The organism is Streptomyces sp. RLA012 (genome assembly GCF_056270325.1).
The window spans coordinates 1885170-1941003 of the sequence record NZ_JBWDPA010000002.1 but is presented as its reverse complement, the minus strand read 5'-3'; the positions used below and the strand labels follow the sequence as shown (position 1 = coordinate 1941003).

At 70.4% G+C, this 55834-nt stretch carries 54 protein-coding genes, 4 pseudogenes and 1 riboswitch (2 of these 59 only partly in view); of the genes and pseudogenes, 34 read left to right on the top strand and 24 right to left on the bottom strand.

What is annotated here, in order from left to right:
• Together RV986_RS09195 and RV986_RS09190 are read right to left on the bottom strand one after the other, a co-directional pair.
• Nucleotides 1-792, bottom strand: the 5' portion of a protein-coding gene (locus tag RV986_RS09195; protein ID WP_475916915.1) for a VWA domain-containing protein. It extends 588 nt beyond the left edge of the window; the window shows 792 of its 1380 coding nt (coding positions 1-792); the start codon lies at nt 790-792; its stop codon lies off the left edge, out of view.
• A complete protein-coding gene (locus tag RV986_RS09190; RefSeq protein ID WP_475924229.1) occupies nt 789-1646 on the bottom strand; it encodes an AAA family ATPase in 858 nt (285 codons plus the stop codon). Before RV986_RS09190 ends, RV986_RS09195 begins: the two co-directional genes overlap by 4 nt.
• Before the next feature lie 158 nt (nt 1647-1804).
• On the opposite strand from RV986_RS09190, the gene RV986_RS09185 reads away from it, so the two are divergent.
• Both RV986_RS09185 and RV986_RS09180 read left to right on the top strand, forming a co-directional pair.
• Complete coding sequence (locus RV986_RS09185; RefSeq protein ID WP_475916914.1) at nt 1805-2374, top strand: TetR/AcrR family transcriptional regulator; 570 nt, start codon at nt 1805-1807, stop codon at nt 2372-2374.
• Nucleotides 2375-2687: 313 nt separating this feature from the next.
• Nucleotides 2688-2882, top strand: a complete 195-nt coding sequence (locus RV986_RS09180) for an enolase C-terminal domain-like protein (RefSeq protein WP_475924228.1) — start codon at nt 2688-2690, stop codon at nt 2880-2882.
• Here the strand turns inward: RV986_RS09180 and RV986_RS09175 are convergent.
• Both RV986_RS09175 and RV986_RS09170 read right to left on the bottom strand, forming a co-directional pair.
• Nucleotides 2870-3073 (bottom strand): annotated as a pseudogene (locus RV986_RS09175) (SCO4225 family membrane protein); the annotation flags it as partial. The gene RV986_RS09180 and the pseudogene RV986_RS09175 sit on opposite strands and share 13 nt — an antisense overlap.
• 34 nt (nt 3074-3107) lie before the next feature.
• Nucleotides 3108-4208 carry a beta-ketoacyl-ACP synthase III gene (locus RV986_RS09170; protein ID WP_475916913.1) on the bottom strand — a complete coding sequence of 367 codons (1101 nt, stop codon included), beginning with the start codon at nt 4206-4208 and terminating at the stop codon, nt 3108-3110.
• A 327-nt stretch (nt 4209-4535) separates the two neighbouring features.
• On the opposite strand from RV986_RS09170, the gene RV986_RS09165 reads away from it, so the two are divergent.
• The 3 genes from RV986_RS09165 to RV986_RS09155 all read left to right on the top strand — a co-directional run bounded on the left by RV986_RS09165 (nt 4536) and on the right by RV986_RS09155 (nt 7165).
• Nucleotides 4536-5117: a dienelactone hydrolase family protein gene (locus RV986_RS09165; protein WP_475916912.1), complete on the top strand. Its 582-nt coding sequence runs from the start codon at nt 4536-4538 to the stop codon at nt 5115-5117.
• 121 nt (nt 5118-5238) lie between these two features.
• Nucleotides 5239-6135 (top strand): helix-turn-helix domain-containing protein, encoded by an 897-nt coding sequence (locus tag RV986_RS09160; protein WP_475916911.1) that lies wholly within the window; start codon nt 5239-5241, stop codon nt 6133-6135.
• Nucleotides 6136-6142: 7 nt separating this feature from the next.
• Nucleotides 6143-7165 carry an NHL repeat-containing protein gene (locus RV986_RS09155; protein WP_475916910.1) on the top strand — a complete coding sequence of 341 codons (1023 nt, stop codon included), beginning with the start codon at nt 6143-6145 and terminating at the stop codon, nt 7163-7165.
• 97 nt (nt 7166-7262) lie between these two features.
• On the opposite strand, the gene RV986_RS09150 is transcribed toward RV986_RS09155, so the two are convergent.
• Together RV986_RS09150 and RV986_RS09145 are read right to left on the bottom strand one after the other, a co-directional pair.
• Nucleotides 7263-8306, bottom strand: a complete 1044-nt coding sequence (locus RV986_RS09150) for a zinc-dependent alcohol dehydrogenase (protein ID WP_475916909.1) — start codon at nt 8304-8306, stop codon at nt 7263-7265.
• A gap of 122 nt (nt 8307-8428) precedes the next feature.
• Entirely contained in the window at nt 8429-8911 is a 483-nt protein-coding gene (locus RV986_RS09145; protein WP_475916908.1) for an SDR family NAD(P)-dependent oxidoreductase, read from the bottom strand.
• A gap of 557 nt (nt 8912-9468) precedes the next feature.
• Here RV986_RS09145 and RV986_RS09140 point away from each other — a divergent pair.
• The gene (locus RV986_RS09140) at nt 9469-9993 is read left to right on the top strand and encodes a MarR family winged helix-turn-helix transcriptional regulator (RefSeq protein ID WP_475916907.1); all 525 of its coding nucleotides are present in this window, start codon (nt 9469-9471) and stop codon (nt 9991-9993) included.
• Between the two features lie 554 nt (nt 9994-10547).
• Nucleotides 10548-11264 (top strand): response regulator transcription factor, encoded by a 717-nt coding sequence (locus RV986_RS09135; protein ID WP_475916906.1) that lies wholly within the window; start codon nt 10548-10550, stop codon nt 11262-11264.
• A 178-nt stretch (nt 11265-11442) separates the two neighbouring features.
• On the opposite strand, the gene RV986_RS09130 is transcribed toward RV986_RS09135, so the two are convergent.
• A protein-coding gene (locus tag RV986_RS09130) for an IS3 family transposase (RefSeq protein ID WP_475916905.1) occupies nt 11443-12917 on the bottom strand; the annotation gives its coding sequence in 2 pieces (ribosomal slippage) (nt 11443-12569 and nt 12569-12917; 1476 coding nt in all).
• A 212-nt stretch (nt 12918-13129) separates the two neighbouring features.
• On the opposite strand from RV986_RS09130, the gene RV986_RS09125 reads away from it, so the two are divergent.
• The gene (locus RV986_RS09125; RefSeq protein ID WP_475924227.1) at nt 13130-14353 is read left to right on the top strand and encodes an NAD(P)/FAD-dependent oxidoreductase; all 1224 of its coding nucleotides are present in this window, start codon (nt 13130-13132) and stop codon (nt 14351-14353) included.
• Between the two features lie 294 nt (nt 14354-14647).
• Here RV986_RS09125 and RV986_RS09120 read toward each other — a convergent pair whose 3' ends face one another.
• Nucleotides 14648-16141 (bottom strand): MFS transporter, encoded by a 1494-nt coding sequence (locus RV986_RS09120; protein WP_475916904.1) that lies wholly within the window; start codon nt 16139-16141, stop codon nt 14648-14650.
• Between the two features lie 243 nt (nt 16142-16384).
• Here RV986_RS09120 and RV986_RS09115 point away from each other — a divergent pair, with 243 nt between their 5' ends.
• The 5 genes from RV986_RS09115 to RV986_RS09095 all read left to right on the top strand — a co-directional run bounded on the left by RV986_RS09115 (nt 16385) and on the right by RV986_RS09095 (nt 20495).
• Nucleotides 16385-17605: a cytochrome P450 gene (locus RV986_RS09115; RefSeq protein ID WP_475924226.1), complete on the top strand. Its 1221-nt coding sequence runs from the start codon at nt 16385-16387 to the stop codon at nt 17603-17605.
• A gap of 6 nt (nt 17606-17611) precedes the next feature.
• Nucleotides 17612-18295: a TetR/AcrR family transcriptional regulator gene (locus RV986_RS09110; protein ID WP_475916903.1), complete on the top strand. Its 684-nt coding sequence runs from the start codon at nt 17612-17614 to the stop codon at nt 18293-18295.
• 58 nt (nt 18296-18353) lie between these two features.
• A complete protein-coding gene (locus RV986_RS09105) occupies nt 18354-19550 on the top strand; it encodes a cytochrome P450 (RefSeq protein WP_475916902.1) in 1197 nt (398 codons plus the stop codon).
• A gap of 86 nt (nt 19551-19636) precedes the next feature.
• Nucleotides 19637-19831 (top strand): ferredoxin, encoded by a 195-nt coding sequence (locus RV986_RS09100; RefSeq protein WP_475924225.1) that lies wholly within the window; start codon nt 19637-19639, stop codon nt 19829-19831.
• 178 nt (nt 19832-20009) lie between these two features.
• Entirely contained in the window at nt 20010-20495 is a 486-nt protein-coding gene (locus RV986_RS09095) for a hypothetical protein (RefSeq protein ID WP_475916901.1), read from the top strand.
• A gap of 22 nt (nt 20496-20517) precedes the next feature.
• Here RV986_RS09095 and RV986_RS09090 read toward each other — a convergent pair whose 3' ends face one another.
• Nucleotides 20518-21807, bottom strand: coding sequence for a YhgE/Pip domain-containing protein (locus RV986_RS09090; protein WP_475916900.1), 1290 nt, complete (start codon nt 21805-21807; stop codon nt 20518-20520).
• A 372-nt stretch (nt 21808-22179) separates the two neighbouring features.
• On the bottom strand, nt 22180-22653 hold the full coding sequence (locus RV986_RS09085; RefSeq protein WP_475916899.1) for a hypothetical protein: 474 nt from the start codon (nt 22651-22653) through the stop codon (nt 22180-22182).
• Nucleotides 22654-22911: 258 nt separating this feature from the next.
• On the opposite strand from RV986_RS09085, the gene RV986_RS09080 reads away from it, so the two are divergent.
• Nucleotides 22912-24386 (top strand): IS3 family transposase gene (locus RV986_RS09080; protein WP_475916898.1). Its coding sequence is split into 2 segments (ribosomal slippage): nt 22912-23260 and nt 23260-24386, totalling 1476 coding nucleotides; the frame shifts between segments, so codons are not numbered across the junction.
• Between the two features lie 44 nt (nt 24387-24430).
• On the opposite strand, the gene RV986_RS09075 is transcribed toward RV986_RS09080, so the two are convergent.
• Nucleotides 24431-24685 carry a hexameric tyrosine-coordinated heme protein gene (locus RV986_RS09075; RefSeq protein ID WP_475916897.1) on the bottom strand — a complete coding sequence of 85 codons (255 nt, stop codon included), beginning with the start codon at nt 24683-24685 and terminating at the stop codon, nt 24431-24433.
• A 199-nt stretch (nt 24686-24884) separates the two neighbouring features.
• On the opposite strand from RV986_RS09075, the gene RV986_RS09070 reads away from it, so the two are divergent.
• Nucleotides 24885-25769 (top strand): dioxygenase family protein, encoded by an 885-nt coding sequence (locus tag RV986_RS09070; RefSeq protein ID WP_475916896.1) that lies wholly within the window; start codon nt 24885-24887, stop codon nt 25767-25769.
• Between the two features lie 66 nt (nt 25770-25835).
• Nucleotides 25836-26630, top strand: a complete 795-nt coding sequence (locus tag RV986_RS09065; protein ID WP_475916895.1) for a maleylpyruvate isomerase family mycothiol-dependent enzyme — start codon at nt 25836-25838, stop codon at nt 26628-26630.
• Between the two features lie 85 nt (nt 26631-26715).
• Here RV986_RS09065 and RV986_RS09060 read toward each other — a convergent pair whose 3' ends face one another.
• Nucleotides 26716-27261, bottom strand: a complete 546-nt coding sequence (locus tag RV986_RS09060; protein WP_475916894.1) for a MarR family winged helix-turn-helix transcriptional regulator — start codon at nt 27259-27261, stop codon at nt 26716-26718.
• Between the two features lie 189 nt (nt 27262-27450).
• On the opposite strand from RV986_RS09060, the gene RV986_RS09055 reads away from it, so the two are divergent.
• On the top strand, nt 27451-27966 hold the full coding sequence (locus RV986_RS09055; protein WP_475916893.1) for a YceI family protein: 516 nt from the start codon (nt 27451-27453) through the stop codon (nt 27964-27966).
• A gap of 235 nt (nt 27967-28201) precedes the next feature.
• Here RV986_RS09055 and RV986_RS09050 read toward each other — a convergent pair whose 3' ends face one another.
• Entirely contained in the window at nt 28202-28981 is a 780-nt protein-coding gene (locus tag RV986_RS09050; protein ID WP_475916892.1) for a glutathione S-transferase C-terminal domain-containing protein, read from the bottom strand.
• 223 nt (nt 28982-29204) lie between these two features.
• Nucleotides 29205-29279 (bottom strand): putative leader peptide, encoded by a 75-nt coding sequence (locus RV986_RS09045; protein ID WP_475924224.1) that lies wholly within the window; start codon nt 29277-29279, stop codon nt 29205-29207.
• A 36-nt stretch (nt 29280-29315) separates the two neighbouring features.
• A riboswitch (SAM riboswitch) is annotated at nt 29316-29461 on the bottom strand.
• 587 nt (nt 29462-30048) lie between these two features.
• Here RV986_RS09045 and RV986_RS09040 point away from each other — a divergent pair.
• From RV986_RS09040 to RV986_RS09000, 9 genes and pseudogenes are all read left to right on the top strand, one after another.
• A complete protein-coding gene (locus RV986_RS09040) occupies nt 30049-31014 on the top strand; it encodes an amino acid ABC transporter permease (protein WP_475916891.1) in 966 nt (321 codons plus the stop codon).
• Nucleotides 31011-31835 carry an amino acid ABC transporter ATP-binding protein gene (locus RV986_RS09035; RefSeq protein WP_475916890.1) on the top strand — a complete coding sequence of 275 codons (825 nt, stop codon included), beginning with the start codon at nt 31011-31013 and terminating at the stop codon, nt 31833-31835. The genes RV986_RS09040 and RV986_RS09035 overlap by 4 nt, the downstream gene beginning before the upstream one ends.
• Nucleotides 31836-31947: 112 nt before the next feature.
• Nucleotides 31948-32973 carry an ABC transporter substrate-binding protein gene (locus tag RV986_RS09030; RefSeq protein ID WP_475916889.1) on the top strand — a complete coding sequence of 342 codons (1026 nt, stop codon included), beginning with the start codon at nt 31948-31950 and terminating at the stop codon, nt 32971-32973.
• Nucleotides 32974-33037: 64 nt separating this feature from the next.
• Nucleotides 33038-33775 carry a GNAT family N-acetyltransferase gene (locus tag RV986_RS09025; protein ID WP_475916888.1) on the top strand — a complete coding sequence of 246 codons (738 nt, stop codon included), beginning with the start codon at nt 33038-33040 and terminating at the stop codon, nt 33773-33775.
• A 25-nt stretch (nt 33776-33800) separates the two neighbouring features.
• A complete protein-coding gene (locus tag RV986_RS09020; protein ID WP_475924223.1) occupies nt 33801-33971 on the top strand; it encodes a putative leader peptide in 171 nt (56 codons plus the stop codon).
• A 134-nt stretch (nt 33972-34105) separates the two neighbouring features.
• Nucleotides 34106-35323, top strand: coding sequence for an LLM class flavin-dependent oxidoreductase (locus RV986_RS09015; protein ID WP_475916887.1), 1218 nt, complete (start codon nt 34106-34108; stop codon nt 35321-35323).
• An 18-nt stretch (nt 35324-35341) separates the two neighbouring features.
• The gene (locus tag RV986_RS09010; protein ID WP_475916886.1) at nt 35342-36733 is read left to right on the top strand and encodes an NtaA/DmoA family FMN-dependent monooxygenase; all 1392 of its coding nucleotides are present in this window, start codon (nt 35342-35344) and stop codon (nt 36731-36733) included.
• Nucleotides 36730-37791, top strand: a pseudogene (locus tag RV986_RS09005) (LLM class flavin-dependent oxidoreductase); the annotation flags it as partial. The gene RV986_RS09010 and the pseudogene RV986_RS09005, both read left to right, overlap by 4 nt.
• Before the next feature lie 232 nt (nt 37792-38023).
• Nucleotides 38024-39151 (top strand): MsnO8 family LLM class oxidoreductase, encoded by a 1128-nt coding sequence (locus RV986_RS09000; RefSeq protein WP_475916885.1) that lies wholly within the window; start codon nt 38024-38026, stop codon nt 39149-39151.
• Nucleotides 39152-39238: 87 nt separating this feature from the next.
• Here RV986_RS09000 and RV986_RS08995 read toward each other — a convergent pair.
• The 3 genes and pseudogenes from RV986_RS08995 to RV986_RS08985 all read right to left on the bottom strand — a co-directional run.
• Nucleotides 39239-40276, bottom strand: a pseudogene (locus RV986_RS08995) (RNA polymerase sigma factor); the annotation flags it as partial.
• A pseudogene (locus RV986_RS08990) lies at nt 40261-40672 on the bottom strand (excinuclease ABC subunit UvrA); the annotation flags it as partial. The pseudogenes RV986_RS08990 and RV986_RS08995, both read right to left, overlap by 16 nt.
• 160 nt (nt 40673-40832) lie before the next feature.
• Nucleotides 40833-41555, bottom strand: a complete 723-nt coding sequence (locus tag RV986_RS08985; protein WP_475916884.1) for a TetR/AcrR family transcriptional regulator — start codon at nt 41553-41555, stop codon at nt 40833-40835.
• Nucleotides 41556-41611: 56 nt separating this feature from the next.
• Between RV986_RS08985 and RV986_RS08980 the strand changes: the two genes are divergently transcribed.
• Nucleotides 41612-43258: an FAD-dependent oxidoreductase gene (locus tag RV986_RS08980; RefSeq protein WP_475916883.1), complete on the top strand. Its 1647-nt coding sequence runs from the start codon at nt 41612-41614 to the stop codon at nt 43256-43258.
• Nucleotides 43259-43396: 138 nt separating this feature from the next.
• On the opposite strand, the gene RV986_RS08975 is transcribed toward RV986_RS08980, so the two are convergent.
• Entirely contained in the window at nt 43397-44533 is a 1137-nt protein-coding gene (locus tag RV986_RS08975) for an FAD-dependent oxidoreductase (protein ID WP_475916882.1), read from the bottom strand.
• Between the two features lie 141 nt (nt 44534-44674).
• On the opposite strand from RV986_RS08975, the gene RV986_RS08970 reads away from it, so the two are divergent.
• Complete coding sequence (locus RV986_RS08970; protein ID WP_475916881.1) at nt 44675-45382, top strand: TetR family transcriptional regulator; 708 nt, start codon at nt 44675-44677, stop codon at nt 45380-45382.
• A 151-nt stretch (nt 45383-45533) separates the two neighbouring features.
• Here RV986_RS08970 and RV986_RS08965 read toward each other — a convergent pair whose 3' ends face one another.
• From RV986_RS08965 to RV986_RS08950, 4 genes are all read right to left on the bottom strand, one after another.
• Nucleotides 45534-45911 (bottom strand): hypothetical protein, encoded by a 378-nt coding sequence (locus RV986_RS08965; RefSeq protein ID WP_475916880.1) that lies wholly within the window; start codon nt 45909-45911, stop codon nt 45534-45536.
• Between the two features lie 167 nt (nt 45912-46078).
• Entirely contained in the window at nt 46079-46489 is a 411-nt protein-coding gene (locus RV986_RS08960) for an arsenate reductase ArsC (RefSeq protein ID WP_475916879.1), read from the bottom strand.
• Between the two features lie 30 nt (nt 46490-46519).
• Nucleotides 46520-47260, bottom strand: a complete 741-nt coding sequence (locus RV986_RS08955; RefSeq protein ID WP_475916878.1) for an aquaporin — start codon at nt 47258-47260, stop codon at nt 46520-46522.
• On the bottom strand, nt 47257-47631 hold the full coding sequence (locus tag RV986_RS08950) for an ArsR/SmtB family transcription factor (protein ID WP_475916877.1): 375 nt from the start codon (nt 47629-47631) through the stop codon (nt 47257-47259). Before RV986_RS08950 ends, RV986_RS08955 begins: the two co-directional genes overlap by 4 nt.
• Before the next feature lie 105 nt (nt 47632-47736).
• Between RV986_RS08950 and arsM the strand changes: the two genes are divergently transcribed.
• Nucleotides 47737-48657 carry an arsenite methyltransferase gene (gene arsM, locus RV986_RS08945; protein ID WP_475916876.1) on the top strand — a complete coding sequence of 307 codons (921 nt, stop codon included), beginning with the start codon at nt 47737-47739 and terminating at the stop codon, nt 48655-48657.
• A gap of 229 nt (nt 48658-48886) precedes the next feature.
• Here the strand turns inward: arsM and RV986_RS08940 are convergent, their stop codons facing one another.
• Nucleotides 48887-49942 (bottom strand): glycoside hydrolase family 5 protein, encoded by a 1056-nt coding sequence (locus RV986_RS08940; RefSeq protein ID WP_475916875.1) that lies wholly within the window; start codon nt 49940-49942, stop codon nt 48887-48889.
• A 1195-nt stretch (nt 49943-51137) separates the two neighbouring features.
• On the opposite strand from RV986_RS08940, the gene RV986_RS08935 reads away from it, so the two are divergent.
• Nucleotides 51138-51533, top strand: coding sequence for a hypothetical protein (locus RV986_RS08935; protein WP_475916874.1), 396 nt, complete (start codon nt 51138-51140; stop codon nt 51531-51533).
• An 88-nt stretch (nt 51534-51621) separates the two neighbouring features.
• Here RV986_RS08935 and RV986_RS08930 read toward each other — a convergent pair whose 3' ends face one another.
• Complete coding sequence (locus RV986_RS08930) at nt 51622-52380, bottom strand: CDP-alcohol phosphatidyltransferase family protein (RefSeq protein ID WP_475916873.1); 759 nt, start codon at nt 52378-52380, stop codon at nt 51622-51624.
• Between the two features lie 106 nt (nt 52381-52486).
• Here RV986_RS08930 and RV986_RS08925 point away from each other — a divergent pair, with 106 nt between their 5' ends.
• The 4 genes from RV986_RS08925 to RV986_RS08910 form a co-directional block, all read left to right on the top strand.
• Nucleotides 52487-53467: a zinc-dependent alcohol dehydrogenase gene (locus tag RV986_RS08925; RefSeq protein WP_475916872.1), complete on the top strand. Its 981-nt coding sequence runs from the start codon at nt 52487-52489 to the stop codon at nt 53465-53467.
• A 137-nt stretch (nt 53468-53604) separates the two neighbouring features.
• The gene (locus RV986_RS08920; RefSeq protein WP_475916871.1) at nt 53605-54003 is read left to right on the top strand and encodes a 6-pyruvoyl trahydropterin synthase family protein; all 399 of its coding nucleotides are present in this window, start codon (nt 53605-53607) and stop codon (nt 54001-54003) included.
• Nucleotides 54004-54071: 68 nt separating this feature from the next.
• A complete protein-coding gene (locus RV986_RS08915) occupies nt 54072-55244 on the top strand; it encodes a glycosyltransferase family 4 protein (RefSeq protein WP_475924222.1) in 1173 nt (390 codons plus the stop codon).
• A 2-nt stretch (nt 55245-55246) separates the two neighbouring features.
• Nucleotides 55247-55834 carry the 5' portion of a class I SAM-dependent methyltransferase gene (locus RV986_RS08910; protein ID WP_475924221.1) on the top strand. It continues 351 nt past the right edge of the window, so 588 of the gene's 939 nt are visible here — the first part of the coding sequence; the start codon lies at nt 55247-55249; its stop codon lies off the right edge, out of view.

Genomic DNA, 55834 nt, shown 5'->3' with positions numbered 1-55834 from the left:
GCGCAGGGTCCGCCGCAGGTCGATGGTGCCGCGGGCGGCCCGGCGGCGGCGCGCGGCGAGCCGGGTGGCCAGCTTGCGCGCGAGCGGCTGCACCGCCCTGCGCAGCTCGGCGAGCCGGTCCCGCCCGGCGAACAGGAAGTCCACCCGGTCGGCGGTCGGCGCCACCGCCCGCCGGGCGATCTCGTCCCGGCCGCGCCGCTCGGCGACCCGCCGCCGCGCCTCCGTGGCCACCAGCGCGCGGAACGCCTCGATGCGCCGCCGGATCTCGTCCTCCAGCAGCCGGTCGGCGAACCCCGCCCCGCCCGCCTGGGCGCGGACGCTGTCGCGGACCCGCGCCAGCAGCGTCTGCGGGCGGAGCCGGTCCAGTGTCTGGTACGACGACCAGCCGTCCGACCCGGGCGAGGAGCCGTAGCCCCCGAAACCATCCACCGCCTCGATCGCCAACCGCTCCAGCAGAGCCCGTTCGCCCGCGGCGAGCGCCGCCGCGAGCCGCTCGCGGAACTCGTCCCGGTCGGCGGCGGGTGCGCCGGTGTCCGGCGCGGAGGATTCCGGCGCCCCGACGAGCCGCGGAAAGTACATGTCGAAGACCGGGTCGAACACCCGCCGCTGACCCGTGCCGTGCAGCAGCGTGGCGGCCAGGCCCTCGCGCAGCAGTTCCCGGTCCGCGAGGCCGAGTGCCGCCACCGCACGCGCGGCGTCCACGGTCTCGCCGGTGCCGATCCGCACACCGTGCGAGCGCAGCGCGCCGACCAGCCCGGTCAGCCGCTCGGCAACACCCGTCGGCGCGCTCACACGGCGTCCAGGTCCAGCTTGGCGGCCGCCTTGAGGACGTCGTCCTGGTGCTTGAGGAGTACGCCGAGACTGTCGCGTACGACGGTCTCGTCGAGGGTGTCGGCCCCGAGTGCGAGCAGCGTGCGCGCCCAGTCGATGGTCTCGGCGACCGACGGGACCTTCCGCAGGTCCATCTCGCGCAGCGCACCCACCACCCGTACCACGGACTCCGCCAGCGCCTCGTCGAGGTCCGGCACCTTCAGCCGTACGATGCGCCGCTCCAACTCCTCCTCCGGGAAGCCGATGTGCAGGAAGAGACAGCGGCGGCGCAGCGCCTCGGACAGCTCGCGGCTCGCGTTCGAGGTGAGGACCACGAAGGGGCGGCTGGTCGCGGTGATCGTGCCGAGCTCCGGGACGGTGACCTGGAAGTCGCTGAGCACTTCGAGCAACAGCCCCTCCACCTCGACGTCGGCCTTGTCGGTCTCGTCGATCAGCAGCACCTTGGGGTCGTCTCCGCGGATGGCGGTCAACAGGGGGCGCGGCAGTAGGAATTCCTCGCTGAAGATGTCCGTGCGCGCCTCGTCCCACGTCTCGTCGCGGCCCGCGCTGATGCGCAGCAGCTGCTTGGCGTGGTTCCACTCGTACAGCGCCCGGGACTCGTCGACGCCCTCGTAGCACTGCAGGCGGACCAGGCGTGCCCCGGCGACCTGGGCGACGGCCTTGGCGAGTTCGGTCTTGCCGACCCCGGCGGGGCCCTCCACCAGGAGCGGCTTGCCGAGACGGTCGGCCAGGAAGACCGTGGTGGCGACCGCGGGCGAGGCCAGATAGCCGGTCTCGGCGAGGCGCGCGGAGACATCGTCGACGGATGTGAACAGCAACGGGGCCTCCAGCGCGGCGCGGCGGGGTGGGACTCACTGTCCGACCGTGACTATCCAAGCGCTTGTTCAGTGGCTGTGTCACGTGTGATTGCGCCCACGCGGCACAGGTATACCGATCGGTTTCCCTCTCGTGTCCGGCGCGGTAACCTGCCTGTATGACCACTACGGACAAGGTGTCCACGAGGGACCGGCTGCTGGACGCGGCGGCCGATCTCTTCTACCGCGAGGGCGTTTCCGTCGGCATCGAGGCGCTGTGCCGGTCGGCCGGGGTCTCGAAGCGGTCGATGTACCAGCTCTTCGAGAGCAAGGACCATGTCCTCGCGGCGAGCCTGGAACGGCGGATTCCGGGGTACGAGGAGCAGCTCGCGCCCGATCCCGGGGTGGCCGGGACACCGCGTGAGCGCATCCTGGGCGTGTTCGAGCGGCTGGAGCAGGCGTCCACGCTGCCCGAGTACCGCGGCTGCCCGTTCCTCGCCGTGCTCGTCGAGATCAAGAACCCCGAACACCCCGCGTCGGTGGTCGCGGGCGCCGCCAAGGAGCGTCTGCGAGAGGTGTTTTGCGCGCAGGCCGAGCTCGGCGGCGCGCGTGACCCGCACCTTGTCGCCCGGCAGCTGATGCTGGTCTTCGACGGGGCGAGCGCCCGGGCCGGCGCCGGGATCGAGACGCTGGACGGGCTGACGACAGCCACGGTGACGGCGCTGCTGGACGCCGCGGACGTCAAGTAGGCACGTGATCGCGCAGCTCCCCGCGCCTCTGAAGTACTCCCCACGCCCCTGAAGTGCGCCGCGCGTCCTTCGGGGGCTATTGATATCTCCAGTGATATCTCCAGCGCCTCAATAACCTGTAATCGGGTATTTGGTATTTCACGGCCGTCGCCGAGACACGTCATTTCGGACGCGGAAGGGGTGCTCCGGATCGGCCTGACGGGATCCGCCTCGTACCGACAACTGCCCACGCCGGCACAGCTGGTGAAGCGGGAGATGCCGCAAGTGATGCTGACGCCGACCGTACGGCGAGGACGCCGCGGCCTGCCGGGCGCTGCGGGCGGCCCTCGGCCCGGACGTCGAGCTCTACATCGACGGCAACCGCGGCTGGACGCCGTCCGACGCGGCGCGCGCCCTGCGCGAGATGGCCGACCTCAACCTGACCTTCGCCGAGGAGCTCTGCCCCGCCGATGGTCGGGCGCCGGGAGCGGTGCCGGGGAACGGCTGGCGCAGCCTGCGCACGGCGTGACCCATGAAGGCGGCGTTCGCGAGGGCGGCGACGGCGATCCCCGCGAGGTAGAGGACGGTGAACAGTCCGGTGTGGGTGCCGGAGAGCGAGCCGTCGGGCAGGAGGGTGTAGAGCAGGCTCAGCGGGGCGGTCAGCAGCCAGGGCACCACGGCGGCCATGGAGGCGTCGGGGTGGTCGACGAAGAACGTGTCGAATACGACTACTCATCCGATGTGACTGATCCACCTAGGCGGTGGGCGGGTGGTGCGGCTGCGGCCCGTACTGGCGGGGCACCCGCGCCGGAGCCGGGACCGTGCTCAGCCGACGTGCGGCGGGGGCCGGCAGAGACCGCTGGACCGGCACCGCCTCCGGCCAGGACAGCGCGATGGACCCCCAGGTCAGGCCGCCGCCGAAGGCGGTGAGCAGGCTGCGCTCGCCAGGGCCGACGAGGCCGCGTGCGGCGGTGTCGGCGAGGGCCAGCGGGATGGACGCGGCGGCGGTGTTGCCGACCTCGGCGATGTTCCCGAAACGGTGCTCGGTGCCGATGCCGAGCCGGTCGCCCACGGAGTCGAGGATGCGCTGGTTGGCCTGGTGACCTACGAAGGCCCGCACCGACCGCGGCGGCCAGCCGGCCCGTTCCAGCACGAGGCGGGACGAGGCCGTCATCCGGTGCACCGCGTGCCGGTAGACCGTACGGCCCTGCATCCGGAAGTACCGTTGGGAGCGCGGCAGTTCACCATCGGCGCGCGGACGCCGGGAGCCGCCCGCGGCCACCGTGATCAAGTCGCCGCCGGAGCCGTCGCTGCCCAGGTCGACGGCGTGCAGCGCGCCCGGATCCGTCGTCCGGCCCGCGCGCAGTACGACCGCCCCGGCTCCGTCGCCGAAGATCACGGCGGTGTCCCGGTCCAGCGGGTCGACGATCGACGTGTACACCTCGGCGCCGATCACGAGCGGACGGGCGCACGTCCCGGACGCCATGAGGGATCTCGCGACCGTGACCGCGTACACGAACCCCGAGCACACCGCCGACACGTCCATCGCCGGCACCTCGCCGAGCCCGAGGCGATGCGCCACCTCGGGCGCGGTCGCCGGGCAGGGACGGTCCGGGGTCGTCGTCGCCAGCAGGACGAAGTCGGCGCCGTGCCCCGCGGAGGCCAGCGCGGCCCGTCCGGCGGCCACCGCGAGATCCCCGGTGCTGGTGCCGGGCTCGACGATCCGGCGCCGTGCGATACCGGTACGGGAACGGATCCAGTCGTCCGAAGTCTCCAGACGGGCCGTCAGGTCCTCATTGCTGACGACACGCTCCGGCAGACATGTGCCGATCCCACAGACAACAGCAGCTGACATCACCATCACCTCTCCCCGCGTCAGCTGCCGGAACAGCAGCATGGTGCATACCTAACCGGTTGTGGATCAACGGGGACAAGTGCGCTCGGGGGGCGTGCACTTGAGTGAAGAAGCACTCGGCCCTCGCGCCGCGCATCCGAGGGACGAAATGCGGAATGCCCCGCTCCGGGCGCCCTCCGAACGCCGCGTCCGCCCGCGGGCCAGGTGTTTGGCCGGCCGGCACCGCCAAGGCGCTGACCGGCCGTCCGGCCGACGGCCGTTGTCAGTGGGGCGGACCATACTCGTTGCCAGGGGGCCGTCCGGGCTCCGCCGACGGAAGGGACCGACATGGCTGAGGTGCTGCTGTTCCATCACGTGCACGGGCTGACACCGGGTGTCCATGCGTTCGCCGAGACGCTCAGGGGCGCGGGACACACCGTTCACGTCCCGGATCTGTACGAGGGGCGGGTCTTCGAGGGCCATGAGGACGGCGTCGCCCACGCCCAGCGGATCGGGTTCGACGTCATCGTCCGGCGCGGGCGGGCCGCCGCCGCGGAGCTGCCCACCGGACTCGTCTACGCCGGGTTCTCCCTCGGTGTCCTGCCGGCGCAGTCCCTCGCCCAGACCCGGGCCGGTGCGAAGGGCGCGCTGCTGTTCCACTCCTGCGTCCCGACCGCGGAGTTCGGCGACGGCTGGCCGGGGGAGGTCCCGGTCCAGATCCACGCCATGGAGGCGGACGAGTTCTTCGTCGACGAGGGTGATCTCGACGCGGCCCGCGCCCTGGTCGAGGCGGCCCCCGACGCCGCCGAGCTCTTCCTCTATCCGGGCAAGCAGCACCTGTTCGCCGACAACAGCCTGCCCTCGTACGACGAGCACGCCGCCACCCTGTTCACCCAGCGGGTGCTCGGCTTCCTCGACGGCATCGTTTAGTGGCGGCGTTACAGATGTAACAGACATGATGGATATGGCGGACATTACGCGTATTGCGGGCATTGCGGGGCTCCCGGGCAGGGTGTGGCCGGCCCCCCCAGGGGCGTCCGATACTCGGGGCATGGACGGAAAACGACAGCTGGGCGAGTTCCTGCGGGCGCGCCGCTCGCAACTGCGGCCCGAGGACCTCGGCGTGGTGACGTACGGCGAAGCCCGTCGCGTACCGGGGCTGCGGCGCGAGGAACTGGCCCGGCTGGCCGGGGTCAGCGAGTCGTACTACGCGCGGCTCGAACAGGGGCAGTCCCAGGCTTCCCCCGACGTCCTGGAGGCGATCGCACAGGCCCTGCGGTTGAGCGAGGCCGAACGCCGGCACCTGCGGGAGCTGTCCGCCGGCACCCGGCACCGCACTCCCACGCGCCGACCGGCACCGGAACGGGTTTCACCGGCGCTCGCACAACTCCTGGCCGCGCTCGGGGAGCTGCCGGCGGTCGTGCTCGGCCGGTACAGCGACGTACTGGCCTGGAACCGCGCCGGGCATGCGCTGTACGCCGGGCACCTCGACCCGGACGGCCCGGACCGGCCGGGCGAACGGCCGAACATGTCCCGCATGGTGTTCCTCGACGCCCACACCCGCGATCTGTACGCGGACTGGCCGGCCAAGGCCAGAGCCACGGTGGGCGCCCTGCGCCTGGCGTCCGGGCAGTACCCCGACGACCCGGCGCTCGCCTCGCTCGTCGGTGAACTGACCGTCAAGAGCGCCGAGTTCGCGTCGATGTGGGCCGACCACCGGGTCAAGACCAGCGATGTCGCGGTCTACGGGATGCGGCATCCGCTGGTCGGCGCCATGGACGTCACCCAGCAGACCCTGCACACCGAACCGGGACAGCACGTCGTCCTCGCGACCACCGAGGCCGACTCGCCGTCCCGGGCCGCCATGACTCTCCTCCCGCACAGCAGTTCCGCCGCCCCACGCGCACGTGACTTCGTGCGCCCGAAAGCCGATCAGAAAGACATCTGAAGAACACATGGGAAAGAACCCGACCGCACTCGCCCGCGCGATCACGGCTGCCGGAATGACCGCTGTCGCCGCGCTCACCACCCTCACGGCGACCTCCGCGGCGGCCGCCACCGGGCCGCTCGCGGAGCCCCGTATCGCCGCGCACTTCGACCTGGCGCGGGGGCAGATGCCGGAGAACATCGCGCTGGAGCCGGACGGCACGGCCGACGTCACCTTCGCGGCCGCCCGCCAGGTGGCCGCCGTCAGTACGACGGGGGCGACACGCGTCCTGGCCACCCTGCCGGCACCGGCCGACGGCGGTGTGCACACCCCGGTGCTCGGCTTCGCCCTGACCACCGGCATCGTCCGAGCCCATGACGGGACGCTGTACTTCCTCTACGCCACCGGCACTTCGGACCTGACCGGCCTGTGGCGGCTGCGCCCGGGCGGCACCCCGCAGCGCATAGCCGCCCTTCCCGCCGACGGCCTGCCCAACGGGCTGGTGCTGGACGAACGCCACGGCAGGCTCTACATCGCCGACTCCGTACTGGGCAGGATCTTCACCGTGCCGACCAAGGGATCCTCCACTGGTTCCACCACCGGGACCACCGGAGGTGAACCGACCACCTGGTCCGCCGCCCCCGAGCTCGCCGCGACCGGCTTCCTCGGCGTCAACGGTCTGAAGATCCACGACAACGCGCTGTGGGCGACCAATCTCGACCAGGGCACCGTGCTGCGCATCCCGTTCGGCCCCGGCGGCCGGCCCGGCCCCGTCCGGATCCGGGCCACGGGCCTCGCCGGGATCGACGACTTCGCCTTCACCGGCCGCGGTGACGAGATCCTGGCCGCGCTCAACGGCCCCAACACCGTCGTGCGCATCCAGCGCGACGGCACCTCCTCGACCGTGCTCACCGCCGTCGACGGCCTGCAGAACCCGACCTCCCTCGCGCTGCGCCACGGCACCCTCTACGTACTGAGCGCCGCCTACAGCACAGCCGCCGACCCCAACCTCCTGCTCGCCCCCGCGTCGATCGAGGGGAGCTCCCGGTAGGCCATCGGCGCCCGTGCCGGTGTTTGTGCCGGTGCCGGTGCCGGTGTCTCGTTCAGAGCCCGGGCGGGGGTGGGGTGCCCCCGCCCGGGCCTGGGTGTCACTGCTCGTCGTCGAAGGTCACGACGACCTTCTCCGCCGCGCCCGGCGTCAGCGCGAGTTCGAAGGCGCTCCTGACATCACTGAAGGGGACGCTGTGGCTGATGAGCTTGGCGAAGCGCTCGTGGTTCTCGATGAGTTCGGGGGTCACCTCGAAGATCTCGGTGGGGTAGCCCTGTGAGGCGATGAGAGTCAGCTCGCTGCGGAGCATGCCGCCGAGGTCGATCGCGTCGGACTTCTTCTGCACGGCCACCATGACCAGCTTGGCGCCCCACTTGGCCGACTCGACGGTGGTGTTGATGACGGCGGCGACACCGGCGGCGTCGATGTAGATGTCGGTGTTGGGCCGGGGCTGGCCGAGCGCGTTCGCGGCCTGGCCGTGCAGTTCGGTCAGACGCTCGGTCAGGTTCTCCTTGGCGGAGTTGATGACCGCGTCCGCGCCGACCGCGAGCGCGGTCTCCAGACGGTCGGGGATGACGTCGACGACCGTGACGTGCTGGACACCGAGCAGCTTGAGCCAGATCGCGGCGCCCAGGCCGATGGGTCCGGCGCCGAAGATCACGACATTGTCGGTGGGCTCGGCCCCGGAGCGGTTGACGCAGTGGCGGGCCACGGCCATGGGCTCGTTGAGAGCGGCGACATGGAAGGGGACGGTCTCGGGGAAGACGGCGACGCTCTTGCCGATCTCGACGTTCTCGATCAGAAGGTACTCGCTGAGGCCGCCGAACCTGCCGCCGCAGCCGATGATGCCGGAGGGGGCGTCCTGGGGGTTGACCACCACACGGTCGCCCACCTTCAGGTCCACGACCTCGGCGCCGACCTCGACGATCTCACCCGCGGGCTCGTGCCCGAGGGGGATCGAGGTCATGGAGCCGTCGGGGCCGAACGGCGCGCCGCCGATGTGCAGGAAGAACGTGTCGGTTCCGCAGATGCCGCAGGCGCGGATGCGCATCAGGACGTCCTTCGGACCGGGGACGGGGCGCTCGACGTCCACGACGTCGATGGCGTTGACGGCGCCGGTCTGTACGGACTTCATGGTGGCCATGGAGTGAGTCGCTTTCTGGAGAGGGCGAGACTGTTGTTTCTGGCTCGGACGGGTGTTTCCGGCGCGGACGAGCCGTGACCGGTTCGCGCGGACCGCGCCCCGATCGGATCAGGAGTCCGTCGTCAGACGGCGGACCAGCCGTGGTCCACGGGCAGAACGGCGCCGTTGATGTCGCTCGCGGCGTCGGAGGCGAGGAAGCCGATGGCGGCGGCCTGCTTCTCGGCGTCCGCCACCTTGAGCAGGAACGGCGCCGTGAGGTCGACCCGTAGGATCCGCTCCCACTCGACGTCGTCGGTGTCGGCGAGAGCCGACATACGGTCCGTCACACCGGCGTTGTTCACCAGGACGTCCACGCCGCCGAAGGCCTCCACCGCTGTCGACACGACCCGCTCCACCACGCGCGGGTCACTGAGGTCACCGACGACCGCGCGGGCCGTGCCACCCGCGTACGCGATCGTCTTGACGACCTGCGTGGCACCGTCCTTGTCCAGGTCCGCGATCAGCACCTTCGCCCCTTCCTCGGCGAATTCCAGCGCCGCCCGGCCGGTGCCGGACCCTCCGTCCGTGACGATGACGCTGCGCCCTTCAAGACCGGTGCTCCTCATGCCGTGTCCCTCATGCCGTGTCCCTCATGCAGTGCTCCTCATGCAGTGCTCCTGTTGCTCCGCATGCGTTCGCGGTATGCGCCGTGGGTTCGCCGACGTCGGCTGTCGTTCCTTGCGTCTGTTGAGCCTGTTGCGCCTGGCCCCGGCGGAGAGGGGAGAGGCGACGTCGAGCGATGTCCCCGGACCCGGCGGCGGACGGGGGAAATGAACCGGCCGCCGGGCCCGGGAGCTGCGCCGTACCCCGTCCCCACGGGTTCGGCGCGGCGGGGCCGCCACCGCTCGGGGAGGCCCCGGTCCGTGTGCCCATGGCGGGTGCCGTGGGCTTGTCTCGGTGACCGCGCCGCGGACGGTCATCAGGGGAGGGTCAGATGGTGGTGTCTGTCATGAGAACTCCTGCGGCTCGGGTATACGGCTCGCCCGGTCCTGATCGCGACGGACAGCCCCGATCGCGAGGGACAGTGGCTTACTTGAGTTAGGCAACCATATGCGAAGTACTTGAGTCAAGCAAATGGTTGCAAGATTACTTGACTCAGGCAATCAGATGCTAGACTCGGCGTATGCCCACACCGCCGCCCGCAGACGTCCCCGTCTCGACCGCCATGCTGGAGATCGAGCGAGCTCTGAGTCGCATCACCTACCTGGCCAGAGGCATCCGGCAACACGACCGGCTGATGGCGCTGGCCGGAGTGGCGCTGGACCGTGCGGCCACGGCGCTGCTGCGGCAGATCGCCGACTCCGAGCCCATGCGCCCCGGCGAACTGGCGGCCCGGCTTGCCGTGGAGGCGTCCCACATCACCCGGCAGGTGCAGCAGCTGGAGAAGGCCGGTCTCGTGACACGTGTCCCGGACCCCGACGACCGCCGTGCGCAGCGCATTCAGATCACCCCGGCCGGCGAGGAGGCGGTCCACCGCATCCGCGAGGCGAGCACCCGGGGGATGCAGATGGCGCTGGCGGACTGGTCGCCACAGGAACTGCAGCAGCTTGCCACCCTGTTTCACCGGATGGTCGACGACTTCCTCTCCTACACGATCGAGGACGAGGAGACCACCCGCGAGACGGCCGGGGCCACGCACCCGGCCTGAACGGAACACGGGGGGGCGGACCTCGCCCTCCGGGGCAGCGGGGCACGCCCGGTCTGCCCGAACGAGCGGACCGCGCCACGTCCTGTCCGAAGGCGAGGCTCATGTCGGGTGCTGCCCGGACCGAAGGGCTGCATGCGGCTCGGCGGAACGGACGGTCTGTGTGGGATCCGACGGGAAGAGGGCTCGTACCCGGCCCGGCCGTACGGAGGGGTCGCGTCGGCTCGACCGCGTAACAGGCTCACACCCGTGCCGACCGTTCCGCGGCGGCATACCTGGATCGATCGCTCGGGACCACAAACTCCCGCCCGGTCGACCGCTCGGCGGCGGCTCACCCCGTCCTGCCGACCAGCAGCACGCGCAGCCCGACCACTCGGAAGTGCGACTCGGAAGCACCGCTCAGACGTATCGCTTTGTGGAGACCGTTCAGCAGTGCCCGCAGTGCCGCACATGCACCTCTCCCCTTTCGGAAACCCACGGAGGAGTCCCCGTGAGTGCACCCTCGTTACCCGGTGCCGTTCAGGCGTGAAGCCCGGCCCTACACGAATGGTCTTTCCATGTACGGAAACGTGAGTGAGCGGCGGTCGCCGGTCCGTGGGCAGGGGCAGCACCTCCTCGTCGTGGTCGACGACCCCGTAGTCACCGAACTGCTCTCGACCACTCTGGAATTGGCGGGGTATCAGGTCGAAATGGCGGGCAGCGGCGCCGAGTTGACTGCCCGGCTCGCCGAGCACCGCTTCGACCTGGTGGTCCTCGACGCGATGATGCCCGACCTGGGCGGCCTCCCCCGCAGACACCGGTTCACGGCCGCCGGGCGCCCGCCCGTGCTGTTCCTGACCGTGTGCGAATCCCTGGGCAGCCTCATCCCCGATCTGGGCCTGGGCGAGGTGGACTACGTGACCAAGCCCTTCCGGATCGCCGAGATGCTGGCCCGGGTGCAGGTACTGCTGCGCGGCAGAGGTCCCGGGCGCCGGGACGGCTCGCCGCGCTACGGCGACCTCGTCCTGGACGACGCCGCCTGCCAGGCGCGGCGCGGGCAACGGGTGCTCGATCTGACTCCCGCCGAGTACCGCCTGCTGCGTCATCTGCTGGTCAACGCGGAACAGGTGTTCTCGAAGAATCAGATCAGCCGGTACGTATGGGGCGAAGTCCGGGCCGAGAACGCGATCGAGAAACTCGTCTCCCGCCTCCGACGCAAGGTGAACCAGGAGGAACCGCCACTCATCCACACCCGCCGCGGTTTCGGCTACTGGCTCGGCCGCGCCACCCTGTGAGCCGTGAGCCGTGAGCCGTGAGCCGTGAGCCGTGAGCCGTGAGCCGTGAGCCGTGAGCCGTGAACTGTGAGCCGTGAACTGTGAGCTACTTCGCCATGTGATGTCGATCACGTCAGCTCCATGTCAGGCAATTGGCCGGAGCGGAGCCTGTCAACGCGATCAAGGCAGGTAGATCGTTCTATCCCTGTGCCGGGATCGTTTGATCGTCGTGTCGGAGGTCGGCGGGCTTGTTGATCCAGGCGGCCTCGGGGAGTTTCGGTGGTTCGGGTGCCCCGCGGACGAATCGTTCGGGGTGCTGGCGGTAGACGCTCGTGAGGACGTCGGCGCGCATCTCGCGGAGCTGGTCGGCGAGGCCGAAGTGCACGTCGAAGGGGGTATGCATGGCTATTCCGGAGTGCCGATGGGCGAGGTTGTACCAGTCGAAGAAACCGGTGCACCAGGCGCGGGCGTCCTCGATGCAGCCGAACCGCCCGGGAAAGTCGTGCCGGTATTTGAGGGTCTTGTACTGACTCTCCGAGTACGGATTGTCGTTGGACGTCTTGGGCCGAGAGTGCGACTTGGTGACACCCAGGTTGTTCAGCATCTGCGCGACGTTGTGGGCGATCATCGGCGAACCGCGATCCGAGTGGATCGTCAACTTGCCTTGCCGGACGGGGTACTTGGCGATCGTCGAGGACAGGAACTGCTCGGCCAGCTCCTTGTTCTCCGAGGCGGCGACCATCCAGCCGACCGTGTAGCGGCTGTAGATGTCGATGATCGTGTAGAGGCAGAAATAGCTGCCCTTGACCGGGCCCTTCAGCTTCGTGATGTCCCACGACCACACCCGGTTGGGTGCGGTGGCGATCAGCTCGGGCTTCTTGCGCGGCGGATGCGTGGCCTGCCGGCGCCGTTCGCGGACCTCGCCGTGCTTGCGCAGGATCCGGTACATCGTCGCCTCCGAGCACAGGTAGATGCCGCGGTCCAGCAGCACCGCGCAGATCTCGGCAGGCGCCATGTCGACGAACTCGGCCGAGCGCAGCACGGCCAGGACCTTCGCCTCCTCCGTCTCTGTCAGAGCCCGCGGATGCCGCTTGCGCTCCCGCTTCTGCCGCACCGGAGCCGGGGACCTGCGGTGGTGCCGATACCAGGTCGCCCGGCTCAGGCCGAGCGCGGCGCACGCCTGCACCCGTCCCACCAGCAACGACAGCGATTCCAGGGCCTTGGCGCGGGCGGCCTCGAAGACCCCTCCCGCTGCCGTCACGGCTTCTCGCCCGTCGTCCCGTCGCTGCCCGTGGCGAGTTGATCCAGCAGCGCGGAGAGTTTTCCCTGCACCTCAATGACGGTGCGGGCCTTGCCCAACTCGCTGCGGAGCCTGGCATTTTCGGCTTCGAGCCGGGCGATCTCCTTCTCTCTGGGATCCGCCTTCGGCCGGCCCGCAGGGGCGGCGAGCGCCGCCTTCGCGCCGTTGTCCCGCTGCTGGCGCCAGTTCGTGACCAGCGACGAGTACAGACCCTCCCGCCGCAGCAGGGCACCCTTGCCCTGCTTGTCGAGCGTCTCGTACTCGGCCAGGATCCTCGCCTTGTACTCCGCCGAGTACCGCCGCTGCCCGGTCGACCGGGGTGTCACCTGCGGATCCGGGGCCCCGTGGTCGTTGGTGCCGGCCACTACGGGCACTCCTCCTTCTCCGCCCTCGACTCAATGAATCATCCAGTATGCCTGGCTTGAGTCACTTTGACAGAGAGGGGAGGGCGTCAGCCGGATTCGATTGCCTGTGTTCACCCAGGTCTACAACTACCTTGTCCCGGCCCACGGTTTGGGGTCGGACCCCCTGACCGAGGAGTGACATGGCCGACACACAATGGCGTGGTGATCCGGCTGACGGAGGGATGCGGCGGATTCTGGTCGTCGGTGCTTCGGCTGCCGGGTTGGCGGCGGTCGAGACGTTGCGCAGGGAGGGGTTCGGCGGTGCGTTGACGTTGGTGGGTGAGGAGGTGCACGCGCCGTACGACCGGCCGCCGTTGTCGAAGCAGATTCTGTCCGGTGAGTGGGGTGCGGAGCGGTTGCCGCTGCGTTCGGATGAGGATCTGGGTGGGCTGGGTCTTGATCTGCGGCTGGGGGTGGCTGCGACGGGTCTTGACGCGGCCGCGCGTACGGTGCTGTTGGCGGACGGGTCGCAGATTTCGTACGACGGTCTGATCGTGGCGACCGGTGTGCGTCCGCGTCGGTTGCCCGGTGCGGGTGCGGCGCATGTGCTGCGGACGGTGGAGGATGCGCTGGCGCTGCGGGAGCGGTTGGAGCGGGGGCGGCGGCTGGTGGTCGTCGGTGCGGGGTTCCTGGGTGCGGAGGCGGCGGCGGTGGCGCGGGGCATGGGTGCGGAGGTGACCCTCCTGGAACCCGCGCGGGTGCCGTTGGCCCACGCGGTCGGTGACGAGGTCGGACGGGTGCTGTCGGCGGCCCATCTGGAGCATGGCGTCGATCTCCGTACCGGGGTGATCGTCACCGAGGTGATGGACGACGGCGTGCTGCTCGCGGGCGGTGAACTGGTGCCGGCCGACGAGGTGTTGGTGGCGATCGGATCGCTGCCGAACACCGAGTGGCTGGAGAACAGCGGCCTCAAGGTGGGGGACGGGCTGGTGTGCGACGAGTTCAGTGCCGCGGCTCCCGATGTGTACGGGGCGGGGGATGTGGCGCGCTGGCACAACCCCTTGTTCGGGACGTCGATGCGGATCGAGCACCGGACCAATGCCGCCGAGCAGGGGATGGCCGCCGCCCGCAATCTGCTGCATCCGGGGGCGCGCAAGCCGTTCGCGCCGGTGCCGTACTTCTGGTCGGACCAGTACGACATGAAGGTCCAGGCCTTCGGCCATCTGCGCGGACACGACGAGATCGCGGTGGTGGAGGGGGACCTGCGGGAGCGGCGGTTCGTCGCCATCTACCGCACGGGTGATCGGCTGGCCGGGGCTCTCGCGGTCGGGATGCCGCCCAAGGCCATGCGTCCCTGGCGGCAGGCCATCGCCACCGGCACCAGCTGGCATGAGGCGATCAGGACGTGGGCGTGGACGACAGAGGCCGACACCAAGGAGGTCGTCCACGGCGAACCGTCCCTCTGAGGGCCGACTCGTCGCCCCCGTCGTGCGCACGGGGGGTGTTCCGTCCGCGACGGGATCGGCGCGGCGCTGAACCCGGAAACGGGAGGTCGCCCTCGCCGCGACCCGCACCACCGCGGACCTTCTCCCGGTCTCGGCCCCGTGACCGCCGTCGCGGACGACACACAGGCCGCGTACGTCATCATCACCAGGCACGCGGGCCCGCCACGGGTGCGGGCAGCGGCGGTGGGCCCGGAGCCTCCGGGACGCCCGGCTCCCCCCGGTTCCGTTCCCACCCGCCCGGGCGCCCCCGGGGCTCTACGGCCCGACCGCGGAGTTGTCCGCCGGCGTGGACGGCCCCGCCGGCACCGGTGTGGATACCGCCGGGCCGCTGAGCGGGCTCCGGCGGGGGAGGCAGGCGGCGAAGCCGAAGGCGACCAGGGCGGCCCCGGCGCCGATGCCCATGACCACGCGGAACGCGTTCTCGGAGGGCAGGGCCACAGAGCCGAACGGCGTGGTCAGCTGGGCCAGGGTGACCCCCGCGACCGCGCTGGAGACCGAGGTGCCGATGGACCGCATGAGCGTGTTCAGGCTGTTGGCCGCGGCGGTCTCGGACACCGGCACGGCCCCCATGACGAGCGAGGGCATCGCGCCGTAGGCGAGACCGACGCCCGCGCCGATGATGCTGGAGACGAGGACGAGCTGCCAGAGGGCGGACATCATCGCGACGCTGAGGCCGTAGCCGACGGCGACCACGAGGGCGCCCAGCATCAGGGTCACCTTGGGGCCCTTGGTCTTCGAGATCCGTGCGGACAGCGGTGCCGTGGCCATCATCACCAGGCCGTTGGGCGCCATGACCAGGCCGACGGTCAGCATCGACTGCCCGAGGCCGTAACCGGTGGCCTTGGGCAACTGCAGGAGCTGCGGCAGCACCAGGGCCATCGCGAACATCGAGAAGCCGAACACGGCGGAGGCGAGGTTGGTGAACAGCACCTGACGCCGTGCGGTGGTCCGCAGGTCGACCAGCGGCTGCCCCGTGCGCAGTTCCCAGCGGCCCCACACCAGCAGCACGGCGACCGCCACCACGAGCAGGGCGAGGGTGGTGGCGCTCGTCCAGCCCCAGTCGGCGCCCTTGGAGATCGCCAGCAGCAGAGACAGCAGGGCGATCGACAGGCCGGCCGCCCCCAGCAGGTCGAAACGGCCACCGGTCCGCAGGGCCGATTCCGGTACGAGTGTCACGACGAGCACGGCGGCGACGCCCCCGAAGCCCGCCGCGGTCCAGAACAGCAGATGCCAGTCCGCGTGATCGGCGAGGAACGCGGCCGCGGGCAGGCCGAGCGCGGCACCGATGCCCAGTGAGGCGCTCATCATCGCGGTGGCCCCACCGAGCCGTTCGGCCGGCAGCTCGTCGCGCATGATGCTGATGCCGAGCGCGATCACTCCGGCCGACAGTCCCTGCAGGGTCCGGCCGACGACCATCGGGGCCAGGCTGTCGCTGAGGGCGCAGACGGCGGATCCGGCCACCAGCATGGCGAGGCTGGCCACGAGCATGCGCCGCTTGCCGTACATGTCCCCGAGGCGGCCGACCACCGGGGTCGCGACGGCTCCCGCCAGCAGGGTGGCCGTGATCGCCCATGTGGTGTCCGACGCCGAGGCGCCCAAGTAGCCGGGGAGTTCGGGGACCAGGGGGATCACCAAGGTCTGCATCAGCGAGACGACGATTCCCGCGAAGGCCAGCACTGCCACGACGGTGTCCGGCCGCGGCGGGCCGCTCGTCCCGGACTCGGAGGGCTGGGCAAGAGCCTCGGGCATGGCGGAGCCTCCGTCTGGTGCTGCGATGGCCGGATTTTAAAGCAGTTGCTTGACTTAGATTAGCGGATGGGGTTGCCTGATGGGGTGGAGACGGCTGAATCGAACGAGCCGGAGGAGACCACGATGGACGTACGTGACGATGCGATGGACGACGGCGTACGGGACGACCGGATGGACGGCGTACGGGACGACCGGATGGACGGCGTGCGCGGCGATGCCGGGGACGGCGTACATGCCGACGCGATGGATGTGCGTGCGGACCGGTGGCCGTTGACCTACCCGATTCCGGGCACGACAGCGCTCGGGCCGCCGGAGGAGTGGGCGCGGCTGCGGGAGCGGTGTCCGGTGGCGCGCGTGGCCCTGCCCAGTGGCGACGAGGCGTCCCTGCTCACCCGCTACGCGGACGTCAGGCAGATCCTGTCCGACCCGCGCTTCAGCCGGCTGCTGAACGCCGACGACGCGGCCCGCGTCTCCGCCACCGGGGCGGGCGGACCGTTCAACAACGAGATGTCCAACGCCCTGCCGCAGACCGGCGAGGCCCACCAGCGCTGGCGACGGACGGTGAGCAAGTGGTTCACCGTCAGGCGGATGGCCGCGCTGCGCCCGGGGATGGAGGAGATGGCCGACCGGCTCGTCGACACCATGGTGGAACACGGCCAACCCGCCGATCTGAAGGCCCACTTGGCCTTCCCGCTGCCGGTGTGGGTGATCTGCGACCTGCTCGGCGTCCCCGACACGGACCGGGACAGGTTCTCCTACTGGTCGGACACCCTGCTCAACCTGACCAAGTACCAGCAGCGCGAAATCGACGCGGCGCAGGCCGAGTTCGTCGCCTATATGACCGACCATGTCACCGCCAAGCGGGCCCGGCCGGGCGACGACCTGCTCAGCGACCTCACCAGGGCCACCGATCCCGCCGGCTGCCGACTGTCCGACAGGGAACTGGTGTTCACCGGCCAGGGTCTGCTGGTCGCCGGGCACGAGACCACGGCGAACATGATCGGGAAGATGGTGGCCATGCTGCTGGCCGACCGGCGGCACTGGGAGCGGCTGCTCGCGGACCGGTCGCTGGTGCGTTCCGCGGTGGAGGAGGCGCTGCGGCTGGACGCCAACCCCGGGCTCGGCATGCCGCGTTACATCGGTGAGGACACCGAGGTCGGCGACACCCCGCTGCCCCGGGGCACCACCGTGCTGTGCAGCATGGCCGCCGCGAACCGGGACGAGACCGCCTTCGAGCAGGCCGAGGAGATGAGGCTCGACCGTACCCCGAACACCCATCTGGCGTTCGGCGTGGGACCGCACTCCTGCCTGGGCCAGGCGCTCGCCCGCACCGAGCTGGCGGTCGCCCTCGACGTACTGCTGCGTAGGCTTCCCTCGCTCGACCTGGCCGTTCCGGTCGAGGAGCTGCGGCGGCTCGAGGGACTGGTCGTCGGAGGGCTGCGCGAAGTCCCGGTGAGGTGGTGACCGGTCATGGCGGCCAAAGCCGTACGGGCCGAACAGGTCAGTGCGACGCGGGAGGCGATCCTGACCGCGGCGGAGCGGCTGTACGCCGAACGCGGGGTGTACGCGGTCTCCAACCGCCAGGTCAGCGAGGCCGCGGGGCAGGGCAACAACGCCGCGGTCGGCTACCACTTCGGGACCAGGGCCGACCTCGTACGGGCGATCGTGCGCAAGCACTCCGCACAGATCGAGCAGCTGCGCCTGCGGCTGCTCGCCGAGATCGACGACGACTCCGGCGACATCCGGGACTGGGTGGACTGCCTGGTGCGCCCCCTCACCGAGCACCTGGCGGAGCTCGGCAGACCCTCGTGGTACGCCCGCTTCAACGCTCAGGTGATGACCGACCCGGCGCTCCGCCAGATCATGATCGACGAGACCCTCAGCTCCCCGTCGATGCGGACGGTCCTCGAACGGCTGCACCGGTGTCTCGCCGATCTGCCGGTCGAGGTGCACGCGGAGCGGAGTGACATGGCGCGGGAACTGCTGGTGCACATGTGTGCCGAGCGCGAGCGTGCCCTTGCCGAGAACACCCCCACGCCCCGGTCGAGTTGGCACGACGCCGGGCTCGGCCTGATCGACGCGATCGTCGCCCTGTGGCTGGCGCCGATCACGCCCTGCCCGCGCCGTGGGAGGGGTGAGAGCTGCCGCGACTGAGCCATCCGCGTATGGGTTCGCCGAAGAACGATGCATCCCCCACGAATCGGAGGACGTCATGACCACCGAGATCCCGGGCTTCCCCATGAACAGGGCGGCCCGTTGTCCCTTCGACCCACCGCCTGACCTGCGGGCCAAGCAGCGGGAGACCCGGCTGACGCGGGTGAGGCTGTGGGACGACAGGACCGCCTGGCTGGTGACCCGGTACGACGACCAGCGGACCCTGCTCGGCGATCCGAGGGTCAGTGCCAACCCCGACTCTCCCGGGTATCCGAGCGCCGGCCCCGTCAGCGGGCCGAACAACGTCGGCTTCATCCTGATGGACGATCCGGAGCACGCCCGGCTGCGGCGCATGGTGACGGCTCCGTTCGCCATCAAGCGGGTGGCGGCGATGCGGCCCGCCGTGCAGAGGATCGTCGACGGTCTGATCGACGACATGCTGGCGGGCCCTCAACCGGTGGACCTCGTGCAGGCGTTCGCCCTGCCGGTGCCCTCGCTGGTGATCTGCGAACTGCTCGGTGTGCCCTACGCCGACCACGACTTCTTCCAGCGGAACAGCGGTGTCCTGATCAAGCGGGGTGTGGACCCCGACGAGCGGGCGCGGGCCAGTGGGAACCTCCTCGGCTATCTGGACGACCTCATGGGGCAGAAGATCGCACACCCCGGCGAGGACCTGCTGTCCGGACTGGTCGAGCGGGTCGAGTCGGGCGAACTGACGCGCAACATGGCCGCACAGATGGGGGTGCTGCTGCTTCTCGCCGGCCACGAGACCACGGCGAACATGATCGCCCTCGGTACTCTGGCCCTGCTCGAACACCCCGACCAGCTGGCCCTGTTGCGCGACACGGACGACCCGAGACTGATCGCGTCCGCGGTCGAGGAGCTGCTGCGCTACCTCAACATCACGCACAGCGGGCGACGCCGGGCGGTGCTCGCCGACATCGAGTTCGCCGGGGAGGTGATCCGGGCCGGGGAGGGGGTGATCATGCCCAACGACATCGGCAACCGGGACCCCGACGTCTTCGCCGACCCCGACCGGCTGGACCTCGGGCGCGACGCGCGCCGCCATGTCGCCTTCGGCTTCGGCGTCCACCAGTGCCTGGGCCAGCCGCTGGCCCGTATGGAACTCGAAGTCGTCTACGGCACCCTCTACCGCCGCATTCCCACCCTGCGCCTGGCCACCGACCTCGACCGGCTCGCGTTCAAGCACGACGGGTCCGTGTACGGGGTCTACGCACTGCCCGTGGCCTGGTGAGGGAGCCGGAGAGGGGGAGGGAGAGGGAGAGGGAGAGGGAGAGGGAGAGGGAGAGGGAGAGGGAGAGGGAGAGGGAGGAGAGACTCATGAAGGTGACGGTCGATCAGGACAAGTGTGTCGCGTCCGGGCAGTGCGTGGTCGCCGCGGCGGAGGTCTTCGACCAGCGTGACGAGGACGGCATAGTCGTTCTCCTGGACGAGGCCCCGCCGGCGGAGCGGGCTGACGGGGTCCGACACGCCGCCGCGGTCTGCCCGGCCCTGGCCATCCACATCGAGGACTGACGCCCCCCGCGCCCCTTCGGGGAGGCGGGGAACGGCGTGTGAACTCGTCGCCGGGAGTGAACGTCGCCCGACGTCCCCCCGTATCCCTCTGTGAGTTCTTCGAGTCCTTCAAGATCTTCGAGTTCATTCGAGTTCATTCGAGTCACGCACGAACCGCACCGGACAGGGAAGAGACGACGTGCCCCAGCAGCAGCCCCGAGGACGTACCGGTCGGCCCTCTTCCTCCACCCACCTCGTGCGACGGGCCGCACTGGCCGGCAGCCTGGCCCTCCTTCCCCTGGCCACGGCCTGCGATGCCGACGCGGACGCGAAGGCGGCGGAGCGCAAGGCGTCGAAGAAGGGCGCTGCCGTCGAGGTGGTGGCGCCCGCGGACGTCGAGGTGATCGCGAACCTCACCGGATGCAAGGTCACGATCCGCATCGAGGCGAAGGAACTCCGTGAGGGCGCCTGCCACACCGAGACCGGCGACTACCTCATCACCACGTTCCCCGAGGAGCGCTACAAACTGACCTGGCTGGACAGCGCCGCGATGTACGGCGGTACGTATCTCGTCGGTCCGCGCTGGGCGATCAGCGCAGAGCCGAAGCTCCTGGAACCGCTGCGCGCGAAGGTCGGCGGAACCATCCGGCAACTGCAGGGCACGGACGCGACCACGCGGCCGTGACATCCATCGGTGCCCGGGGCGCTCAGGCGGGCTGCGGGGTCAGACGGCTCAGGCCCTTGCGGTCGTAGTAAAGGGTCATGGCGAGACCGAAGAGCAGGGCGAGGGCGGTGCCGATCGCGATCATGATCCAGGCGCGGGCCAGACCGGCGTCGGCGCGGGCCTCGAAGAAGAGGATGGCGCGGACGCCGCCGCCGAGCTGGCGCATGGGCTCGAAGGTGCCCAGGAAGCGGTAGAAGCCGGGGACGGCCTGCAGCGGGATGGTGGATCCGGAGGACGGCAGGCCCAGGACGATGAACACGAACATGGACACGAGCTGGCCGATCCCGCCGAAGGCCGCGTTGATGGACTGGACACCCAGGCCCACCGCCAGTGAGGCGCAGTAGGAGTACACCCACAGCAGCGGCAGGTGCGAGGCGTCCATATCGAGGATTCCGACGGTGGCGGCCATGACCAGCGCGGTGGTGAGGACCGTGATCCCGGCGGTCATGCCCATCTTCAGCAGCAGCGTCTGGGTCCGGCTGATCGGCACGGTGGGGCGGCGGGCGTGCCAGGGGCCGATCTCGTTGTCGGCGTAGCCGAGGGCGGTGTCGACGCCGTTGTTGATGACGTTCGCACCGAGAAATCCGGCCAGCACCAGCAGCAGCGTGTAGTAGAACGCGCTCAGCCCCAGGCCGCTGTGGTCGCCGATGGGGTGGCCGACCTGGGTGGTGAGGGCGACCGGGTCGGCGAGCAGCAGGCGGGTGGTGGCGTCGGCCTGCGCGGTGGCGGCAGACGCCATCAGGTCTTTGCCGATCGTCAGGGAGGCCTGCTGGGCGGCCTGTTGGGTGATCCGGCTCGCCAGTGAGGAGCCGAGACTGCCCATACCGGGGTTGGTCAGCGCCGTGAGCGTCGGCCGGGCCGTGGCGTTCGCGGTGGTGAGCGCGGCGACGGAACTGGTGAAGTCGGCCGGAATGACCAGGGCGCCGTAGATCTTCCCGGAGGCCAGCCTGTCCTGGACCTGGGCCCGGGTGAGCTGCTGCCACTCGACCTTGCCGGAGGTGGCGGCGCCGACCGACCGGATGATCTGGGTGCCCAGGTTCGTCGGCTGCCCGGACAGCGGCTTGCCCTGGTCCGCGTTGACGATGCCGATGGGCAGGTCGCGCAGGTCCCCGTTCGGATCGACGATGCCGCCCATGTAGAGCAGGGACAGCAGCAGCGCGAGCAGCCCGCTCAGTACGGTCGGCAGCAGCCACAGCCTGGGGCGGCGCAGGAGCACGGCGGCACTCGCCCGTACGGGGGCCTCGTCGGGACGCGGAGTGCTGTCGGCGGCCATGGTTCTCCGTCGGGTCGGGTCGGGTCGGGGCGGCGCGGGACCGGCGCGGGCGGGGGAGGGGCGCCCGCCCGGTCAGGATGCGGGGTGCGGCGGCACGGCGTTCAGCGACGCGCCGCGCCCCGCCCCACACCGCCGGGGCGTTCTCGCGCTGCCGTGGGCCATGTGCGTCCGTACGGTCCGCTGTGCGTCCGTACGGTCCGCGGATGGCCGGCGCAAGTCGGTGTGTGCCCCGGCGGCATGAGCGGGACCCGCGCCTGATCACGGCCGACACCGTCACCATGGGCGTCAACTTCGCCTCACCGCGGCATCAGAAGCCGTACCACCGGAAGCCGTTCCACCGGAAGCCGTTCCGTCAGAGGCTGGACCTCCGGTTCAACTCGGGTTTTCCGGGAGGCAGTTGAGCAGGGCGTTCAGGCCGTCGAGGTCGAGGACGGCGATGCCGAGGGCGACGGTCAGCACGGCCAGCAGATGCACGGCGCCGCGCAGATCCGCGTCTGCGGCACGGGTCAGCGCGTCCGCGTCCCCCGCCGCCCAGGCCCGTACCGCCTGGCCGAAGGCGAACTCGTAGTGCGGCGGGGCCGCCGTGGCCGCGTGCTCGGCGGCTCGGCCCACATCGCGGGCCGGGGGCTGTGCGGTCAGGGTGAGGCGCAGGGTGACGTCCATGACGGCACAGAGATAGGTGTACGTGTCGTCGAGGGCGGACTCGTCCAGGGTGTCCAGCGCCGCGGCGACGGCCCGCGCGTCGCAGGCGGCGTAGGCGCGCAGCAGCCGTAGTGCGGTCTGCTGGGCGGGGCGGGGGAGGGCGACCTGATGGTGCGGGCGGGGAGCAGAGGAATGGCGCGACACGCGGTGGACTCCTTCGGCGGGCAGCCCGAACTCGGGACGGTCCACCGCTGAGCTGCGTCTGACGACCGTGGACTCCGGTCGACCCTAGTGAAGCGGGTCGGCCACCGCGTCCAACCCTGGTCCGATCACGCATACGAAGATCGGACTAGGTCCGATCGCGTACGGCACTCCTCTTCGGCAGGGAGGGGCCCTCTCTGTCAAAGTGACTCAAGCCAGGCATACTGGATGATTCATTGAGTCGAGGGCGGAGAAGGAGGAGTGCCCGTAGTGGCCGGCACCAACGACCACGGGGCCCCGGATCCGCAGGTGACACCCCGGTCGACCGGGCAGCGGCGGTACTCGGCGGAGTACAAGGCGAGGATCCTGGCCGAGTACGAGACGCTCGACAAGCAGGGCAAGGGTGCCCTGCTGCGGCGGGAGGGTCTGTACTCGTCGCTGATCACGAACTGGCGCCAGCAGCGGGACAACGGCGCGAAGGCGGCGCTCGCCGCCCCTGCGGGCCGGCCGAAGGCGGATCCCAGAGAGAAGGAGATCGCCCGGCTCGAAGCCGAAAATGCCAGGCTCCGCAGCGAGTTGGGCAAGGCCCGCACCGTCATTGAGGTGCAGGGAAAACTCTCCGCGCTGCTGGATCAACTCGCCACGGGCAGCGACGGGACGACGGGCGAGAAGCCGTGACGGCAGCGGGAGGGGTCTTCGAGGCCGCCCGCGCCAAGGCCCTGGAATCGCTGTCGTTGCTGGTGGGACGGGTGCAGGCGTGCGCCGCGCTCGGCCTGAGCCGGGCGACCTGGTATCGGCACCACCGCAGGTCCCCGGCTCCGGTGCGGCAGAAGCGGGAGCGCAAGCGGCATCCGCGGGCTCTGACAGAGACGGAGGAGGCGAAGGTCCTGGCCGTGCTGCGCTCGGCCGAGTTCGTCGACATGGCGCCTGCCGAGATCTGCGCGGTGCTGCTGGACCGCGGCATCTACCTGTGCTCGGAGGCGACGATGTACCGGATCCTGCGCAAGCACGGCGAGGTCCGCGAACGGCGCCGGCAGGCCACGCATCCGCCGCGCAAGAAGCCCGAGCTGATCGCCACCGCACCCAACCGGGTGTGGTCGTGGGACATCACGAAGCTGAAGGGCCCGGTCAAGGGCAGCTATTTCTGCCTCTACACGATCATCGACATCTACAGCCGCTACACGGTCGGCTGGATGGTCGCCGCCTCGGAGAACAAGGAGCTGGCCGAGCAGTTCCTGTCCTCGACGATCGCCAAGTACCCCGTCCGGCAAGGCAAGTTGACGATCCACTCGGATCGCGGTTCGCCGATGATCGCCCACAACGTCGCGCAGATGCTGAACAACCTGGGTGTCACCAAGTCGCACTCTCGGCCCAAGACGTCCAACGACAATCCGTACTCGGAGAGTCAGTACAAGACCCTCAAATACCGGCACGACTTTCCCGGGCGGTTCGGCTGCATCGAGGACGCCCGCGCCTGGTGCACCGGTTTCTTCGACTGGTACAACCTCGCCCACCGGCACTCCGGAATAGCCATGCATACCCCCTTCGACGTGCACTTCGGCCTCGCCGACCAGCTCCGCGAGATGCGCGCCGACGTCCTCACGAGCGTCTACCGCCAGCACCCCGAACGATTCGTCCGCGGGGCACCCGAACCACCGAAACTCCCCGAGGCCGCCTGGATCAACAAGCCCGCCGACCTCCGACACGACGATCAAACGATCCCGGCACAGGGATAGAACGATCTACCTGCCTTGATCGCGTTGACAGGCTCCGGGGGAGGTCAGTTCCGCCAGTAGCCGTTGGCCGCGGCGATCGTCTGGAACTCCAGCGCCACCACCTGTGCCGCGTGGATCAGGCTGTCCGGAAGGGTGGAGTAGTTGGGGCGTCCGCCCTTGAGGACGTCCAGGTCGGGCTGGATGGTGTGAATGGTGTGCCGCGCCATCTCGACGGCCAGGGCGCGGCCCTCTTCCGGCGTCTTGGTGAGGAGGGAGCCGCCGGGGACCAGGATCAGGCCTTCTTCGGGTACGCGATTCATGGCGGCAGTTTCGCCGGTGCGTTCGTGCCGGTACGGGCCGCGACACACACGGCTCGGCCGGGCGGGTGAGACGGACGTTTGGTTGACGGCTCAAGTGGGATGACCTAGAGTAAAACTTGAAGGTTCAAGTTTAAAGCCGTGTGTCCCGTGGGTCGTCGTGCCGCAGTTCCGGGGCGCCCTCACTCACGTAAGGACCGGCATGAACTCCCTCCTCGATCCCGAGGTGCCCGCCGGAGCGTACGACCGGTTCCTGATCGACGCGTTGCCACGAGCCCGCGCCCAGCGCGCCTGGACGCCCGCGGACGGACCCCTTCCCGCGCTGTACGTCAGCCACGGGGCGCCCCCGCTCTTCGACGACGGACCCTGGCTGGGCGAACTGTTCGAGTGGGCCCAGTCCCTGCCGAAGCCGAAGAGCGTCCTGATCGTCTCCGCGCACTGGGAGGCGGCGCCGCTGTGCCTGTCCGCCCCGGCGGCGCACACCCCCCTGGTGTACGACTTCGGCGGCTTCCACCCGCGGTACTACACGATGACGTACGACACCCCCGACGCGACCGCCCTCGCGCACCGGGTGGCCGGGACCATGCCGGACGGCGAGTCGCTGTACCAGCACCCCTCCCGAGGCCTCGACCACGGCGCCTGGGTGCCGTTGATGGCCATGTACCCGCTGGGTGACATCCCGGTGCTGCAGCTCGGCATGCCCACCCACGACCCCGGCCGGCTCCTCGAACTCGGCGCCCGGCTGGGCCCGTTGCGGGAGGAGGGCGTCCTGGTGATCGGCTCGGGGTTCATGACGCACGGGCTGCCGTTCCTCACCCGCGAGATGCTCACCAAGGGCGAAGTGCCGGGCTGGTCCTCGGACTTCGACGCCTGGGTCGCCGACGCGCTCGCCCGCGGCGACGTGGACGAACTCGCCGCGTTCCGGACCCGGGCGCCCGGGATGCCGTACGCCCATCCCACGGTCGACCACTACATCCCGCTCTTCGTCACGCTGGGCGCCGGCCCGCGCGCCGACCGGGCGGTGCGCACCACCGTCGAGGGCTACATGATGGGCTTTTCCAAGCGATCCTTCCAGACCGCGGTGTGACCTCCCGTACCCTTCCGTACCCTCCCGTACCCTCACAAACCCCCTCCACCTCAACGGAGTCGAGATATGACCGAGCGTGCCGACCAGACCATCGACGCCCTGCGCAGCGGGCACGACTACCTGGCCACCGTGGTGCACGGGCTCGCCACCGCCGACCTCACCCGGCGGTCCGGGGCGTCGGACTGGGACGTGTCCCAGGTCCTCAGCCACCTGGGCAGCGGCGCCGAGATCGGCCTGGCCTCGCTGGAGGGTGCGCTGAACGGCAGCGGGCCCAAGGACGGCGACTTCAACAAGTCGGTGTGGGCGCGCTGGGACGCGATGACCCCCGTCGAGCGCGCCGAGGGCTTCGTGACCGCCAACGAGGCACTGGTACGCGGCTACGAGGCGCTCGACGCGGGGGCCCGCGGAGAACTCCGGGTCGATCTCGGCTTCCTGCCGGCGCCCGTGGACGTCGCGACGGTGGCGGGCCTGCGGCTCGGCGAATTCACCCACCACACCTGGGACGTGGAGGTGGCCTTCGACCGCACGGCGGCCCTGGCACCCGCCGCGGTCGAACCGCTCCTCGACCAGGCCGGCCTGCTCATAGGCTTCCTCGGCAAGGCCGACGCCCTCGGTGGACGCCACGCCCGCCTCGCGGTCCGCACCATCTCCCCGCCGCGCTCCTTCGGACTCGACCTGGGCGACGCGGTGGCCCTCACCGACGAACCGGCCGAGCCCGACGCCGTCCTGAGCGCACCCGCCGAGTGGTGGCTGCGCCTCGTCACCGGCCGCCACGCCGCCGCCCACACCCCGGCCGGGGTGACCCTCAGGGGCGACACCCTCACGCTGGACGACCTGCGGCGGGTCTTCCCCGGCTTCTGACCCGCCGTGCTGTACGGGCGCCCTGTACGGGCAAGCTGTACAGGCGGGCTTGTACAGGCGGGCCGGGTCACCGCCTGCGCCCGGGCTACTTGCTCAGCCCCTCGGGGGTCACTTCACCCTCCAGGGGCGTCCCGGGGTCCGCGCCGGGCTCCGGTACGGGTGGCAACAAGTCGTGCAGCGCCTCGTACCGCTGTGCGCAGGCCGTCTGGGCGATGGCCTGCGAGACGGCGTCGGCCAGCGGACCCGTGGACTCGCGCAACAGGCGGCGCGCCTTGTCGGTGAGGGCCACCTCGATGCCGCGCCGGTCCCCGCACGCCGAGCGCCTGGTGATCAGGCCCGCGTGCTGCAGGCAGGCCACCTGATACGTCAGCCGTGTCTTGGGGCGGCCGAGCAACTCCGCGATCCTTGTCATCCGCAGGCTGGAGCCGGGCTGGTCGGCCAGCAGGCACAGCACCAGGAACTCGTCGTGCGTGACATCGAGGCTGTCCTTGACGCGGGCACGCAACTGCTGCTCGATCGCCCCGGCCGCCGCCAGCAGGCGCATCCAGGCCCGCAGCGGGGCGGGCAGCAGCTCGCCGTCGCCCGTCGGCTCATGTTCGGGCAGATCAGCGGGGGTGGATGAGTCGGCCATGGTGTCACAGTCTACCGGTTGTCCAAATTTGAAGAACCGGCTAGCGTGGGGTCATCCAAATTTGGATGATCGACGTTGTCCCCGTAGTCCCCGGGTGCCGCGCGCTTCCCTGTGTCGCACCTTCGTGCGTCGTAACACCGTGGGTCGTCTCACCGCTGTGCACCGCTCGTAACCGTCTGGAGAACACTCATGACCGTCGCTGTCGAAACCGGCCTGTGGCAGCTCGACTCCGCCCGTACCACCGTCGCGATCAAGCACAAGACGATGTGGGGCATGGTCACCGTGAAGGGCACCTTCACCGGCGTCACCGGAGAGGGCGAGGTACAGCCCGACGGGACCGCCAGTGGCACCATCACCATCGATGTCGCGTCCCTGGACACCAAGAACGCCAAGCGGGACAAGCACCTCCGTTCCGCCGACCTCTTCGACGCGGACCGGCACCCCACGATCACCTTCGCCGCCCGTAACGCCGCTCCCGGCGCGGACGACACCGTCGAGATCGGCGGACAGCTGACCGTGCGCGGTATCAGCCGGCCGCAGCCCGTCACCGGCCGGGTGACCGAGGCGAGCGCCGACACCGTCACCCTCACCGCGGAGTTCACCGTGGACCGCGACCAGTTCGACATGGGCTGGAACCAGATGGGGATGCTCCGCGGCCTGACCACCGTCATCGGCACGCTCGTCTTCACCCGCGCCAAGGCCTGAGCCGGCCCGCCGCCAGCGCGGCGGCAGACAGCGCTCGTCCGGCTCCACGGTCCGCCGGATGCGGCGGCCGATGCCGCGCAGCTGCAGCTCTCCTCGTCGGTCGGCCAGTGCGGCTGCGGCGGTGTTCCCCTGTGCGCGGCGATCCCCGCCGGGATCCCGGGGACGTCCGGCTGACCGGCTGACCGGCTTACCGGTTGTCCCCGGGAGGGCGCGGAAGAGTGCGGAAGAGTGCGGATCAGTTCGGCAGGGTTCGGCAAGGCCTCCGTCGCACCGTGGTGCGGAAGGCCGGGTGGGTGCCGAGTCGACGTACGTAGTCCTGGAGATGCCGGTACGGGAAGAGGGCGTCCGGCGCGTCGAGTTGGGTGAGGGCCACCCAGAGGTCGACGTCCGCGGCCGTCAGCTCGTCGCCCAACGCGTAGGTCCGCGAGGCGAGTTGCCGGTCCAGTGACTCAAGTGCCGCCGCCCGCGTCTCCGGCCGCGCGGCCGAGGTGACGTCCCGGTCGAGACGGTCACGGAAGGCGTCGATGTCCGCGGCGAGCGCCGGTGGGTGCAGCCGGGGGAGACGGGCGTCGTCGCGGCACGGCAGCAGCCCGGCGAGGTCGTGCAGGATGTCGGGCGTGTGGTTGCTCACGATACGTCCGCTCCAGCGGTCGCACAGCGCGGGCACGGTGAGCGGACCGTCGTAGTGGTGCCAGGTGGCCTCGTACGCGCCGCGCAGTGCGGCGAACGAGTCGGAGGCCCCGGTTGTCTCGCCTGTCTCCGTTGTCTCTCCTGCCCCCGCCGTCTCGGCTGTCTTGGTGGGGAGCTCCAGCAGTGTCGTGGCGACCGACTCCTGCAGACCCAGCAGATCGAGGGTGATCGAGACGCGCAGCGAGCAGGGACAGCCCTCGGAGAGGTACAGCTGATAACGGTGCGGCGCCGGGTAGAACCCGCCGGCCAGGCCCACGCCGATCCGGCTGTGGACGCGGTGCGGGCGAGCCGGTGCGGCGGCGCCCCGCAGGCCCGCGCCAACCACCCCCGGAACGCGCGTGGTTGACGTACACGTGCCGGAGGTACCTGCGGTCGAACTGAGCGAAACTGTCTCGGGCATGACTCTCCTGGGAACGACGAAGCCCCGGCCACCTCGTGGGCGACAGCGAACGAAGAGGACGAAGGGGGCGAGGGGAGGCGAGGGGAGTGACTGCGCTGACGTACGGAGGGACCGGTCCGGATCGTGAGACACGACGGACCGGACGGATCTAGTACGCGCTGGAGACCCGCTGCAGATCGATATGCAGACGCCTCGTCAGACCGTTCGTGCCCTTCCCGGTCATTCCCACCGCTCCCATGTCCGGGGCTCGCGAGAAGCGAGACCACGCTTGCCCCGCCGCTCCGGCGGGACCCGGTCGTCACCCGGGGCACCCCGTCGCGGTGGAAGGGTTGCCTGTCAGCGGGCCGGGGCCGATAACCGCGTCGTACGGGAAATCCCGTGCGACGGGCGCTGACGATCGTGACCGTCCTCGTCAGTCTCCGTGCGGTGCGTGTAGGCGTCAAGAAGGCCTGTGCGCGGTCTCACGACGTGGTCATTCGGGCCGGTGAGCGTTGACAAGCACCAGGGGCCATGCCTAACTTACGCCGCATTGGACCGGAACGACTCCGGTGCACGTGAGGCCCCACGGGGCGGAATGGTGACGGTGACCGCGATGTACGCAGCCGAGGGGACGACCGCTCCGCGGTGTCACGGCTGCCCCGGCGCCGCACTGTGTTGTACCAACCGCCGCGCCCGCTGTCTCTGTCAGGCCTGACCGCTTCCGCCTGCGAGGCATCGAGCCTCCGAACGGCCGAATCTCCGAACGGCCGAAACTCCTCCACGAACCGCGACCGAACCGCGACCGAACCTCGGACGTTCACCGTCTGAGGCGGGGACGTTCGACGTCCGAACCTCTGGCCGTCACCGTCGCTCCGGCACGCCGTCGAGGAGATTCCCCCTCCGTACCCGCCGTATCTCCGTATCTCCGTACCTCCTGACATCCGTCTGTCCCCGCGCGCACTGTCGTCGTCGTCCGGGCCGCGGCGGGGTGTCCGCATTCGTTGGAGCCCTCCATGAGTGAATCCCTGGGCTCCGCCGTGCCGTTGAGCACGGCGGAGCCTCGACCGGCGGTGGCGCAGCGCGTACTGCCGCTGCGCCACCCGGGCCGCTGGATCGCCTCGGCGATCGTGCTGGTCGTGGTCGCCCAGATCGTCCACGGGCTGGCGACCAACCCCTTCTTCCAGTGGGACCGCTTCCCGTACTGGTTCCTGCGGCCGACGATCCTCGACGGGTTGCTCATCACCCTCGAAGTGACCGCCTACAGCGCCCTGTTGGGGCTGCTCGGCGGCATCCTGCTCGCCCTGGGCAGGCTCTCCGGGAGTCCGGTCCTGCGCGCGGTGAGCTGGGTGTACATCTGGCTGTTCCGCTCGGTGCCGCTCATCGTCGTACTCCTCTTCCTGTACAACTTCAGCGCGCTCTACCAGACGCTGAGCCTCGGCGTCCCGTTCGGCCCCGCCTTCTTCACCTTCGACGAGTCCCGGCTCGCCACCGACATGGTGGTCGCGGTCGTCGGACTGAGCCTCAACGAGGCGGCGTACGCGGCCGAAGTGGTGCGCGGCGGGATCCTCTCCGTCGACCAGGGCCAGCACGAGGCGGCCTCGGCGCTCGGGCTGCCGAAGGGCTATCAGTTCACGAGGATCGTGTTCCCGCAGGCGCTGCGCTCCATCACCCCGAACTACGTCAACCAGCTGATCGGCCTGATCAAGGGCACGTCGCTGGTCTTCTACGTCTCGTTGCTCGACCTCTTCGGCTCGGTGCAGAGCATGGGCAGCACCTACTCCGGCGACATCGTGCCGCTGCTGCTGGTCGCCACCGTCTGGTACCTGATTCTCACGAGTGTCGTCTCCGTCATCCAGTTCTACGTCGAGCGGTACTACTCGCGGGGCGCCCTGCGCACCCTCCCGCCGACCCCTTTGCAGAAGGTCCGCTCGGGTCTCCGTGACCTGCGGGCCCGGGTCCGCGAGGAGGCGGCGTCATGACGAACGAGACCTTGGACATACGTCCGGCCGCGGTCGAGGTCCACGACGTGCACAAGTGGTACGGGACCCAACGCGTCCTGAACGGCGTGGAGTTGACCGTACGTCCGGGAGAGGTCACCGTCGTCCTCGGACCGTCCGGGTCCGGCAAGTCCACGCTCCTCAGGGTGATCAACCATCTGGAGAAGCCCGAGATCGGCCATGTCAGCCTGAACGGCGAGCCGATCGGCGTCCGCCGGCACGGCAAGCGCAGCGAGATGGGGGTCCCCCCGGCCGAAGGCTGGGGGAGGCTCAAGGAGCTGAGCGAGCGGGCCATCCGGGTCCAGCGCAGCCGCATCGGCTTCGTGTTCCAGAACTTCAACCTGTTCCCGCATCTGACGGTGCTCGACAACGTCGCGGCGGCGCCGGTGGCCACCGGCAGGCTGGGCAAGCCCGAGGCCCAGGAGCTGGCACGCACCCTGCTGCGCCGGGTGGGACTCGCCGACAAGGCCGCCGCCTATCCCCGTCAGCTGTCGGGCGGGCAGCAGCAGCGGGTGGCGATCGCCCGCGCCCTCGCGCTACGGCCCGGCGTCATCCTCTTCGACGAGCCCACCTCCGCCCTCGACCCCGAGCTGGTCGGCGAGGTACTGGCCGTCATCAAGGACCTCGCCACCAGTGGTACCACCCTCCTCATCGTCACCCACGAGATCGGCTTCGCCCGTGAGGTCGCCGACCGGATCGTCTTCCTCGACGAGGGCCGGATCGTCGAACAGGGCCCGCCCGCCGAGGTGTTGGACCACCCGAAGCACGAACGGACCAGGGACTTCCTGAGCAAGGTCCTCTGAGCCCCCTCCCGTACAGCCCACCGCCACAGCCACCGTCACCGCTATCTCCATCACTGCCACCGCCAACGTGCCCATCGCCATCGCCATCCCCATACACCGAACAAGGACAGCCATGCGCACCCTCACCCTCCGCAGCAGACTCCTCCGTGGCCTCACCGTGTCCACCGCCGTCGCCACCCTCGCCACCGGGCTCGCCGCGTGCGGGGGCGAGAGCGACGCGGCCACCACCTCCGGCAGCGCCGCGGTCGGCACCGTCACCGTGGGCGCGCTCTCCAACGGCGCCGCCCAGCAGACCGACCTCAAGGTGTCCGAGGTCAAGTCCATCAGCGCCGAACTGCCCAAGTCGGTGGCGAAGAGCGGCACGTTGGTCGTAGGGGTCGGCGCCCTGCCCGCCGGTTCTCCGCCGCTGGCGTACGTGGGCCAGGACCAGAAGACCCTCACCGGCGCCGAACCCGACCTCGGCAGGCTGGTCGCCGCGGTCCTCGGGCTGAAGCCGGAGGTGAAGAACTCCACCTGGGAGAACCTGTTCGTCGGCATCGACAGTGGCAAGGTCGACGTCGCCTTCTCGAACGTCACCGACACCGAGGAGCGCAAGAAGAAGTACGAGTTCGCCTCCTACCGGCAGGACAACCTCGGCTTCGAGGTGCTGAAGAAGAGCACCTGGAACTTCGACGGCGACTACCGGAGCCTGGCCGGCCAGACCGTGTCCGTGGGCGCCGGCACCAACCAGGAGAAGCTGCTGCTGGAGTGGAAGGCCAAGCTGGCGAAGGAGGGCAAGAAGCTCACCGTCAAGTACTTCCAGGACAACAACAGCGTCTACCTCGCGCTGTCCAGCGGGAAGATCGACGCCTACTTCGGGCCCAACCCCGGTATCGCCTACCACATCACCCAGGTCGCCAAGACGCCCAACCCGACGCGCAACGCGGGCAAGTTCTCCGGCGCGGGAGCGACGCTCCAGGGTCTCATCGCGGCCACCGCGAAGAAGGACAGCGGGCTGGCCAAGCCGGTCGCGGACGCGATCAACCACCTGATCGAGAACGGCCAGTACGCGAAGTGGCTCGCCGCCTGGAACCTCTCCAACGAGGCCGTCGGCACCTCCCTGGTCAACCCGCCCGGCCTGCCGCTCGACAACTCCTGACCGCCTCGGGGGACCAGATCCGTTCCCGGACATCCGAACCGCTCCCCGGAGGCCCGACGCCACCATGTCCACCTTCGCCCGACCCAACCCGCAGCAGAGCCCGGCAGCGCCGCATCTCCTGGACAACCCCGCGTGGGCCGCGCTGACCGGCCCGCACGCCTCCTTCGCCGAGCGCGTCGGACGCGCCGCCCGCTACCCCCTGGACGTCTCCCCGTTCACCGCCCTCGCCGACCCGGCCGACCCACGCGCCTGGGACGACCTGGCCACGCTCGTCGGCCCCGGCACCGTCACACCCGTGACCGGGGTGCGGTCGGCCCCGGACGGATGGGAAACCGTGCAGCACGGCCAGGGCGTACAACTGGTCGACACCGCGCTGCACGCCCGGCCCGCCCCCGAGGCGGTGCGGCTCGGACCGGACGACGTCCCCGAGATCCTGGACCTGATCGCCCTGACCGAACCGGGTCCCTTCCTGCCCCGCACGGTGGAACTCGGCACCTACCTCGGCATCCGGCACGGCGGTCGTCTGATCGCCATGGCGGGCGAACGATTGCGCCTACCCGGCTGGACGGAGATCAGCGCCGTCTGCACCGCCCCGGACCACCGCGGCAAGGGCCTGGCCACCCGGCTGGTCCGCGCGGTCGCGGCCGGCATCAGGGAGCGCGGAGACACGCCCTTCCTGCACGCCTCCGCCACCAACACCGGCGCGATCCGGCTCTACGAGTCGATCGGCTTCACCCTGCGCCGCCACTCGCAGTTCCTGCTGGTCCGAACTCCGGGCGCGCAGCAGGAACAGACGGCGTAGACAGGCCGTTGTGTTGAACGGATACATGATGTCGGCGCGGCCCCGGGCCCGCCGGGACGCAAGGGCGGAGGTGACGGACGTGCGCACAGGGTCCGATCTCCGCGTCATGGTGCTCGCCCCGCGCCGCCGCGTTCATCTCCACTCCCGGCCGCACATCGATCTGCAGCGCGTGGCCGGCGCGCTCTGTCGTCCCTGACCTGTCACCCCGCCGCCGCGCCCTCCCTGCCGAGGGCCGCGCTCTCGTACGGTCGATCAGGAAGGCCCCCTTTCGTGTCCCCATCATCTTCATCCTCATCTTCACCCTCACCCTCGCTGTCCGCTTCCTCACCTTTGGCTCCTTCGTCCCCCCTTCTGCACCTCGCCGTCGCGCTCGACGGCGCCGGCTGGCACCCGGCCGCCTGGCGTGAGCCGGTGGCCCGACCCCGCGATCTGCTCACCGCCGCGTACTGGACGGACCTGATCAGCGAGGCCGAGCGCGGTCTGCTCGACTTCGTGACCATCGAGGACGCCCTCGGACCGCAGTCCTCACGCCCCACCGAGCCGGACGGCCGCACCGACCAGGTGCGCGGCCGACTGGACGCCGTCCTCATCGCCGCCCGGGTCGCCCCGCTGACCAGCCACATAGGCCTGGTCCCGACCGTGGTGGCCACGCACACCGAGCCGTTCCACATCTCCAAGGCGATCGCGACCCTCGACTACGTGAGCACGGGACGTGCGGGCGTACGGGTGCAGGTGTCGGCGCGCCCGCACGACGCCGCGCACTTCGGCCGCCGTACGTTCCCGCCGTTGCGGATCGAGGTCCTGGGCAGCCCGGCCCTGCGGGAGCTGATCGTGGATCTCTTCGACGAGGCCGCGGACTACGTGGAAGTGGTGCGCCGGCTCTGGGACAGCTGGGAGGACGGCGCGGAGATCCGGGACGTCGCCACCGGCCGCTTCGTCGACCGCGACAAACTGCACTACATCGACTTCGAGGGCAAGCACTTCAGCGTCAAGGGCCCCTCGATCACCCCCCGCCCACCGCAGGGCCAGCCGCTCGTCAGCGCCCTGGCCCACGAGACGGCGACGGGTGCCCCGTTCCGGCTGCTGGGCCGCTCCACCGACGTCGGGTACATCACCCCGCACAACACCGAGCAGGCACATGCCATCGCCGCCGCGGTCCGCGCGGAGCAGACCGCGGCGGGGCGTGCCGACCAACCCCTGCACCTCTTCGGCGACCTGGTGGTGTTCCTGGACGACGACCCGGCCGCCGCCGTGGCCCGCCGTGAGCGTCTCGACGCCCTCGCCGGCTATCCGTACACCAGCGACGCGCGGATCTTCACCGGCACACCCGTACAACTGGCGGACCTCCTGCAGGAGTTGGGCTCGGCCGGACTGACGGGCTTCCGGCTGCGTCCCGCCGTCGTCGGGCACGACCTGCCCGCGATCACCAGGGGCCTCGTGCCCGAACTCCAGCGCCGCGGCGCCTTCCGGCAGTCGTACGAGGCAGACACCCTGCGTGGGCTGCTCGGACTCTCCCGCCCCGCCAACCGCTACGCCGCCACCGCCTGAGCCGGAGGGATCCCACTCATGAGCAGCACAGCACAGGACAAGCCCCTCAAGCAGATCCACCTCGCGGCCCACTTCCCCGGCGTCAACAACACCACCGTGTGGAGCGACCCCGAGGCCGGCAGCCATATCGAGTTCAGCTCCTTCGCCCGCTTCGCGCGCACCGCCGAACGCGCCAAGTTCGACTTCCTGTTCCTCGCCGAAGGACTGCGGCTGCGCGAACAGGGCGGCAAGATCTACGACCTGGACGTCGTCGGACGCCCCGACACCTTCACGATCCTCACCGCGCTCGCCGCCGTCACCGAACACCTCGGCCTGACCGGCACCATCAACTCCACCTTCAACGAGCCCTACGAGGTGGCGCGCCAGTTCGCCAGCCTCGACCACCTCTCCGGCGGCCGCGCCGCCTGGAACGTGGTCACCTCCTGGGACGCCTTCACCGGCGAGAACTTCCGCCGCGGCGGCTTCCTCCCGCAGGAGGAGCGCTACTCCCGGGCCAAGGAGTTCCTGACCACCGCGGGTGAGCTCTTCGACTCCTGGCGCGGGGACGAGATCGTCGCCGACCAGCGGACCGGCACCTTCCTGCGCGACGCGAAGGCCGGAGCCTTTGTGCACCAGGGCCAACACTTCGACATCCAGGGGCAGTTCAACGTCCCGCGCAGTCCGCAGGGACGCCCGGTCATCTTCCAGGCGGGGGACTCCGAGGAGGGACGGGAGTTCGCCGCCTCCACCGCCGACGCGATCTTCAGCCGGTACGCCACCCTCAAGGAGGGCCAGGCGTTCTACACGGACGTCAAGGGCCGTCTCGCCCGGTACGGCCGTTCGCGTGACCAGCTGCTGATCCTGCCCGCCGCCACCTTCGTCCTCGGCGACACGGACGCCGAGGCGGAGGAACTGTCCCGCGAGGTGCGCCGTCAGCAGGTCAGCGGGGCCACCGCCATCAAGCACCTGGAGTTCGTCTGGAACCGTGACCTGTCCGCGTACGACCCCGACGGCCCGCTCCCCGACATCGACCCGGACCTCGGCGAACACACCATCGCCCGTGGCCGCGCCCAGGTCAGGATGTACCGCGACCCGCTGGCCACCGCCCGCGAATGGCGCGAGCTCGCGGCGGCGAACAAGTGGTCCATCCGCGACCTCGTCATCGAGACCGGCAACCGCCAGGCGTTCGTCGGCTCCCCGGCCACCGTCGCCGAGACCATCAACGCCTTCGTGCAGGCCGACGCCAGCGACGGCTTCATCCTCGTCCCGCACATCACCCCCGGCGGCCTCGACAGCTTCGCCGACACCGTGGTCCCGCTGCTCCAGGAGCGCGGTGTCTTCCGCACCGAGTACGAGGGCACCACCCTGCGCGACCACCTCGGCCTGGCCCACCCCGACGCAGACGTTTCGGCGGACCGGGTCGCCTCGTGAAGTTCCTCGCCATCACACTGATCGTGCATGCCCCGCACCCGGTGACCGGGGCGCGGAAGTCCACCCACGACCGCTTCCGCGAGGTGACCGACAACGCGCTGCTCGCCGAGGAGCTGGGCTTCGACGGCTTCGGCGTGGGGGAGCGGCACGAGCGGCCCTTCATCTCCTCCTCGCCACCCGTCGTCCTCAGCCACCTCGCCGCGCTCACCTCCCGGATCCGGCTGTTCACGGCGGTGACCACGCTCAGCCTGCTCGACCCGGTGCGCGCGTACGAGGACTACGCGACCCTGGACCAGCTCTCCGACGGTCGTCTGGAGCTGATCATCGGCAAGGGCAACGGCGCGGCCCAGCGTGAGCTGTTCCGCGTCACGCCCGAGGACCAGTGGGACCGCAACGCCGAGAGCTATGACGTGTTCCGGCAGCTCTGGCGGCAGGACAGGGTGACCGCGTCGACGCGCTTCCGCCCGGAGCTGAAGGACGCGGAGGTGTGGCCGAGGCCGCTGCAGCAGCCGGTCCGGGTCTGGCACGGCAGCGCGACGAGCGAGGAGTCCGTGGACCTCGCCGCCCGCCACGGCGATCCGCTCTTCTCCGCGAACGTCACCAACCCCGTCGAGCCGTACGCCGAGTTGGTCCGTCACTACCGTGAGCGCTGGGAGTACTACGGTCACGACCCGGCGGACATCGCGGTGGGCGCGGGGACGGCGGGCATCCATGTGGCCCGTACGTCGCAGGAGGCGCTCACCGCCTACCGGCCCGTGTTCGAGGGGAACCTGGCGTTCCAGCGGAGCCTGGGCCTGGAGCCGGTCTTCGCCACGCTGGAGGACTTCGTCGAGCGCAGTTCGGCACTCGTGGGCAGCCCGCAGCAGATCGTCGAGAAGGTGCGCCGCTACCACGAGCAACTCGGGCACACGGTGCTTCATCTGCACGCGGACGCCGGTGGTCTGACGGAACGTCAGCATCATGACTCGCTTGCGTTGTTCCAGTCGGACGTCGCTCCGGTGCTGCGTCGGGAGATCCCCGATCCGCCGTTCGCCTGGGGGCCGGTGCTCGCACCGCCCGAGTCCGGTCCCCGGTCCGAGTCCCTGGCCGGTCCCCGGTCCGAGTCCCTGGCCGGTCCCCGGTCCGAGTCCCTGGCCGGTCCCCGGTCCGAGTCCCTGGCCGGTCCCCGGTCCGAGTCCCTGGCCGGTCCCCGGTCCGAGTCCCTGGCCGGTCCCCGGTCCGAGTCCCTGGCCGAGCCTCTGTCCGTCCCCCGTGACCGCTTCCCTCGTGACCGCTGAGGAGCCACGTTCCATGTCCGACATCCCTCTCGGCGTCCTCGACCTCGTCCCGGTCTCCTCCGGTTCCACCGCCGCCGAGGCCCTGCGCAACTCCATCGACCTGGCCCGGCAGACGGAGCGGTTCGGGTACGCCCGCTACTGGTTCGCCGAACACCACCTCAACCCGGGGGTCGCCGGCACCTCACCGGCGGTGGTCCTCGCCCTGACCGCCTCCGCCACCTCCACGATCCGGCTCGGCTCCGGCGCTGTGCAGCTGGGGCACCGCACCGCGCTCTCCACGGTCGAGGAGTTCGGCCTGATCGACGCCCTGCATCCCGGCCGCCTCGACCTGGGTCTCGGCCGCTCCGGCGGGGGACCGCAGGGACGGCCCACCGCTCCGCCGGCGACCGCGACCCCCGTCGTCGACGGCCGTGCGCCCAACGGTCTGCGCATCCCGCCCCGGTTCTCCTTCGCGCAGCTGCTCGGCTCACCCCGTGTCGCCCTCCAGCGCACGCTGCTCCAACAGCCGCACGCCGAGTCCCAGGACTACGGCGAGCAGATCGACGACATCCTCGCGCTGCTCGCCGGGACGTACCGGTCGGCGGAGGGCGTCGAGGCGCATGTCGTCCCGGGCGAGGGCGCCGACGTACAGGTGTGGATCCTCGGCAGCAGCGGCGGGCAGAGCGCCGAGGTCGCCGGCCGCAACGGCCTGCGGTTCGCGGCGAACTACCACGTCAGTCCGGCGACGGTACTGGAGGCGGCGGAGGGCTACCGTGCCGCCTTCCGGCCGTCCGACGTACTGGACAAGCCGTATGTCAGCGTGTCCGCGGACGTGGTCGTCGCCGAGGACGACGAGACCGCGCGCGAACTCGCCACCGGCTACGGCCTCTGGGTGCGCAGCATCCGCACGGCCGAGGGCGCGATCGCGTTCCCGACGCCCAAGGAGGCCGCTGCCCATGTCTGGAGCGAAGAGGACCGGGCACTGGTCGCGGACCGGGTGGAGACGCAGTTCGTGGGTTCTCCGGCTCGCGTCGCCGACCGGCTGGAACAGCTCCAGGAGGCCACCGGCGCCGACGAGTTGCTGATCACGACCATCACCCACGGCCATGCGGACCGGGTGCGCTCGTACGAACTCCTGGCGGAGGAATGGCGCCGCAGGTGACGAGGCGAAGAGCGACAAGGCGAAGAGCGACGGGGTGACGGCGACGGGGTGACGGCGACGGGGCGACGGGGCGACGGCGATGGGGGATCAGCTGACGTCGAGATAGTCGCGAAGCGCCTCGGAGCGGGAGGGGTGGCGCAGCTTGGACATCGTCTTGGACTCGATCTGACGGATGCGCTCGCGCGTCACCCCGTACACCTGGCCGATCTCCTCCAGGGTCCTGGCCTGCCCGTCGATGAGGCCGTAGCGCAGGGAGATGATCCCCGCCTCGCGCGCGGTCATGTTCGCCAGGACGGCCTGGATGGCGTCCTTGAGGAGGAGGAAGGTGACCATGTCCGCGGGGGAGATGGTCTCGCTGTCCTCCAGCACGTCGCCGAGTTCGGTGCCGCCGTCCTCGCCGAGCGGGGTGTGGAGTGAGACCGGTTCCTTGGTGTAGCCCTGGATCTCGGTGATCTTCTCCACGGAGACATCCAATTTGTCCGCCAGTTGCTCCGCCGTGGGATCGGACCCCGTGTCCTGGAGTATCTCCCGGCGGACCTTGGCCATTCTGTTGATGACCTCCACCATGTGCACGGGAATGCGGATGGTCCGGCTCTGGTCGGCCAGGGCCCGTGAAATCGCCTGCCGGATCCACCAGGTCGCGTAGGTGGAGAACTTGAATCCCTTGGCGTAGTCGAATTTCTCCACGGCGCGGATCAGGCCCGTATTGCCCTCCTGGATCAGATCCAGGAACAGCATTCCCCGCCGGCTGTACCTCTTGGCTATGGAGACGACCAGACGCAGATTCGCTTCGACGAGATGGGATTTCGCCTGGTACCCGTCCGTGGCGAGGGTCTCCAGCTCCCACCGGAATTCCGGGCCGAGGTCCGGCTCCTCCGCGAGCCTCCGCTCGGCGTACAGGCCCGCCTCGATCCGCTTCGCCAGCTCCACTTCCTTCTGGGCGTCGAGCAGGGGGACCCGGGCGATCTGCTTGAGGTAGTCGCGTACCTGATCGACCGTGGCGCCGCCGGAGGTGAGCTGTGGGCTGGGCGCGTCGTTGTCCTCCTCCAGGTACGCGGCGGGTAGCGGCGACTCCTGTTCCCACGTCTGGGTGTCGGTCTCCATGGCGCTCAACTCCTCTCCAGAAGCGGTCGGAGGAACTGCCCGGTGTGGGACCGAGGCGGGGCCGCCACCTGTTCGGGGGTGTCCTCGGCGACGACGACCGTGGTGCCGTGGTCGACGAGCTTGGGAACCTGGTCAGCAGGTGGCGGACGCCGTCGACGTGCAGGCCGGTGGTCGGCTCGTCGAGGACGTAGGCGGTTCTGCCTTGGTGCGTTTTTGCGGTTCGGAGCGTCCTGAGGTGCCGGAGATGATCGCGTGTTCCGCGAAGAGGTCCAGGCTGTCCCCAATGGTCATGCCCAGGTTGTCGGCGATGGACTTGTCCTTGAAGTGTACGTCGAGGGTCTTGCGGTTGTACCGAGCTCTGTGACACACCTCGCACGGCACGTGGACGTCCGCGAGCCCGGGACATCGGAGACATCGGAGATATCCGAGAGGCATCCGGGAGGCATCCGGGAGGCATCCGGGAGACATCCGAGACATCCGAGACGTCCAGCAGGAAGCGCGTCTCCGCCTCGACCGTGCTGCCGGGGTCCGGTGCGTGCCGGACCGCGCGTCTGCGGACTGATCCGCCGGGCAGGCCCTAGCGGTGGGCGAGGCCGTCGATCATCAGAGCGAGGGTGAAGTCGAACCGGTCGTGGCTCTCGCCGGCGGTGAGCTCGGCCGCGTGGCGGGTGGTGTGGGGGAAGGTCTCGGCAGGCAGCGCGGTCAGCCGGCGCCGGAGCTCGTCGGTGTCGACGACCCACTCCGCCTCGTCGTGGACCTTGCGCTGCTTCAGGACGGAGATCTCCAGGCAGTAGGCGGCCACGTACAGCAAGAGGGCGTCGATGGCCCAGGCGGCGGCCTGCGGGGCGACGCCGCCGGTGAGCAGGATCGCCAGCATTCCTTCGCTGACGCGCAGGGTCTCCAGGTCGGTGGGGGCCATGGCGAGCGCGGCGCGGGAGATTCCGGGGTATTTCAGGTACTGGTCGCGCACCTGGGTGCACACTGCGCGGATCTGCTCCCGCCAGACCGCGGGGTCGGGCTCGGGCAGTACGAGTCCGGCGCACAACCGTCCGATGAGCAGCTCGTCGAGGTCGGCCTTGTTGACCACGTGGGCGTAGAGCGAGGCGGGTCCGGTGTCGAGCGCGCCGGCCAGCCGACGCATGGTCAGCGCCTCGTAGCCCTCTGTGGCGATGACGCCCAGCGCGATGTCGACGACCTGCTCCACGGTGATCGGGGCCTTGCGGCGGCGCGGCCTGGGGTCGGCTCCGGCCTCGGGGTTCGGTGGCTGGTGGCGCGCCGCGCGTCGCTCTCTCGGGTTCACCCGACCACTATAACTTGACACGAACGCTGTTCGTTTGTAGAACACTGTTCGTGAACATGAATGCGAACCAGGACGTGGACGTGACCGTGGTCGGAGCCGGGCCGGTGGGCCTCGTGCTCGCCGCGGAGCTGGCGCTCTCCGGGGCGACGGTGCAGATACTCGAACGACGGGCCGAGCCGGACGAGGCGATGAAGGCGCAGTCGATCAACATGCCGACGGCCGAGGCACTCGACCGCCGCGGCCTGCTGCCCGCCGCCGAGGCGGTGCAGCGGAACATACTTGAGCGGGTGGGATCGTTCGCCCGCATGGTCGCCGCCCGGCCGCCCGGCGAGGGCCGGCGAGCGCCCGGCTCGCGGCTCACCGGGCATTTCGCGGGAATGGTCCTCGACGCCGACCTCGTGGACTGGTCCGATCCCGACCTCGCCGCGCACACCGCGGCCGACGGAGCGCGGTTGGTGCCGCAGCGTGAGCTGGAGGCGCTGCTCGCCGAGCACGTCGCGCGACTCGGCGTACCGGTGCGTCGCGGAGTGGAGGTCACCGCGCTGGAAGACACCGGCGACGGCGTGCTCGTCGGCACTACCGCCGGCACGGTGCGCACCGGGTGGCTGGTCGGGTGCGACGGCGGGCACAGCACCGTGCGCCGCCTCGCGGGCATCGACTTCCCCGGCACCGACCCCGAACTCACCGGGTACCAGGCGGTCGTCGACATCGCCGACCCGGAGAAGCTCGTGAACGGATGGGCGTGGTCGTCCGAGGGGGCGTACCGCTACGGGCCACAGCCCGGGCGGGTGGCCACCGTCGAGTTCGGCGAGGCTCCCACCGACCTTCCCCACGCTCGGCTTCTCCCCCACTCTCGGCTTCGCTCGAGCGGGGGGACCCCCATGCGCGGGGGGACCCCCATGGCGCCGGTCACCCTCGATGAGCTGCAGACCAGCCTGCGCCGGGTCTCGGGCACCGACGTCACGCTGACCGCACTGCGCGCCACCCCGACCCGCTGGACCGACAACACCCGCCAGGCCGCCACCTATCGCTCGGGGCGGGTCCTGCTGGCCGGCGACGCCGCGCACGTCCACCCGCCGTTCGGCGGTCAGGGTCTCAACCTCGGGGCCGGCGACGCGATGAACCTCGGCTGGAAGCTCGGCGCCGTGATCGCCGGGTGGGCACCCGAAGGGCTGCTCGACACCTACGACGCCGAGCGGCGCCCCACCGGCGCCTGGGTGATGGACTGGACGCGGGCCCAGATCGCGGTGCTGCGCGGGGACGCCAAGTCGGCCGCGCTGCGGGGGATCGTCGCCGATCTGCTGAGCACCCGGGACGGCACGACATACGCGGTCAAGAAGATCTCCGGCGTCACGCAGCGCATCGACCTGCCCGGCGACCATCCGCTGGTCGGCCGGTTCGTCCCCGACCTGTGGCTGAGGGACGGCTCCCGTCTTGCCGACCATGGTCACGGCGGCGGGTTCCTGCTGCTCGACCGCACTCCGGACGGCACGTTCGCCCACCTCGCCGTTGCCTGGGCCGGGCGAGTGAGCAGCGTGACCGACGACCACGCGACGCCGACCGGGGTGTTGGTACGCCCCGACGGGGTGGTCGCCTGGGCCTCCGACACGACCGACATCGCCGCCGTCACCGGCCTCGAAGCCGCCCTGCACCGATGGACCGGCGCGCCGTCGTCCTCACCCGAGCACAAGCGGGTGGGCTGAACCCCTGCTCGCGTCGACCTCGACCGATGTACTGCGGGACGACGTCGATGATCCGGGTGACGCCGAAACGGTCGGTCGGCTTGCCGTAGAGGGGAGAACACGGCGGGGGCAGAGGGATTCCTCGATGGTCCTCGACGTTCACCCGACCTGTTCGTGGTTGGTGAAGAGGTCGATGAGGCTGTGCGGGGCGTTGTCGTCGAAGCACAGCTTTTGGTTCCGGGCAGCCTCGGTGGCGGCGGCGGCGCTCCGTGGGAACAGGGCTTCCTCGTACGTGGTGAGCGCGGCCTCGATGTCGTGCGGGTGCGCGGCGACGGCCTTGCCGAGTTCGGCGCCGTCGTACATGGCGAGGTTGGCGCCCTCGCCGGCGAACGGTGACATCAGGTGGGCGGCGTCGCCGAGCAGCGTCACTCCGGGCACGCGGTCCCACCGGTGTGCGATCGGCAGGGCGTTGACGGTCCGCGGGACCGGAGCGGTCTCACCATCGGTGATCAGCGCCGTGAGCGCCGGGGCCCAGCCGTCGAACTCCTCGGCGACCCGGGCCGTGGCCGCGCCCGCGTCGGTGAAGTCGATGGCGTCGATCCACTCCTGCGGCTTGTCGAGCGCCACGTAGGTGTGCAGGACGCCGCCGGGCTCCCGGTGGGCGAGGATCCCCTTCCCGGGTGCGAGTGCGAAGAGCGCGCCGCCGCCGACCGCCTGTGCGCCGGCCGGGTGGCGGGTGTCGCTGTGGAACAGGTATGTCTCGATGAAGGACATGCCGACGTACTCGGGCTTCGCGTCGGACAGCAGCGGACGGACCCGCGACCACGCCCCGTCCGCGCCGACCAGCAGACCGGTCTCCACGGTCGCCCCGTCCACGAACGTCACTTCGTGCCGGCCGCCGCCGAGCGAGCGGAACGCGGTGGCTCTGTGCCCCCACTTGATCGTGTCGGCAGGCAGCGAGTCGAGCAGAACGCGGCGCAGGTCGCCGCGGTGGACCTCCGGACGCCCGCCGGTGCCGTCGTCGGGTTCGTCGAGGAGCACGGTTCCGTCCTTGTCGAGCACGCGCGACGCTTCACCGCCTTTGTGGACGAGGCCGAGGAACTCCTCGAACAGGTCGGCGGCCTTGAGGGCGAGCTGCCCGTTGTAGTCGTGGATGTCGAGCATGCCGCCCTGTGCGCGGGCGGTCGGCGAGGGCTCCGCCTCGTAGATCGTCGCCCGGATGCCGTGGACGTGCAGGACGCGGGCCAGGGTGAGTCCGCCGAGCCCGGCGCCGATGATCGTGACGTCAGTGGTCATGGTGGTTCCTTGCGTGTGGCACGCCTGCCGGGCGGGCACCCGGCAGGTCATCTCTGGAATGCTGTTCCAACGCCAGACTGGAGCGGCGTTCCAGGGATGTCAAGCTGGAACAATGTTCCAGGCGTGTGTCAGGATGTATGCATGGCAACCAGGACGCGTCGTCAAGAGCGACGAGAGGAACCGCTCTCCCGGGAGCGCATCGTCGAGGCCGCGATCGCGCTGCTCGACACAGCGGGCGAGGGCGGACTCACCTTCCGCCTGCTGGCCGAGCGCCTCGCCACCGGTCCCGGTGCGATCTACTGGCATGTCACGGGCAAGGACGAACTCCTCAGTGCCGCCACCGACGCCGTCGTCGCCGGCACCATGACCGCCGGCACCGCCGATACGACGCCGCAGGAGGCGATCCGCACCCTCGCGCTCGGCGTGTTCGACGCGATCGACGACCACCCGTGGGTCGGCACCCAACTCGCCCGCGCCCCGGGGCAGTCGCCGATGCTGCGGGTCTTCGAACACATCGGGCGCCAGGTCCAAGCGCTCGGAGTACCCAACACCGCCCAGTTCACCGCCGCGTCCGCGCTACTGAACTACATTCTCGGAGTGGGCGGACAGAACGCGGCCAACGCCCGCGCGCACCAGCCGGACACCAGTCGGACCGAGTTCCTCACCACTGTCTCGGCCGTATGGGCAAACCTCGATCCCGACGAGTACGCGTTCACCCGTAACGTCGCGGACCAACTACGCGATCACGACGACCGAACAGAGTTCCTCGCCGGCATCGACCTCATCCTCACCGGAATCACCACCGGAATCACCGCCCGTCAAAGGCCGACCGACCCGGCGCCGTCGTAGCCGGCCCCTCGCGGTCTCGGGACCCCGGCTCATGGACGGGTACATCGCCTGGAGCGAACTGCTCCAGCGCCGGATGTCGCCTCTTCGCCGGTGCACCGCCGGCGGCCGGGCTCGACCCGGCTCGCGCGGTGTCCCTTGCGGAAGCGAGTCCCTACGGGTGTGCGATCTCGGTGATCACCTGGTCGTACCGCCGAACGACCCCGGTGAATGTCGAGTTCGGGTACCTCGGCTGCAGTCGGGCCAGGGCCGAGTCCACGAAGGCCCACATATCGCCGATGTCGGTGTTGGCGGCGAAGGTGGCGTGGGTCAGCGATTCGCCCTCCTCGGTTTCCACGTAGGCCTCGTACTTCTGCGCTTCGGTGGTGACGGCCATGGGTGTATCGGTCTCCTGGTTCGTGGCCTGCCGGGTGTCTTCGCTCTTGTCGTCCGCGGCGGCGGCTGCCTGCGCTGTCCCTGCCGTGGTGAGAAGCGCTGCCGCTGCGGCCGTGCCCGCGGTGCCCAGTACGGTCCGCCGGGAAATCTCTGACACGGTTTCTCCCCCTGTGCTGGCCCCTCCCGCTGAGAAGCCGCAGCCGACCATACAGTCAAGTCCCTTTGAATTAAGGGCGGTTGACGGATATATGCACCCTCACCCGCGCAGGATTCCCGGTCTGGAGCGACGGGTACCGGCGCTCCGCGACGACGTCTGCGCGGTGGTCATGTCGTGGCCGGGATGTCGAGTTCGGCGAGCAGGCCGCGCACGCGCTGTTCGATCTCGCTCCGGATCGGGCGTACGGCGTCGACACCCTGGCCGGCGGGGTCGTCGAGCTGCCAGTCGAGGTACCGCTTGCCGGGGAAGACCGGGCAGGTGTCCCCGCAGCCCATGGTGATGACCACGTCGGATGCCTGCACCGCCTCGGTGGTGAGGATCTTCGGGGTCTCGGCAGAGATGTCGATGCCCCTCTCCTTCATCGCCTCCACGACGGCCGGGTTCACGGTGTCGGCAGGAGCCGATCCGGCCGAACGCACCTCGACCCGGTCGCCGGCGAGGTGGGTGAGGAAGGCGGCGGCCATCTGGGAGCGGCCGGCGTTGTGGACGCAGACGAACAGCACGGAGGGAGTGGGCATGGCAGGTGTCCTTGCAGGTGGAGGGAGGGGTCAGGAGGAGGCGGGTTCGGGCTCGCCGTGCGGGACGACGACGTCTGCCGTAGGAGCCGTGCGAGCCGTACGTCCGTACACCATCGCCACGGCGCCCAGCCCGAGCGCGGCGCCGAGCAGTTGGGCCGTGATGAACGGAGTGATGGAGGCGGGCGCGATCCCGGCGAAGGTGTCGGTGAACATACGGCCGACGGTCACCGCGGGGTTCGCGAAGGAGGTGGAGGAGGTGAACCAGTAGGCGGCCCCGATGTAGGAGGCCACGGCGGCCGGGGCCAGGGCTGCGCGGCCGATGCGCTCCAGGCCGAAGACGAGCAGGATCAGTCCGGCGGTGGCGACGACCTCGCCCAGCCACAGGTGCCCGGCCGACCGGTCGTGGGTGGAGAACTTCACCAGCGGCCTGGCGAACATGGCGTCGGCCAGGACCGCGCCGCCGATCGCCCCCGCGACCTGCGCGGGTACGTACGCGGCGACCTCCCGCAAGGTCGGGCCGGTGTCGTCGCGGCGGCCGGTGAACCAGGCGGCGAGGGTGACCGCGGGGTTGAAGTGCGCGCCCGAGACCGGACCGAGCAGCGTGATCAGCACCCCCAGGCCGAGGACGGTGGCGAGGGAGTTGGCGAGCAGTCGCACACCGACGTCGGGCGACAGCTCGGCGGCCTGGATGCCCGATCCGACGACGACCGCCACCAGGAGGCCGGTCCCCACGGCTTCGGCGGCGACGCGGCGGCCGAGCGGCGCGCTCACGCGGTGGCCCCGGCGGTCTGCGGTGTGGTCAGGAACGCGGCGATCCGGTCCAGGACACCGGACAGTACCCAGTAGTACACCCACGTTCCGCGGCGCTCGCAGTCGATGAGACCGGCCTGCCGCAGCAGCTTGAGGTGGTGGGAGATCGTCGGCTGGGACAGCTCGAAGGCAGGGGTCAGCTCACAGACACAGACCTCTCCGCCTGCCCCGCGTGAGGCGATCATCGACAGCAGCCGCAGTCGCACGGGGTCGCCCAGCGCCTTGAAAACCTTCGCCAGTTCCCCGGCGCGTTCCTCGTCCAGTGGGGCGGTGGCCAGGCCCTCGCAGCAGGTGGCGTCCTGGCCGATCACCTCAAGCTCTTGTTTCGACATGCTTCTATGTTGACGTCTTTCGATTCAAGGCGCAAGGTTGCATCAATGAACGTCAATACAGGCCGTTCCGGGGTACCGCCCTACCCCGTCACCCAGGAGTGAGTCATGAGCGAACAGTCCACCGACCTGCGCGAAACGGTCCGCCGGCGGTACGCCGCGGCGGCCGTGCAGGTCACCGAGGGCGGCACCGCATGCTGCGGGCCCGAGCCGGTCGAGGTCGACGACAACTTCGGCTCCACCCGCTACGCCGCCGACGAGCGCGACTCCCTGCCCGCCGAGGCCGTCGCCGCCTCCCTGGGCTGCGGCAACCCCACCGCCGTGGCCGAACTCCGCGCCGGTGAGCGTGTCCTCGACCTCGGCTCCGGCGGCGGCATCGACGTGCTGCTCTCCGCCCGCCGTGTCGGCCCCACCGGCAAGGCGTACGGCCTGGACATGACCGACGAGATGCTCCGACTCGCCCTGGCCAACGCCGAGAAGGCCGGTGCGACGAACGTGGAGTTCCTCAAGGGCACCATCGAGGCCATCCCGCTGCCCGCGAACACGATCGACGTGGTCATCTCCAACTGTGTGATCAACCTGTCCACCGACAAGCCGGCCGTGTTCGCCGAGACCTTCCGCGTGCTGAAGCCCGGCGGCCGGATCGGTGTCTCCGACGTCGTCGCCGACGACGTGCTGACCCCGGACCAGCGGGCCGAGCGCGGTGACTACGTCGGCTGCATCGCCGGTGCGCTCTCCTTCGCCGAATACCGGGCGGGCCTGGAGGCCGCCGGGTTCACGGACGTCGAGATCGCCCCCACCCACTCCGTCGCCGACGGCATGCACTCCGCCATCGTCCGTGCCGCCAAGCCGCTGTCCACCGGCGCCTCGCCGGAGGCGGTGGAGGCGGTGGAGGCAGTGGAGGCGGCGGAGTCGGTGGACGCCTGCTGCGGCATCAATGCCTGCTGCACCACGGCGGAAACCGCCGTCGACTCTGCCCTGACCGTCACCGAGGCCAAGGCCGCGTCGGGCTGCGCCTGCCAGAACTGACACCACACCATCGCCATCACCATCACCATGACCATGACCATGACCATGACCATGACCATGACCATCGTCACGCTGCGACGTGGTGGAGGGGAACTCCCGCTCCGACGATGACGTCCGCGACGAGCGGCTCCGCCCCGAGTTCCGGGGCGGAGCCGCTACGAGGGAGCAGGACCGTGCGTCGGCGTCAACCGCAGCACAACGTCAGTCGGCGGTCATGCCGAAGGCCGGCTCAGGGCTGGACGGGCTTGCCGCGTCCCCAGCCCCAGTCGAGCCGGTCGGCGCCGGACTGGTTCGTCGTGGCGAGCCACGGCCGGGCGGGGTCGCCGGTCAGGGTCTGCAGCGAGTAGGTGTCGTCGGTGCGCAGACCGGGCCAGTAGACGGACCCCATCTTGAGCTGCCGGAAGGTGTCGGTGACCGCCTGGACGTAGTTGATGAAGTTGTTGTCGGGAGTCGGCTTGTTGTAGTCGAGCCCGGTAGTCATCGGGGCTCCGAACTCGTCGGCGACGGTCCGGCCCGCGCAGTCACCGATGCGCTCCTTGAGGTCGGCCACCCACTGGTCGTAGGTGGCGTAGTCCTTCCAGAAGCCGTAGTGGTGCAGCGACAGGTAGGTGCCCTTCAGCCGCGGGTCGGCGCAGACGGACGTGACGTGGTCGTTGTAGCCGGCGCCGCTGACGAACACCCGGTCGCGGGGGACCGACGGGTAGGTGGCCAGCCACTTCGCCGCGATGTCGGCCCACTCGGTGTCGGTGTAGCCGTGGGGCTCGTTCATCGGCTCGAAGTAGACCTGCTTGTCGTGCTTGTAGGCCTTGACCACGGTCTTCCACATGGGCCAGAAGGTGGCGGGGTCGTCGATGAAGCCGTCCTTGTTCGCCCCCGTGCCCTCCCAGTAGGAGAGGATGACCTTGAAGCCCTTGGCCGACGCCGCGTCGATGACCCCGCGGTAGGACTTCCAGTACGAGCCGTTGACGGTGTACGGGTTGATCGGCAGCCGGACGGTGTTGGCACCGAGGTTCGCGCGGAACGCCGAGATCACCCGGCTCGCCTTGGCGTAGGTCTGGGCGTAGCTGTCGGAGGTCGACAGTCCGGACAGCACGACCGGGTCGTCGGCGAAGTTGTCGCGAGGGTCGGCCCAGTTCACGCCCTTGAACTGGGTCGTGCCCTTGCTCGGCGCGGCGTAGGCGGGGCTGCCTGCGATGGCGGTGCCGCTGGTCCCGGCGATCAGCAACGCCACGAAGGCGGCGCGCAGTCTGGGGTTGAGGCGGGTGCCGGCGGAGGTGTTGCGCATCAGCGTGCCCTTTCAAGAGATGGCGATTCAGCACATGGCGGAGCCCGCGCGTGGCTGAGCGGCCGTCGGAAGGTGTACCGGGCCGGCGGACGGATGGTGTCGGCTCGCCGTCGATGGGCCCGGTGACGACCGGTGCTGCACCGGTGCTGCACCGGTGGCTCGGCATGAGGGGGTACGGAGTACAGGGGTAGGGAGTACGGAATTGCCGCGGGATGCGGGATGCGGGATGCGGGACTACGGGATGCGGGGTGCGGGCCCGCCCCGTCCGCGCGGGCGGCAGGGTTGCTGCCGCTGCCGCTGCCGCTGCAAGGGGAGGAGCCCCGCTCTTGGCCCTTGGGGCCCTAGGCGGGGGAGTTCCGGCCGTCGAACAGCCGGCCGATCCACCATCGGCGGCTCACGGCCGACGGCTCCCCCGCACCGTTGTCCCTCGTCCGCGGCGCTGAGGCCATCGTCTCCACTCCTCCCTGCTTCACCAGCCGCAACGCTGTGTTTACGTAAACATCCTTCGGTGAAGCGCCGCCCGGATCTTGCGACCGGAGCTGGACCCGAGGGGATGTTTACGCAAACATTGCGGCGCCGGAATCGTGGCACCCGGCACAGAGATCGTCAAGGTTTCCTGCACGTAACGTCGTTCGCGCTGTGCGACGGGTTCTCGGACCCGGGGCCGAGGGCGGCGGGAAGAGGGGCGCCCTTGGCCTGCCGGGGTGAACTACGCCGGGCCCGCGCACCAGGAACGTTCGATGTGCGGGGGCTGCCGTCGACGATGAGCGCCGGCGGGACCTGCCGGTCTCCGCCCTCGCGCACTCACGTACCGAGGTGGAAGCCATGCCCCGCATCCGCGGACCGGAGGGCGACGGCCGACCCGACGGCCGACGCGGCGGAACCCGGCCGTAGGGCTCCCTGGTCACATTGCTGACGGGCTGTCTGCTCCTGGGAACGGGCGGCTGGAAGCTCAACGGATCCGCGCGGCTCTCCGGCAACGACCTCCGGCCCACCCGGGCGACCCCGGACCAGGCAGGCTCGGCGGTCTTCCCCGTCCCGGTGCTCACCGACGGCTTCAAGGCGGCGTTCACCATCGTCATCGGCGGTGGTACCGGCGCCGACGGCCTCACCTTCGGCCTGGTGGACCCGGTCCGGGCCACCCCGAGCGCGCTGGGCGGCAACGGCGGCGGCCTCGGCTGGTCGGGCACCGGGCGTGGTGATCACCTTCGACACCTTCGACACCTTCGACACCTTCGGCAACGCCGACGATCCGTCCTCGAACAGCAACGCCAAGGACCCGTCCTCGAACTTCGTCGGCATCGCCACCGCGGAGGGTGGCAGCACCTTCACCTACGCGGCGACCAGCACCACCGTGCCCGCCTGCGCTCGGGACCGCACGCCGTGGCCGTCTCCGTCTCCGGCAGGACCATCACCGTGTGGATGGATGGACGGCCGGCAGGTGCTCCGCGTGACGGTGGCCTCGCTGCCTCCGGCCGCGCTGCTCGCGTACACCGCCGCCACCGGCGTGAAGACCGACGTTCACACGGTCCGGGACACGGTCATCACCGCGACCTCCTACGCCGCCCCACCGCCGGCGACGCGTCGATGAAAGGCGTCGGGGTGGTCGACGGAACGCTGTACCGATTCACCGGGGACCTCCAGCCGGGCGGCACCACCGGCGCGGACCCCGTGCCGGGTCAACGTGCTTCGACGAGCTCACGGACGACGAGCGGCTCCCGCACGGGGTGGCGGTGGCGGTACAGCCAGGTGATGTCGCGGCCGAACGACCAGACCAGCGACGCGAGCGCGAGGAGTACGGCGGCGGCGTTGCCCGCCAGGGGCAGGATCCCGGCGCCCGCGACGAGCAGCACGATCCCCTGCAGGGCCGCCACCGTCTTGCGCGCCATGCTGTGCGGAAGCGCCGCGTTCAGCCAGGGCAGCACCCGGGCCGCCGCCACGAACGCGTAGCGCATGGTGCCGATCAGCAGCACCCAGGGGCCGAGCGACATCGACACGTAGACGCTGAGGACGAGGATCAGGAACGCGTCGACCTCCATGTCGAAGCGGGCGCCCAGCGCGGTGGAGGTGCCGGTGCGGCGGGCGACCTTGCCGTCCACCCCGTCCAGGATCAGGGCGACGGCGGTCAGTCCGACCAGCAGGCTGACCGGGGGCGAGCTCTGGAAGGAGTCCGCGACCAGGGCGGTGACCCCGCCGACCAGGATCGCGCGGCCGAGTGTCACCCGGTTGGCGGGTCCGAAGGAACGGGGCCTTGAGCGGCGCAGGGCGCGGGTCAGTACAGCCCAGGTGGCGATCGCGAAGGCCAGACCGGTCAGCCAGCCCGCGGGCCCCATCCCGATCGCCGTGCCCAGCAGAGCCAGCACCAGGAGCTGCAGACCCGCTCCCACTGTGGTCTCCTGCGCCAGGAGCCTCGCGTCGTACGTGTTGTTCAGGGCCACCGCACATCCTCCGGCCGTATGACAGAGTCGATCAACGCCGCGTACAGTGCGCGGCTTGTCACTGGTCCGTACGTGAAGATCTGCTGATTCGTTCAGGGGGACGCTCATGGAACTCACAGCTCGCGCCTTCTGGCTGAGCTCGCCCGGCCACGCCGAGATACGCGAGGTCGCCTTGCCGGCCCCTGTCGAGGGGGAGGTGCTGGTGCGCACGCTCTACTCGGGGGTGAGCCGGGGCACCGAGACCCTCGTCTTCCGTGGCGGCGTACCGGAAAGTCAGCATGCTTCGATGCGTGCACCGTTCCAGGACGGGGATTTCCCCGCTCCGGTCAAATACGGCTATTTGAGCGTTGGCCGGGTGGAAGAAGGCCCGGCGGGTCTGCTGGGCCGCACCGTCTTCTGCCTGTATCCGCACCAGACGCGGTACGTCGTCCCGGTGAGCGCCGTGACCGTCGTACCGGATTCCGTCCCCGCCGCGCGGGCCGTGCTCGCCGGGACCGTGGAGACCGCGGTGAACGCCCTGTGGGACGCCGCGCCGCTGGTCGGCGACCGGATCGCGGTGGTGGGCGGCGGCATGGTCGGCTGCTCCATCGCCGCGCTCCTCGCCCGTTTCCCCGGCGTACGCGTCCAGCTCGTCGACGCCGACCCCACGCGCGCCGACATCGCCCGCGCCCTCGGCGTGGACTTCGCGCTCCCCGCGGACGCCGCCGACGAGTGCGACCTCGTCGTGCACGCCAGCGCCACCGAGGCCGGGCTCACCCGGTCGCTGGAACTCCTCGCCCAGGAGGGCACCGTCCTGGAGATGAGCTGGTACGGCGACCGGCGGGTCAGTCTGCCGCTGGGGGAGGCCTTCCACTCACGGCGGCTGGTCGTGCGCAGCAGCCAGGTGGGTTCCGTTTCGCCGGCGCGGCGGGCCAGTCGGACGTACGCCGACCGGCTGGCGCTCGCCCTGGAACTGCTCGCCGAGCCCGCCTTCGACGCGCTCGTCACCGGTGAGTGCGACTTCGCCGAACTGCCCGACGTGCTGCCGAAGTTGGCCTCCGGATCGATACCCGGGTTGTGCCATCGCGTCGTCTACCAAGACGTTTGAGCGCTGGACAGCCTGCCTGACCTCCAAGGACTGCAAAGAAAGGGGAACGGGCAGCTGAACAAGGAGAACGGGGCAGCCGTACTACACGGCATGGTCCCGGCAGGGGATCAGACGTGCCGCACCTGGAGGGTCGTCCGTTGTTCAGCATCACCGTCCGCGATCACCTGATGATCGCCCACAGCTTCCGTGGCGAGGTCTTCGGACCCGCGCAGCGCCTGCACGGGGCGACGTTCCTGGTGGACGCCACGTTTCGCCGCCCCGAGCTGGACGACGACAACATCGTTGTCGACATCGGTCTGGCCACCCAGGAACTCGGCGCCGTCGTCAGCGCGCTGAACTACCGCAATCTCGACAACGAGCCGGACTTCAAGAACACCAACACCTCGACGGAGTTCCTGGCCAAGGTCATCGCCGACCGACTCGCCGAGCGGGTGCGGGCCGGCGCCCTCGGCGAGGGTGCCCAGGGCCTCACGGGCATCACGGTCACCCTGCACGAATCGCACATCGCCTGGGCGAGCTACGAGCGTGCGTTGTGACCGACATGACCACGGACCAGGCGTCCTCCAGGGCCGGCCGGCCCTTCCCGAACAGTGGCCAGGCCGCCATGAAGCATGACCAGACCTCCCTGAACTACGTGCCCGTACAGCACCCGGCTCTCAAGAACGCCGAGATCATCCCCATGTCCCTGCGCTCCGTGCACTTCGTCATGCCCGGCGGTGTCGACGACCTGGCCACGCCGAGCGGCGGCAACGCCTACGACCGGCGGCTCTGCCTGGACCTGCCCGGCTTCGGCTGGCAGGTCCACAAGCACGCCGTGGCGGGCAGCTGGCCCCGGCCACAGGCCGCCGCCCGTACGGAACTCGCCCGCACGCTCAGTGAGTTCCCGGACGACACGGTCGTCCTCCTCGACGGGCTCGTCGCCTGCGGTGTCCCCGAGATCATCGTCCCCGAGGCCGAGCGGCTGCGTATCGCCGTCCTCGTGCACCTGCCGCTCGGCGACGAGACCGGGCTCGCGCCCGCCGTGGCCGCCGAGCTGGACGCGAAGGAGCGGACGACGCTGCGGGCCGTGTCGGCCGTCGTCGCCACCAGCGACTGGGCGGTACGGCGGCTCGTCGCCCACCACGGGCTCGCCCCCGACCGGGTCCATGTCGCCACGCCCGGCGCCGACATCGCCCCGATCGCCTCCGGCACCGACGGCGTCTCGCGGCTGCTGTGCGTCGCCGCGGTCACCCCGCGCAAGGGCCAGCACCGGCTGATCGAGGCCCTCGCCACCGTCACCGACCTGCCCTGGAGCTGTGTCTGCGTCGGCGGACTCACCCAGGACCCGGCGTACGTCGCCCAGCTGCGGGCGCTGATCGAGAAGTACGGGCTCGGCGACCGGCTGCACCTCGCCGGAGCGCAGGCGGGCGCCGAACTCGACGCGAGCTACGCGGCGGCCGACCTCATGGTCCTCACCTCGTACGCCGAGACGTACGGCATGGCCGTCACCGAGGCGCTCGCGCGCGGGATCCCGGTGCTGGCCACGGACGTCGGCGGGCTCCCCGAAGCGGTCGGGCGCGCGCCCGACGGCGGGGTCCCCGGCATCCTCGTACCGCCGGAGAACCCGGCCGCCCTCGCGACGGAGCTGCGTGGCTGGTTCGGCGAGGCCGATGTGCGGCGCCGGCTGAAGGCCGCCGCGCGGGGGCGCCGGGCCGCACTGGGCGGCTGGGCGACCACGGCCCGCAGCCTGGCCGGTGTACTGGGACGACTTCCGGAGCAGCCTCGGAGGGCGGCATGAGCATGACAGCTACTCCCTCGGGGGTTCCGGGACGGGGCGTGTCGGAGGTGGGCGTGCAGGGTGGTGTGTCCGGGGTACCGGGGCAGCGCGCGGGCGCGCCCGACGACGACGTGCCCCGCTACGCCCCCCAGTGGCTCCAGCTGCGCGAGCCGGCGGACGCCGCGGCGCGGGCGCCCGAACTGCTCGACCCGCTGCGCATCCGGCTGGCGAACCGGCCGGTGCGCGGCGGCGACCTGGTGATCCACGACCTCGGCTGCGGCACCGGCTCCATGGGCCGCTGGCTCGCTCCGCGTCTCGACGGCGCCCAGCACTGGATCCTGCACGACCGGGACCCCTATCTGCTGCACTTCGCGACCGTGGGCGCACCGCGCGCGGCCGCCGACGGCAGCAAGGTCACGGTCACCACCCAGCGCGGCGACATCGGTCGGCTGACCGCGGACGCGCTGACCGGGGCCTCGCTGGTGACGGCGTCCGCCCTGCTGGACGTGCTGAACCGCGAGGAGATCGACCGGCTCGCGGCGGCCTGCGCGGGGGCCGGAGTCCCGGCGCTGCTGACGCTCTCCGTCGTGGGGCGTGTCGAGTTCACCCCG

Coding starts and splice junctions, on each gene's coding strand:
- RV986_RS09150 (WP_475916909.1), bottom strand. CDS start 8,306: ATGGCCACCATGAAGTCCGTACAGACCGGCGCCGTCAACGCCATCGAC.
- RV986_RS09140 (WP_475916907.1), top strand. CDS start 9,469: ATGCCCACACCGCCGCCCGCAGACGTCCCCGTCTCGACCGCCATGCTG.
- RV986_RS09165 (WP_475916912.1), top strand. CDS start 4,536: ATGGCTGAGGTGCTGCTGTTCCATCACGTGCACGGGCTGACACCGGGT.
- RV986_RS09010 (WP_475916886.1), top strand. CDS start 35,342: ATGAGCAGCACAGCACAGGACAAGCCCCTCAAGCAGATCCACCTCGCG.
- RV986_RS09000 (WP_475916885.1), top strand. CDS start 38,024: ATGTCCGACATCCCTCTCGGCGTCCTCGACCTCGTCCCGGTCTCCTCC.
- RV986_RS09145 (WP_475916908.1), bottom strand. CDS start 8,911: ATGAGGAGCACCGGTCTTGAAGGGCGCAGCGTCATCGTCACGGACGGA.
- RV986_RS08975 (WP_475916882.1), bottom strand. CDS start 44,533: ATGACCACTGACGTCACGATCATCGGCGCCGGGCTCGGCGGACTCACC.
- RV986_RS09135 (WP_475916906.1), top strand. CDS start 10,548: ATGTACGGAAACGTGAGTGAGCGGCGGTCGCCGGTCCGTGGGCAGGGG.
- RV986_RS09060 (WP_475916894.1), bottom strand. CDS start 27,261: ATGGCCGACTCATCCACCCCCGCTGATCTGCCCGAACATGAGCCGACG.
- RV986_RS09185 (WP_475916914.1), top strand. CDS start 1,805: ATGACCACTACGGACAAGGTGTCCACGAGGGACCGGCTGCTGGACGCG.
- RV986_RS09025 (WP_475916888.1), top strand. CDS start 33,038: ATGTCCACCTTCGCCCGACCCAACCCGCAGCAGAGCCCGGCAGCGCCG.
- RV986_RS08940 (WP_475916875.1), bottom strand. CDS start 49,942: ATGCGCAACACCTCCGCCGGCACCCGCCTCAACCCCAGACTGCGCGCC.
- RV986_RS09170 (WP_475916913.1), bottom strand. CDS start 4,208: ATGTCAGCTGCTGTTGTCTGTGGGATCGGCACATGTCTGCCGGAGCGT.
- RV986_RS08925 (WP_475916872.1), top strand. CDS start 52,487: ATGGAACTCACAGCTCGCGCCTTCTGGCTGAGCTCGCCCGGCCACGCC.
- RV986_RS09090 (WP_475916900.1), bottom strand. CDS start 21,807: ATGGCCGCCGACAGCACTCCGCGTCCCGACGAGGCCCCCGTACGGGCG.
- RV986_RS08960 (WP_475916879.1), bottom strand. CDS start 46,489: ATGCCCACTCCCTCCGTGCTGTTCGTCTGCGTCCACAACGCCGGCCGC.
- RV986_RS09155 (WP_475916910.1), top strand. CDS start 6,143: ATGGGAAAGAACCCGACCGCACTCGCCCGCGCGATCACGGCTGCCGGA.
- RV986_RS09125 (WP_475924227.1), top strand. CDS start 13,130: ATGCGGCGGATTCTGGTCGTCGGTGCTTCGGCTGCCGGGTTGGCGGCG.
- RV986_RS09105 (WP_475916902.1), top strand. CDS start 18,354: ATGACCACCGAGATCCCGGGCTTCCCCATGAACAGGGCGGCCCGTTGT.
- RV986_RS09115 (WP_475924226.1), top strand. CDS start 16,385: ATGGATGTGCGTGCGGACCGGTGGCCGTTGACCTACCCGATTCCGGGC.
- RV986_RS09100 (WP_475924225.1), top strand. CDS start 19,637: ATGAAGGTGACGGTCGATCAGGACAAGTGTGTCGCGTCCGGGCAGTGC.
- RV986_RS09065 (WP_475916895.1), top strand. CDS start 25,836: ATGACCGAGCGTGCCGACCAGACCATCGACGCCCTGCGCAGCGGGCAC.
- RV986_RS08950 (WP_475916877.1), bottom strand. CDS start 47,631: ATGTCGAAACAAGAGCTTGAGGTGATCGGCCAGGACGCCACCTGCTGC.
- RV986_RS08980 (WP_475916883.1), top strand. CDS start 41,612: ATGAATGCGAACCAGGACGTGGACGTGACCGTGGTCGGAGCCGGGCCG.
- RV986_RS09070 (WP_475916896.1), top strand. CDS start 24,885: ATGAACTCCCTCCTCGATCCCGAGGTGCCCGCCGGAGCGTACGACCGG.
- RV986_RS09160 (WP_475916911.1), top strand. CDS start 5,239: ATGGACGGAAAACGACAGCTGGGCGAGTTCCTGCGGGCGCGCCGCTCG.
- RV986_RS08970 (WP_475916881.1), top strand. CDS start 44,675: ATGGCAACCAGGACGCGTCGTCAAGAGCGACGAGAGGAACCGCTCTCC.
- RV986_RS09020 (WP_475924223.1), top strand. CDS start 33,801: ATGATGTCGGCGCGGCCCCGGGCCCGCCGGGACGCAAGGGCGGAGGTG.
- RV986_RS09110 (WP_475916903.1), top strand. CDS start 17,612: ATGGCGGCCAAAGCCGTACGGGCCGAACAGGTCAGTGCGACGCGGGAG.
- RV986_RS09030 (WP_475916889.1), top strand. CDS start 31,948: ATGCGCACCCTCACCCTCCGCAGCAGACTCCTCCGTGGCCTCACCGTG.
- RV986_RS09055 (WP_475916893.1), top strand. CDS start 27,451: ATGACCGTCGCTGTCGAAACCGGCCTGTGGCAGCTCGACTCCGCCCGT.
- RV986_RS08915 (WP_475924222.1), top strand. CDS start 54,072: ATGAAGCATGACCAGACCTCCCTGAACTACGTGCCCGTACAGCACCCG.
- arsM (WP_475916876.1), top strand. CDS start 47,737: ATGAGCGAACAGTCCACCGACCTGCGCGAAACGGTCCGCCGGCGGTAC.
- RV986_RS09120 (WP_475916904.1), bottom strand. CDS start 16,141: ATGCCCGAGGCTCTTGCCCAGCCCTCCGAGTCCGGGACGAGCGGCCCG.
- RV986_RS09075 (WP_475916897.1), bottom strand. CDS start 24,685: ATGAATCGCGTACCCGAAGAAGGCCTGATCCTGGTCCCCGGCGGCTCC.
- RV986_RS09040 (WP_475916891.1), top strand. CDS start 30,049: ATGAGTGAATCCCTGGGCTCCGCCGTGCCGTTGAGCACGGCGGAGCCT.
- RV986_RS09035 (WP_475916890.1), top strand. CDS start 31,011: ATGACGAACGAGACCTTGGACATACGTCCGGCCGCGGTCGAGGTCCAC.